We start from the raw sequence: 54802 nt of genomic DNA, 5'->3' as shown, positions 1-54802 counted from the left end.
TGCTGCCAGCCTCGACCTCTGGCGATCCCCTCACCCGCACGCCGGCCGACAACCAAACCGTCCGCAACGTCTTCATCATCGGCCCGGACAAGAAGATCAAGCTGGTGCTGGTCTATCCGATGACGACGGGCCGGAACTTCCAGGAGATCCTGCGCGTCATCGACTCGCTCCAGCTCACCGCCAAGCATCGCGTCGCCACCCCGGCCGACTGGTCGCAGGGCGACGACGTCATCATCGCGGGCTCGGTCTCCAACGACGAGGCCAAGACGATCTATCCGCAGGGCTGGAAGGAGCCGAAGCCCTACATCCGCATCGTCCCGCAGCCCAGATGACTTTTGGCGGTCGCGGATAGCGGCCCCAAAAAGTCATCCCGGGGCGATGCGTCAGCATCGAACCCGAGATCTCGAGATCCCGGGGCTGGTCCTTCGGACCATCCCGGGATGATGACCCAGAATCACGCCGCGTGCACGCGGTCGAGGAAGCTCTCGACCTCGGCCTTCAGATGCAGGCTCTCGCCCGACAGCGCCTGGGCGGAAGCAAACATGCGGCTCGACGTTTCGCCCGTCTCGCTGGCGCCCTTGGCGGCGTGACGGACATTGACCGCGACATCGGCCGTGCCTGACACCGCGGCGCGCACGCTGGCCACGATGTTGTGCGTCGCACTTTTCTGTTGCTCGACCGCCGCCGAGATCGAGCCTGCGATGCCGCTGATGCGCTCGATGGTCTGGCTGATCGCCTTGATGGCTGCGACCGATTCCTCGGTCGCAAGCTGCATGCTCTCGATCTGGTTCGAGATCTCGTCGGTCGCCTTCGCGGTCTGGCCGGCGAGCGTCTTGACCTCCTGAGCCACCACCGCGAAGCCGCGGCCGGCATCGCCCGCGCGTGCAGCCTCGATGGTCGCATTCAGCGCCAGCAGATTGGTCTGCTCGGCGATCGAGGTGATCAGCTTGACGACGTCGCCGATGCGCGAGCCGGCCTCCGAGAGCTGCGCGATGCGCTGGTCCGTCGCTTCGGCCTGCCGCACCGCCTCGGCGGAGATCTCGTTCGATTCCTGCACCCGGCGGGTGATCTCGGAGATGGATTGAGACAGCTCGTCGGAAGCGGACGCAGCCGAACGCACATGCTCGGAGGCGCTTTCGGATGCTCCCGCCGACTGCGCCGACAGATCTGCCGTGGAGCGCGCGGCGTCGGTGAGTTGTCGCGCGGCGCGCTCGAACTCGCCGGACGATGCCAGCACCTTGTCGAGAATGCCGCCGACGCTGCCGCGGAACCCCTCGACGAAGTTGCGCAGCTCGGCCTTGCGCTGCTCGGCTGCGGCAGCGGTTGCCGCTGCCTGCTCAGTGCGCAGGCGCGCCCGCTCCTGCGAGTTGCTCTTGAACACCGCGACCGTGCGGGCGATTTCGCCGATCTCGTCGGCACGGTCCTCGCATTCGATCGCGACGTCGCTCTGACCGTTGGCAAGCGCGGTGAGCGAATGCGTCACCGAGGTCAGCGGCCGGGTGATGCGCCGGACGACCAGCAGGGTCAGGACCAGCACCAGAAGCGCGGCAAGCCCGGCAGCGGCCGCCATGCTCTCCATCGCCTGGGACAGCATGCCCTCGAACTGCACCATGGGGATGCCGACATAGAGAATGCCGGCGACCTTGCCGGTGCCATCGGCGATCGGGAAATAGGCGGTCATGAACGTCTTGCCGAACAGCGTGGCCGGCCCCTTATAGGCCTCGCCACGGCGCAGCGGGGCCTGCCCCGGATGATCGGCGGCCAGCTGGGTCCCGACGGCGCGGTCGCCGTTTTCCTTTTTCACGTTGGTCGAGCGGCGGATGAACTGTCCGCTCGCCGCATCGAACACGAACAGGGTCGCGTTGCCGCCGACATAGGACACCGCCCGGTCGACGATGGCGTGATCCCTGAAGTCGGGCATTTTGGGGATCTCGGCGCGGACCACCGCGCCGTCTCGGATCGTGATCTTGGCTTCGGGAACGGTCTCCGCAAAGGCCAGCCCCAGCGTGCGCAGATTGACCTCGATGTCGCGCAGGGCGCGGTCATTGAAGGCGGATGTCAGTGACCAATAGCCGGCGCCGACCACGAGCGCCGTGTTCATTGCGATCAGCAGCACCGCGCACAGGACCGCTTTGGTGCCGAGCTTGAACCGCGGCAGGAACTTCGCCGTTAGAAGATTGGACATGGATGGAATGACCCCCGTAATTCCTGCATATTGGTGCAATTGACTTACAGCCGCATTAACGACGGGTTCCCACCGCCGCACGCCGTACGGTTTCCAATTGGTAAACGAGGCCTTCCCTGACCCCGCCCAGTCAGTCGTCCATCATCGTCTGGTTTCGCGACGATCTCCGCCTGTCCGACCACCCCGCCCTCCACGCCGCCGCCAAGTCCGGCACCCCGGTGCTTTGCCTCTACGTCCTGGACGAGGCGGCGGGGCGAGCGCCGGGCGGTGCGGCACGCTGGTGGCTGGCGCAGTCGCTGCGGGCGCTCGGCGACGAGATCGCCGCGCGCGGCGGCTCGCTCGTCCTGCGCAGAGGACCGGCGGCCAAGGTGATCCCTGAAGTGGTGCGACAGAGCGGTGCCCGCGCCGTCTACTGGAACGAGATCGCGCAGGCGCCTCATCAGGCGGTTGAACGGCAGCTCGAAGCGGCCCTGACAAAGCTGGGCTTGCACGCGCAAAGCTTTCCGGGCGACCTGCTGGTCACGCCCGCGGCGATCCGCACCAAGGACGGCCGGGGCCTGCGCGTGTTCACCCCGTTCTTGCGCCGCGTACTGGCACTCGGCGACCCGCCAAAGCCCCTGCCCGCGCCGAAGGAGCTTCGCGCTGCACCGAGCATCGCAAGCGATCGACTGGAGAGCTGGAAGCTCGAGCCGACCACGCCCGATTGGGCGGGTGGCCTGCGCGAGGCACGGACCCCCGGCGCCGCGTCCGCCCGGCTGCGCCTGCGCGACTTCCTCAAGCACAAAGTTCGCATGTATGCCGGCCACCGCGACCGTCCGGACCGAGAGGGCACCTCACTTCTGTCGCCGCATCTGCGCTTCGGCGAGCTCAGCCCGCGTCAGGTCTGGCACGCCGCCCGGTTTGCCGCGGCGGAAGATCCGGCACGGGGGCAAGGCGTCGAAAAATTCCTGAGCGAGCTCGGCTGGCGCGAATTCTGCCGCCACCTCCTTCACGATCACCCCAACCTTGCCGCCGAAAACCTGCAGACGAACTTCGATGCCTTCCCTTGGCAGCCCGACAAAGAAGCGCTCGCCGCCTGGCAGCGCGGGCGCACCGGATACCCCATCGTCGATGCCGGCCTGCGCGAGCTCTGGCACACCGGCGTGATGCACAACCGGGTGCGGATGGTGGTGGCCTCCTTCCTGGTCAAGCACCTCCTGATCGACTGGCGCGAGGGCGAGGCCTGGTTCTGGGACACGCTGGTCGACGCGGACGCCGGCAGCAATCCCGCCAACTGGCAATGGGTCGCCGGCTGCGGTGCCGACGCTGCGCCCTATTTCCGCATATTCAATCCGCAGCTCCAGGGCGAGAAGTTCGATCCTGATGGAGCCTATGTTCGATGCTGGGTTCCGGAGCTGAAGGCCCTGCCCGCCAAGCTGATCCACCGGCCCTGGCAGGCAACGCCGATCGAGCTTGCGAGCGCGGGCATCACGATCGGCAAGACCTATCCGCAACCGATCGTCGATCATGCCGGGGCACGCGAACGCGCGCTCGCCGCCTACGCAAAGATCCGCAAAGGTTGAGCGTCGCTTTGACACAATTTCGAAACCCGCTATCGTCATCGCTCCATACAAACCGTGGGGGACGATATGGACGACGAGAAGCCGATCACCGAACAGGCGATGGAGACGATCACCACTGCCGTGGAAACGACCAAGGACGCGGCAGTCACCGCAGTCAAGCAGGTGAAGAACGCCGCCAAGAAGGTCGCGAAGAAAGTAGCGCCGAAGAAGGCGGCCAAGAAGAAAGCCAAGAAGGCTGCGAAGAAGACGACGAAGAAGACCGCAAAGAAGTCGTCCAAGAAGGCCGCGAAAAAGGCTCCCAAAAAGGCGGCAAAGAAGGCCGGCAAGTCGAAGAAGAAGGCCAAGAAGGCCAAGCGCTGATCGCACCGGCGGACGTCTCCGGGTGCGGGCGCGCCCGGAGACAGCTCACACCTGCCCTCGCCGCTTGGCTGCGCCGGCCCGGTTGATGCCCGCCCACGGGTCTGGGCTGTGCACGCCGTCAGGACCGCCGATTGACGACGAAGACCGCCGCGGCGCAGAGCGCCATGCCAGCAATGGCAATCGCATCCAACTTTTCTCCGAACAGCAGATAGGCCATCAGGGCCGTGACGGCCGGAACCAAATAGAACAGGCTCGCGACCGAGGTCGCCGCGGCGTGGCGGATCAGCCAGTACAACAGCCCGATCGATCCGATCGAGAGCGCGACCGCGAGCCAGGCGAGCGCAAGCACAAACTCCCGCGTCCAGTGCACCACGCGATCCTCGAACAGGAAGGCGCCGACCGCGAAGAAGATGGTGACCGCCACGTACTGCACGAGATTGCCGGCGCGCCAGTCGATGTGATTGCAATAGCGGCGCTGATAGAGCGTGCCGAGCGTGATGCTGACCAGCGAGACCACCGAGGCGAGCCAGCCGAGCCCGGCTTCGCCGGTCATCGGGCGGTTGTGCAGGATCAGCACCACCCCACCGAGGCCGAGCACGAGCCCGGCCCATTGTAGCGGCGTCACCTTCTCACCGAGCCAACGGTTGGCGATGGTCGAGGTCAGGATCGGCTGCAGGCCCGGAATCAGCGCGGAAAGGCCGGCCGGAATCGAATGCGCGATCGCGATCGCGGTGCCGCCGAGATAGAAGCCGTGGACGAGGATGCCGGCGACCGCGCTGTGCGCGATGCCGGCGCTATCAGGCCATTTCGGCCGGGCGATTCCTGCGATGATTGCCATCAGCCCGACCACGATCGCCATGCGGATGGCGAGATAGGTCAAGGGATCGGCATTGTTGACGACGTATTTGGTCCCGATGAATCCGGTGCTCCAGAGCAGCACGAACAGGATCGGCGCGGCGCGGGCGGCCAGGGTTTCTTGATTATGGTTCATTGCCGCCCTCATTGCCCGACCCTCGGCCATGCGGCAATGCGAATTTCGTGGTGACGATATGCTGCGCTGCGACGGAGGATCGCGGTCCGTCTCAGCCGCTCACCATTCGTCCGGGCAGGGATTGACGATCTTCCAGAGCTCGACCCCGTTCTTGATCTTCTTCATGTCCGTGGTGAGCCCGCCATTGCGGCGAATCCAGTCCTTCACCGTGTCGGGGTAGTAGGACATGAGATCGGAGGTACCCTCAGCGCTGGTGACCTTGATGCCGAAGGTGAACGCCTTGTCGTAATAGGCCTGGTGGAAGCCGAGGCTCGCGCGCGGCGTCACGCAGATCTTGTTCATCGGCACGATGCCGAGCACGAGCGTGCAGGCCGAATTGCAGATGCCGTCGATGATGACCCGCTCGCCCTTTTCGCGCACCCGCTTGTACTTGGCCTTGTACTCCTCGACATAGCCGCCGTGGTCGCGCGTGATGTGCAGCTCGGCGCGCGCCGGCGTGGCGGCGGCGAGGCAGAGCAACAGCAGACTCGGAAGCGTGATGCGCATGGCGAGATGACGGCGAAGGCCTTCAGGAATGTACCGGACTCGAGGGGCCGGCAAATGCCCCCGGGCCGGCGGAAGAATTCTGAACCGAATAGTCTTTGGTCATACTTGTGTGGGGAATTCGTTAAGCATCCCGAAAAGGCCAAAAATGGGCAGCTTTGGCCGCATCTCCGGCAATTCTGTCACACCCACCCGGAAATCTGCGGGATTGGCATTGATTTCGGGCCTCCGGAGCGATGCTTGGCCGCTCGAAATTGCTATAACAGGCTGACCCGTTCGAGCAGGTTCCGGAGAATCGAGATGAGCAAGTTGACTCGTGTCGCCGCGGTTGCGGCCCTGACGGCTGCGGTCCTGGCTCCCGCCCTCGCGGAGGCGAACGGCCGCCACCGGTACCACCGCTCCTACGCGAACCCGCTGCCCTACCCGATCAGCTACCTGCACAATTACGGCCCGGGTATCACCCCCGGCACCTTCGCCTACTATGACGGCCCGGCGACCAACCACTGCTACCGCAGCGCGGCCGCTTATATTGGTCAGGACGGCCGGCGGCACCCCTGCTACTGAGGCGCCGCGGCCGCTGCGGCTCCTCTATTTGGCGGCGCCCAACCGTAGCAATTGCTTCTCGATCTCGTAGACCGGCAGCTTGACGAGGTCCTTGCCGACCTCCCCCTGAAGCGCCTTGCGCAGCCCGTCCGAATAGTCGGCGCGGATCATGCCGAGCGCACGTGGCGAGGCCACCATGGTCAGGGCCGTCGTCTCACCGGAGCTGACGGCGGCATCGAGCCGGCAGGCCAGGCTCCGCAAAAAGGCGCGCTCGGCCTCGTCGTGCCAATCGGTCTGCTCGACCGAGCTGCGTGCGCCGCCGACCGCGCCATGCAATCGGCCCGGCGCGTCGGCCCCCTGAGCGGCGGTCGCGGGATTGGGCTGCTCGTGCACCTCCCTGGTGTGGAGGTTCGGAAACATCTCGTCGCCGAGGTTTTCCAGAATGAGCGCCTTGCGCCCGTCGCACACGACCAGCCAGTCACCCTTGTCCATTCTCATCTTGTCCATCGCAACTTCTCCTTGACACTTGCAGACGCCGCATCCGGCATCAGAGCTGTTCTTCGAATTCCTCGGAGGACTTGCCGAATTGCGTCATCGCCTCCTCCAGATAGTCGGCGAGCATTGGCGTACCGATCAGGTATGAGGCGGTACGCTGGTTGTGCGCCTGGGCGGCCTGGGCGCGCAGTTGACGCCAATCGGAGAGATCACCGTCGCCGCGGCCAAGCCAGGTCAGCGCCACGAGATCGATCTGCTCGTCAACATTGAGAGCGCGGATGAAGCCCGCGAGCTCGGCACGGTCGGTTGTTTCGCCGCGCCCACCGCGGCCGTAGCTCATGTCGTCGTCGCCGAAGTCCAGGATGACGCCACCCCCGCCCGCTTCGCTGTCGGACCGGCGCGATTTCGAGATGACGAAGAACACCTTCTCCGGCGAGATCGACAGATCTGGAATGACTCGCATTCAGCTCACCTTGCCCGGCAGCAGGCACCACGCCGCTGCCATGACGGCGACAGTAAGAGCCAAGGCAAACTTGCGAATTGCGCAGGATCAAGCTCAAGTCACGACACGGCCTGCCCGGCCTACGGCCCGCTGCCGAGCCGTGACGTAAGGGTCAGCTCGCCTGTTCATCTGTATTACATTTCGGTTCGGCCACAATTTGATCAGAACAACCTCGATATCCTGCATCGCGTAAGCGAAGGAAGACATCATGAACCTCACGACTGGCCGATTGGCCGCGTTCCTGTTCGGCGCCCTCGTTGCATCGTCGACGGCATCCGCCATGCCCATCGCGCCTGCACCTGCGACACTGCAGGTCTCCGGCGTCGAGCAGGTCCGCATGGTCTGCGACGCCTGGGGACGGTGCTGGTGGCGGCCGAACTATTATGGCTACTACTACAGGCCGCGGCCATATTATTACGGCCCGCGGTACTATGGGCCGCCGCGCTATTACGGGCCGCGCCATTATGGGTACTACGGCTATCGCCGCTGGTGACGTTTGAAGGGGCCTTCGGGCCCCTTCGCTTTTGCGAGATCATGTCTTGCGCAGTGGATCACTGGCCCCAAGCCGTTCATGTTTGATCTAGATCAAAGATGAGATCAGCCGAAAAGGTCACTTATGACGATTTAACCGATCGTGTTTCGGTGCTGTCAACATGAAGGTGCAGAGCGTTGAGAAACGGCGATGATCCAACGTACCTCATGGCATGATGTCCGCAATACTACGGCCCTGAATTTCGGTTTACTGAAACTCGATGCTTCGCCATTGATGATGCAGCGATGTTCCTTTGATTGTCTCATTTCAGCGGCCGGCCAGAATCATGTTGTTCGACGACCTCGCTCCCTCCTCTGCGCTTCAACTGATCGGCTTCTCCGATGTCGATGCGTTTCGGCCGATTGAGACGATGGAGGATGCGAGGAGCATTCCGCTCGACATCCCGAACTTCGCGGCGGCCCGAGCCATCGTCTCCCTGCCGGCGTGCCGCATCATCGTGATGAGATCGTTCGCGCGGATCCTAGATACCGCTTATCGCATGCCGAGCGGGATGGTGATCCTGTCGATGAGCGACGATCTTCAGGTCAACTTCAAAGGTGTGGATCTCGACGCCCGCTTCTTCGCTGCCCTCCACGGCAACGATGAGTGCCATTTCGTCGAGCCCCGGACCAATCATCACGCCATGATCATCTTCTCCCCCGAGCTGAGAGACCGGGGCTGGTTCGACCGCGCCGACCATTTGCGCGCCCATGTCGCGAACCGGCCCGCCCTGCTCCACACCCGACAGCTCCTGCTCGATATCCTGCGCACCGCGTCAGTGCAGCCAGACCTGTTCGAGACGACCGAGGTTGCGGCCCATCTGCAGGAAGGCCTGCTGCTCGCGCTCGACGATTTGTTTCGAATCGATTCGACGTCGGATCGGAGCACCTCGGTCCACAGCGAGCGGGCGATCAAGCTCGTGCAGCGCATCGACGACTACGTCGCTACATATCCGACCGCACCGATCTATACAGCCGATCTCGCCCGCGAGTTCGACGTCTCGATCCGTACGCTCGGCGGCGCCGTCAGCAAGGTGCGGGGCATGAGCCTGCACCAGTACATTCGCCTGAAGAGGCTGTGGGCGACCCGCGCCCGCCTCCTCAAGGGCGGCGTCACCGTGGCCACCTGCGCGCGTGCCCAAGGCTTCCATCATCTCGGCGAATTTGCCGCAGCCTACCGCGCGATCTTCCACGAGGCGCCCTCCGACACTCTGGCACGCGGCCGGCAAAGCGGTGTCCCGGCAGGCTGATGGACGCCGCAGGCCCTCGCGGCGGTGACCCGGCATCCTCGCCGCTTTAGAACATATATGGAACAAAGAGGACTGGCGCGCTCGGAAGGATTCGAACCTCCGACCCTCGGAATCGAAATCCGATGCTCTATCCAGCTGAGCTACGAGCGCCCTGGCCCGAGTAGCGGGCCACCGAGATCCGCCGGCCGGCACTGGCGAGGAGCCAGTACACCCGACGGCGGTCGGATTGGTTCGAATTAGCAGAGAGGCCGGCCAATAAAAAGCCCTTCCCACCTCGATCGAGGCAGTCGAAGGCGCTGTTACCAGGTCGTGTTGAAGAGGCCGAAATGCGGCTGCTGAGCGACCAGCATCATGGGGCGGCCCGGCTGATGCGCCGGTTGCGTCCTGACGATCTTACGCTTGGGCTGAGCCTGGACAGGAGACGCTTGGGCCTGGAACGTCTGGGGCTGGCCCGCGTCGGACTTCCTGGCTGCGGCGGTCCCGGCCCTCGGCTCTGGCGTGAACTGGGCGAAGGTCTCGCGCACCCGCGTCTTGGCAGACATCTCGGCCAAAGCCGGCGACAGGCTCTCCTGTACCGGTGGCTGGGGAGCCGCAACTGCGGCAGTCTGAACCGCGGGTGCGACAATCGTCGGCTGGCTCGTGTCGAGGACGACGCGCTCAGGCAGATGGCGGTCGGACCGGATTCGGATCAGCGGCTGCTCGTTGCTTGCGGTCGCGACGGCCTGCGCTACGGGCGCCGCCGGGAGAACGAAATCCGCCGCGAACAGCAGTGTGAGCAAAGCTCCACCGACAAAGATGAAATACCTAAAGATGGGCATTGGCCGCGCTCCGCCCCCCGCATCCCCGCGTGGGCTCTGCTCGCCTCAACAGGCGATCTTCCAATTGGTTCCTGGCCCAGCCGTTCGGTTCAAATGGTGATGCATAGTTTTCGGCCAAGGACTGCAGAAGGTAACTTTTCAGCTACCGGGACAAGTCGCCTTCAAGCGCGGCGTGCTGCAACCGGGGAACATTTTGCCTGATCGGCATTCACGTTAACGAAGCCGATTGGGACACGCACAAAGGTCTTGCGGCTCTTCATGCTGACCGGATCCGCCAGCACGCGGCTGCGGTCGGTCAGATGACTTCCGTCGCGCCGCGTGAAGGCACAGACGATCTCGACATCTTTTACGGCATAGTCGTTGTCGTTTCGCAGCGTGAACGTCACCAGGGCTTTGGAGCCGAGGCCGCCGCGACGCCAGGTCTGTGATGAAATCCTGAGACGACCAAGTTCTGCTGTCGCCGGCACCTGAGCTTCGGACACAGGCGAGGCTACTTTGGACGCATCGCCGGAGGGAGGCGCTTCAACAGCCGCCAGCTCAGGCCTCACCGGCTCAGCACTGTTGCCCTTGGAGAGAGGTAGCAGCATCCAGATGCCGCAACCGACGATGATTGCCGCCAGCAGCCATAGAAGGCTTCGGCCAAATGAGACGCTCGCAATCGTCACCGCCCGCGCCAGTCGTTCGCCGGTGCCGGCCAAGCGCCCCAATCCGAGTCGGTCGAGCCTCGCATTCATGGTTGCACACCGATCGCGACCGCAGCACCAATCGAACATGGGTTTAGTGACAGCTTACCTTAATTCGGGCGACGAACTAAGGTTCCCCCAACGTCATGCGAGTCGGCAACGGCGGTGGTGGCCACCGGCGATACTGCTAGCATGCGCCGTAGCATCGAATAGACCCGTTGGGAGAGTATGAAATGCCGTTCGCCGTCGCTTGGGATCACGTCCATCTGCGCAGCCCCGATCCGGAGGCCACCGCGGCTTGGCTGCAGGACATCCTTGGTGGCGAGATCGTGCGCGCGCCGGGACGAATCGACGTGAACCTCGGCGGAGCCAGGATCTTCATCGCGCCGCTCGAGGGCGACAGCGCCGTCAGCCCGCCACCTCCGCACCCGCATCAGGGCCTCGACCATTTCGGCTTGACGGTGAAGGACATCGACGCGGTCGCCGCCGAAATCAAGGCCAAGGGTGTCACGTTCACGCGCGAGCCGACGACCATTCGTCCCGGCGTACGCATCTGCTTCATCCGCGGGCCCGAAGGCATCTCGATCGAGCTGCTCGAGCGCGACAAGAAATATACCTGACGCGACGGAGCGCCCCGCCGTCCAGGCATCCGAGCCGGCGACAACGTCACGCCAGAAGGCTAAGTCATGCTACCGGGCATAAAGCAGCGGATGGTAACACCCATGTAGCCGTAGATCGGCCAGACCATGGTGCGTCCCACCCGGTTCGGCTCCGAGATCACGGCCTCCGCGGGCACGTCGACCCAGACGAGCTCCTGCTGCTGGCCATCGAGCGCATAGCCATAGCGCGGGACGCGGACGCGATGATGCCCGTCCTTGCTGTCCAGTCGGAGTCCGAGAGCGCCGAACCGTCGGCATCGGAACAGCAAGGCCCCTTGCCGCTGCGCAGACTGTCGAACCAGGCCTTCAATTCGGGATTGGTGTTGGCGAACTGCCCGCGGTCGCGCGCGTGCCCGAGGGGGCTGCGAGCGCGATCAAAGCCAACGCGGGCGCCAGCCTCGTCAGGTTTGCCCGGCGTATCGCATCGCCAATCCGCCGTTGTTCGCTTTTGCAATTCGTGGGCCGCGCACTGTACAGTCGCGGCTCATTGCCGCCGGAATCGATCCAGTTGGTCACGTTCGTCTTGCTCCAGCACCCCGCGGCCAGTGCAACAATGGTTATGCATTTCGCGGGCCAACTCTGATTCGCAACGTCGGGCCTCGCCTCACCATCAGAGCGTCACGACGGTGTCAGGGACAAGCCGGAACAACTACGGCTCGCAGGCCGCCGCGACCGGCCCGGCAAACTGCCTCGTTGCGCGCAGGGATGGGCTTTGGCATAAAAGCGGGACCGGTTGCGCCATTGGGCGATGGCGGCCGGCCTACGGGACGTTATGAAAAACGGCCTCTATTCAATTCACGTCACCCTGCTCGATGGTCGAGTCGGCAAGGGCAGCGGCGTGATTCTCTTCCGCGACGGCAAGATTCTCGGCGGCGATGCCTACCTGTATTACACCGGCAGCTACACGGTGAAGGACAACAACAGCTTCAAGGGCGAGGTGCTGGTGCAACGGCACACCTCGCCTCGAGGCGATGACAATCCGCTGTTCGGCGGCCCTGCCCCTGTCGGCATCGGCGTCACCGGCACGTTCACGGACACGCGCGGACAGATGACCGGCACCGCGCTGGTCGGCAAGGCCAGCCAGATCTTCGGCGCGACGCTGCACAAGCTTGCAGACGTCGATTAGCTATTCCGCGGCCTGTTCGAGCGGCGCCACACGCGGCAGGATCATCTGGATGCGCGTACCGCCACCCGGTTCGGAATCGAGATCGAGCCGGCCACCGAGCCGGTTGGTGACGATGCTGTAGACGATGTGCAGCCCGAGGCCGGTGCCGCCTTGGTCGCGCCGCGTGGTGAAAAACGGATCGAAGGCGCGGCGACGGACGTCGAGCGACATGCCGCAGCCATTGTCGGAGAAGATGATCTCGACGTTGTCCTTGCCGGACTCGCGCACCTGGATCTCGATCGTCCCGGGCCGGCCGTCCGGGAAGGCGTGCGCCACCGAGTTCAGAAACAGATTGGTCAGCACCTGGCCGTACGGGCCGGGATAGCTGTTCATGGTCAGGTCCGGCTGACACTCGACGTTGAGCGTCAGATTGTGCTTACGCAGGCCCGGCCGCAGGCTCATCACCACCTGCTCGGTGAGGTCACCGAGATCGAAAGTACGCTGATCCGAATAATTGCGGTCGGCGGCGACCTGCTTGAACGACTGGATCAGCTCGGCGGCGCGGTTGAGATTGGAGACGAGCTGCGAGGACGCATCGCGGCTGGTGCTGAGGAAGTCGTTGAGCGTGGAGCGGCGCAGCTCGCCGCGCTCGACTTCGGCGGTGAACATGGCGGTCTTGCGCTCCAGCGCGGAGGCGACGGTGAGACTGATGCCGACGGGATTGTTGACCTCGTGGGCGACGCCGGCGACGAGGCGCCCGAGCGCGGCCAGCTTCTCGGCCTCGATCAGGGAGGCCTGGGTCTCGCGGAGATTGCGCAGCGCGGTTTCGGCGGCTTCCTTGGCCTTGCGCATCTCCTGCTCGCCGCGCTTGCGCTCGCCGATATCGAGCGCAACGGTCACGATCCGCTCGATCTCGCCCTCGGCGTCGAGCAGCGGCAACTTGTTGACCAGCCATTGCCGCATGTTGCCGGAGGCGTCCTGATACTCCTCCTCGTAGAAACCGAGACCTTTTCGAAGCTTGAGCACCCGCTTGTCGCTCTCGTCGGACTTGGATGCGCCGTAGCGCGACATCAGGTCGGCCGTGGTGCGGCCGAGCGCCTCGCCGGGCTCGATGCCGAAGATGCCGGCCATGTAGCGGTTCATCAGCACGTAGCGCAGATTGCGATCCTTGACGTTGATCACCGCCGGCACGGTGTCGATGACCTGCTGGAGCAGGCGCCGGCCTTCGGCGATGGCTTCCTCCGCCCGCTTCTGGTCGGTGATGTCGCGCAGCGTGCCCTCGTAGCGGATGATGTTGCCCGCTTCGTCTCGCACGCCCGTGGCGCTGTCGGAGAGCCAGAGGATGTCGCCGCTGCGCTGGCGCACCTGATACTCGAACTCGCGCACCATGCCGTCGCGCGCCATCAACCGCTGGTATTCGGCGCGCGCCTCGGGGTGGACGTAGATCGTGTGGGCGATATCGCTGATGCTGTCGATCAGCTGCTGCGGGCTGTCATAGCCCATCATGCGCGCCAGCGCGGGATTGGCGTTGAGGAGGTCACCGGCCGGCGTCGTCACGTAGATGCCGTCGATGGAGCCTTCGAACAGTTTTCGATAGCTCTCCTCGGCGAGCCGCTGCTCGGTGAGCGCGCGCACCGCCGCCTCGCGCGCGGTGTCGGCCTCCTCCAGCGCGCGGCGAAACACTTCGGCCGCCCGCGCAATGTCGCCGATCTCGTTGCCGAGGTCGGCGGACGGAATTGAGACATCTTTCCGGCCGGCGGCAAGCGCGCGAATGGATCGCGCGATCTGGGCGAGCGGACGCACCGTCCTGCGAACCACGAACCAGGCAGCGCCGATGCCGATCAGCACGCCGACCGTGCCGAGCACGATGCTCTGCCATCGCGCCTCGGTCAGTGTCCGGGCAAAATCGCGCGACAGCACGTGGCCGCGCCGGGAGCTGACCTCGCGCAGCAATTCGGTGACGCGGCCGATCAGTCGTCCTTCGGTTCCCAGCACCTCGCGATCGATGTCGGCGATCTGCCGCTCGCGGACGGCGACAGCCATGATCGCCTCGGCATAGTCGTTCACCGCCGACTTCAGCTTGGCATCGGCAATATCGAGCCCCCGCATTCCCTGTGCAGCCTGCTCGGCTGCGGACGGGTTGCGCGCGAGCAGCCCGATCGCGATCCGGCCCTGTGCCTCGGACAGGCGGGACGCCAGCTCGCGGTCCGCGGTGCCTTCGACCGCTGCGTCGAATTGTTCGCGCAGCGGCGGCAGTCCGGCGAGCAGCTGGGCGCGGCGGTCGATCAGGGTGGAGATCCGCTCCAGGCCCGTGCGATAAGTCGCGAGCCGCTCGCTGACCCCGTCGATCATGTCCTGCTGCTCGGGCGCGAGCTCGATGCGGGTCTTCTTCAGGATGTCGCTGAGCGTCGAGGCCGCCTCGCCGACCTGCTGGAACTGGATGCCGGCACCGGGATCTGTGACGAAGTCGCGCGCGGCAAGACGCAGTTCGTTCATGCGGCGATCGATGTCCTCGGCGAGGTCGCCGACGCTCTGCAGCCGCTGCAGCTCGGCGAATGTCGTATCGATGTGCCGGATCGCGATCACGCTCGCAGTCGAGGTGACGATGATCACCGCCAGCACCAACAGGAAGCTACCGAAGGTGAGCTGGCCGATGGAGAGCGAGAAAGTTCGCCTTTTCTCAGGGGACGGCTTCAATTCGGCGGACATTGGTGGTTTGAGGACCGGACTGCTGGAGGTCCAATATACGACGTAATGCTGCCCGGGGGGAACATGCCTCGGGACGCGGAATATCGTTAATATCGGGACCTGGCGCCCGCTTCAGCTTTACGACAGTTTGACGCTGGCTGCCCCGCGCGCCGGGATTCATCGATACTTCGCCGCCTGTCGAAGTGTGCTAGCCGACGGGGCCGACCTCGAACACCTCGCCGTCATAGCCGGCCTCGCGGGGGATGCGGAGCTGACGGCCGGTTTCGGTTTTGGTCATCACCGGCATCACCGTAACGATCGAGAGGCCGCGGGCGTGCTCCAGCGCCGCGCTCACGCTTCCCTGCTTGGCGAGCCGGATCAGATTGCGCGTGGTCGGGAACGGCAGCTTGAAGCGGCCGCTTTCGCCGCCCTCCACCGCCTCGCGCGCTGACAGCCAGATCGAATCGGTGGACTCCCGCCCGTCGTGTGCGCCGAGCTGGTCGGGCGGCGCGGCCGCGAGGAAGAACCAGGTATCGAAGCGCTTCGGCATGCCCTCCGGCGTGATCCAGTGTGCGTAAGGCACCAGCGTGTCGAGCGCGAGCTGGAGGCCATTGTCGTCGAGGATCTTCAGGAAGCTGATCTTGTGCTCGTTGAGGGCAACGCGGTGCGCGTCAGCGATCTCGCCGGCGCGGTTGGCATCGACCGCCAGGCCAGTCTGCCTCGATCGCGCCAGCAGGATGCCGCTCTCCTCGAAGGTCTCGCGGATCGCGGCGATCCGGAAGCCGCGGTCCGCTTCGCTGAGGCTTTCGCCGCCCGAATAGAGGTCGGCGCGGGCGACGATCTCGTTGTCGCCGGCATCGACGCTGCCACCGGGAAACACCAGCGCGCCCGAGTTGAACTCGATCTGATGATGGCGGACCATCATGAAGACTTCGATTTCCTTAGTGCCGTCGCGCAGCAGGAGGATCGTCGAGGCCGGGCGTGATGCTGATGTCTCGGCCATGCAACTAGCCTGCGGCGCTGGATTGCGGGCCGAGATTGGCGCGCTTGTCGAAACGGGCGACCCGCGACAAGAGATAGTCGACCTCGGCCTTCGCCGTCGCCGTCATCGTCGCACCGGGCTTGCGCTGCGCGCTGGAAGCGATGATACCACGCTTCTGCAGCACGTATTTGCGCACGGTGAGGCCGACGCCGGGCTGTTGCTCGTAGCGGATCAGCGGCAGATGCGCGTCGAAGATGTCATGTGCCGCGTCGCGCTTGCCGGCCTTGGAGAGGTTCACGACGTCGATCAGGAGCTCCGGGAAGGCATAGCCGGTCATGGCGCCGTCGGCGCCGCGCTCCATCTCGAAGTCCAGGAAGGTGCCGCCATTGCCGCAGAGGATCGAGAGCGGACGGAGCGAGCCGTCCTTCTGGAAGCCGCGTAGTGTCGAGATCTTCTCCAGGCCCGGCCAGTCCTCGTGCTTGAGCATCACGCAGTTCGGATTGTCCATGACGATCTTGCGGATCACGGCGGGGGTGAACACCACCTGCAAGGTCAGCGGATAGTCCTGCAGCACCCAGGGCACATCAGGGCCGATGGCTTCCGCCGCCTGCTTGAAATAGCCGATGATCTGGTCGTCGGTGCGAAGCGAGGGCGGCGGCGCTATCATGACGCCGGCCGCGCCCGCATCCATCGAAGCCTTGGCCAGCGAACGCATGGTGGCAAAGCCCGGCGCGGAGACGCCGACGATCACCTGCATCTTCTTGGCGCGCTTGACGTAGCGCACCGCGACCTGCTCGGCCTCGACGGCATCAAGCTTGGGGGCTTCACCAAGAATGCCCAGCACCGTGACGCCGTCGCAGCCGACCTCCTCGTAGAAATCGGTCAGGCGGTCGATCGAGCGCTCGTCGATCCGGCCGTCGTCGTGGAACGGCGTCGGCGCGATTGCGAAGGTGCCCTTGGCGTCGGCGGTGAGTTTCATCGGTCCTCGTCTTTCTCTAATCTGTCATTCCGGGGCGCGACGCAGTCGCGAGCCCGGAATCCATAACCACGATCCGGAGTATGGATCCCGGGCTCACGCTTCGCGTGCCCCGAGATGACGGCCTTCTAAAACCGCCGTGCCCCCATCTTGATCTGCTCCTCGGAGAAGAAGATCTCCTTGGCATGATCGACAATGTCCTGGGCGTTCCAGCCCGAGTGCGGCGGCTTCCAGCCTTCCATTTCCATCATCCGCATCTCGCGCACGCCGCGGGGCCCGGACACGCCCAGCACCTTGCCGGTCTGGTCGCCCGACAAATCGCTGACCATGTATAGCACGGCCGGCGCGATGCCGTCCGGCCCGAGCGCGGCGCCGGGGTTCTCCTTATAGCGGGGCAGGTCTGCGGTCATGCGGGTCAGGGCGCCCGGGGCCAGCGTCCAGATCCGGATGTTGTACTTGCGGCCCTCGATCGCGAGCACGTTGGACAGGCCCCAGATGCCGCCCTTGGCCGCGCCGTAATTGGTCTGGCCGAAATTGCCGATCAGCCCTGACGTCGAGGAGGTGTTGACGATGACGCCGCCGCCGTTTTCCCGCATCCAGCGAAACACCGGCATGGTGCAACAAAAGGTACCCTTCAGATGGACCTTGATGACCTTGTCCCAGTCGGCCTCGCTGGCCTTGTGAAAGGTCTGGTCGCGCAAAATGCCGGCATTGTTGACCAGGATGTCGGCCCGGCCGAAATGCTTGATGGCGTCGTCGAACACCGACTGGCCGCCTTCCATGGTGGAGATGTCGGCACCGTTCGCGACCGCCTTGCCGCCCTGGGCCCTGATCGCGTCCACGACCTGCTGCGCCATGGACTTGTCGGCGCCGGAGCCGTCGCGGGGACCGCCGAGATCGTTGACCACGACCGAGGCCCCTTCCCGCGCGAACAGCTTTGCGTAGGCCTCACCGAGCCCGCCGCCCGCGCCGGTGATCAGCGCGACCTTGCCGTCGAGTAGTCCCATGGTGGCGTCTCCCTGTTTGTTTTTCTTCCACCTCTCCCCGCTTGCGGGGAGAGGTCGATCGCGTAGCGATCGGGTGAGGGGGTACAGGTCTCAATACCGTCCCGACTCGTGGTGAGAGCCCCTCACCCCACCCTCTCCCCGCAAGCGGGGCGAGGGAGTGAAACGCCGGTGCCCACTAACCCAGCACCGTCTTGCCGTTCTTGATCACCGTCACCCCGCGCGACTTCACCTTGGCTTCGAACGAGATCACGTTGCCGTCCTTCCAGAGGTCCATGGTCACGGTCTCGCCGGGATAGACCGGCGAGGAGAACCGCGCGACGTGCTGACGGAAGGCGCTCGCATCGTAGTCGGCATAGGTCTGGAGCACGCCGCGGCAGGTGATGCCGTAGGTGCACATGCCGTGCAGGATCGGACGCGGGAAGCCGGCTTTCTTGGCGAACTCGGGATCGGAGTGCAGCGGGTTGCGGTCGCCGCAGAGGCGATAGACCAGCGCCTGGTCGGGGCGCGTGGTGATGTCGATGGTCTTGTCCGGCTCGCGCGATGGGATCTTGTGCGGATCGGGCTGGGTCAGGTTCGGCCCGCCGAAGCCGCCATCGCCGCGGGCAAAGCGCGAGGCGACCAGCGTTGCCAGCTTCTCGCCCTTCTCGTTCTTCAGCACGGTCTGGTGAACGATGACCACGCCCTTGTCCTTGCCCTTGTCGTAGACTTCGAGCACCGAGGAGTCGGCGGTGATGTTGGCGGCGACCGGCAGCGGCTGGTGGAAGGTGATGTCCCGTTCGCCGTCGACCACCATGACGCGGTTGAGATTCATCTCGCCCGGGCCCGAGCCCCAGGCCGCGACAGAGGCGAAGGTCGGCACCACCTTCAGCGGCCGCGGCGTGAACGTGCCCTCGTTGACGAAGGCGAGTTCGTTCTCGTCCATGGGATCGGCACCGAGGCCGATGCCGTAGGCGTAGAGCATGACTTCGCGATCGGTGTAGGCGTATTTCTGGCCGAGATTTTTCAGGCCTTTGAGCTCTTCGTATCTGGCGGACATTCTTCTGGTTTCTCCCGGGATTTCACCGGCGCTTACTGATGCGCCCTCTCCCCTTGCGGGAGAGGGCTCCGAGGTGCCGGCCACATACGCGTTTGGGTGAGGGGTTGCTTCCACGTTGAAGATTCTCTCCGTGGAGAGAACCCCTCATCCGGCGCTTCGCGCCACCTTCCCCCGCAAGGGGGGAAGGAAGAAAGCAATCAAGCCACCGTGAAGAATGGCAGCGGGGCGCCGTCGGTCGGCTTGAACACCACCTTCACCTTCTGACCGATCTTGAGCTTCTCCAGATCGCAGTCGACGAAATTGGTCTGCACCGATGGCCCCTCCTTCAGCGTGACGTAGCCGATGGCGTAAGGACCAGTCGGCGATTTCCGCATCAAGCTGTAGGTGTAGATCGTGCCCTCGCCCGAGGCCTGCTCCCACACCGTCTTGTCGGAGTAGCAGAACGGGCAGATCGAGCGCGGGAAGTAATGCGCTTCGCCGCAGGCGGTGCAGCGCTTGATCATGAACTTGCCCTCTTTCGCGGCGTCCCAGAACGCTGATGTCTCGGGATTCGTCACCGGGGCCGGATACTTTTTCACTTCGCTCATCACACGCGCTCCAGAATGGCGGTCGAGGCGGCGTGGCGGACGCCGAGGAGGCCGCCGGTGCCGTGGGCGATGGCGAGATCGCAATTCTTGACCTGCACCTTCGGATGCGCCTCGCCGCGCAGTTGCCTGACGGCCTCGAGGATCTTGGTCATGCCGCCGCGGTTGACGGGGTGGTTGCTGCAGAGGCCGCCACCATCGGTGTTGAACGGCAGCTTGCCGACGCCCGAGATCAGGTTGCCGTCGGCGACGAACTTGCCGCCCTCGCCCTTCTTGCAGAAACCGAGGTCTTCGAGCTGCATCAGCACGGTGATGGTGAAGCTGTCATAGATCGAGGCGTATTTGATGTCCTTCGGCGTGATGCCGGCTTCCTCGAACGCACGCGGACCGGACCAGACGCCGGCGGAGTAAGTGAGGTCGAGATCCTTGCCGCCGCGCGGGCCCTTCATCGCCTCGCCATGGCCGATCAGGCGCACCAGCGGCTTCTTCAGGCTCTTGGCAATCTCCGGCGTCGTCACGATCAGCGCGCCGCCGCCGTCGGAGACGACGCAGCAATCCATGCGATGCAGGGGATCGGAGATCATCGGCGAGTTCAGGACGTCCTCGACAGTGACGACGTCCTTGAGCATCGCATGCGGATTGTACTGCGCGTGATGCGAGGCCGCGACCTTGATCCAGGCGAGTTGCTCGGAGGTGGTGCCATAGTCGTGCATGTGGCGCATGGCACACATGCCATAGGCATTGTGCGTGGTCGCCCCGTAAGCGGTTTCGAAATCGACCTCGGCGCCGGAAGCGCGCGGCGGCATCGCGCCGGTGCGCGGCTTGCCGGCGAGCGTCACGAGCGCGATCGAGCATTTGCCCGCGGCGATCGCCTCGGCGGCATGGCCGAGATGGATGATGTAGGAGCAGCCACCGGTCTCGGTGGAATCAATGTGGCGAAGCTTCTTGGTGTTCAGGCCGAGATAATCGACCATCGGCCAGGCGCCTCCGGGCGCGTCACCCGCACAGAAATAGCCGTCGATATCGTCCTTGCTGATCCCGGCATCCTCGATCGCGCCCTTGGCGACCTCGGCATGGAGCTGGGCGGTGGATTTGTCCGGCGCATGCCGGGTCGGGTGTTCGTAGATCCCGGCAATGTAGGCCTTGCCCTTGATGGTCAAACTTCGATCTCCGCTCGCGTCTTGTCTTGGTGCTTTTTTCTGAACCGCACCGGGCTGATTGGCAAGCGCGGAAATATTCCGCCCCGCGAGAGGGTGACGGGTCGGCGCAAGTGGAGCACATCCGAAATCCGGGCCTCGGATAGCAAGCGAACCTGCCCGCCGCGTCGTCATTGCGAGGAGCCCTTGCGATGAAGCAATCCAGAGCCCCTCCATTGAGGAATTCTGGATTGCTTCGCTACGCTCGCAATGACGGAGTTTGTTGCCACTGATGGCGCTGCTTCAACTCAAGACTCGCTCGCAGACACACGCCCGCATCCTCGCGGCACATCTCGCCCGAGTTTTGCTCCCGTCTTGCTCCCTCCGAAGACAGAGGGCGCAGGGAAGACCGGGTGCCGGCTGGGCACCCACGGTCCGCTGTGCGCGAATTGCGCGAAAAACAGATGCACAGCGGCATACAGGTGAAGCCCAACATCCGGCCTTCCCTGCGCAGTGGCTTTACGGCTTATGTCGCGCTCTCCCCGGGGAGCGATGCACTATTGCCCCCGTCGCCTTGCGAGAGAGACCCGCAAGACTTGACGCACAGACCCCGGGCGTCAGGACCACACGATTTTGCCGTACGCGAGACCGCGCCCGTCGTGCGCGCGAAAGACTCGCGCGACGCAGCCCGCGTCCACCGCCGCTCACCCCGCGTTTCGTGACGATCGCGATACGCCCCTCTGAGAGGGATGAGGTGGCGGAGAGATACGACAATTCCGAATTTCGGTAAAGCGGAACTTTTTTTACGCGCCCGGCTTGACCCATGGCGCGGGTGTTTTGCCCGACGCGTAGTGCTAGGGGTGGTGTCGTAGGGTAGGTTAGCGGAAGGCGTAACCCACCGCTTCGCTCTCAGCGGCGGCAGAAGCGGTGGGTTACGCCCCGCGAACGCGCTTCGCGCATTCACAAGGCTAACCCACCCTACGGGACCGCCTACTCCGCCGCGATCTGCCGGGGCGCCGGCGGCGGGTTGGTCAAATCCGCGGCGAGCTGGGCGTAGCGGGCCTTGGCGTCGTGTACGGCTTTCTCCTTCACGGGGCCGTAGCCGCGAATGCGGTCGGGCAGCGAGAGCAATTCGACCGCGGTGTCGATCGTGAGCGGCGACAACAGGCCGAGCACGGTGGCGACGTCCTTCTCGTAGCCGGCGATCAGGTCGCGCTCGAGCTTGCGGTCGGCGCTGCGGCCGAAGATGTCGAACGGCGTGCCGCGCAGGAACTTGAACTTGGCCAGCACGCGGAAGACCTTCAGCATCCACGGGCCGAAGGCGCGCTTCTTGGGGCGCCCCAGCGCATCGACACCGCTGCTGAGGATCGGCGGCGCGAGATTGAAATTGAACTTGAAGTCGCCCTCGAACTGGTCGCGGAGCTGCTGCTCGAAGGCGCCGTCGGTGTAGAGGCGCGCGACTTCGTATTCGTCCTTGTAGGCCAGGAGCTTTGCATAGTTCACGGCGACCGCGCGCGGCAGTGCATCGCCATAACCGCCCTTCGCGGCGGCATCGCGGACCTGGTCGACCAGCTTGCGATAGCGCTTGGCGAGACGAGCGTTCTGATAGGCGGTCAGATGCTTGGCGCGGTGCTCGACGACCTCGTCCAGCGTCATGGCCTCCAGCGCCTTCGGCGCAACCACTTCGTCCCCGCCCTTCAGCATGTCGGCAAGGCGCTTGGGGTCGGCGACTGCGAGGCGGCCGAGGCTGAAGGCTTCCTTGTTCATCTTGATCGAGACGCCATTGACCTCGATCGCCTGCTCGATCGCTTCCGCGGAGAGCGGCAACAAACCCTTCTGATAGGCATAGCCCATCATCATCATGTTGGTGGCGATGGCATCGCCGAGCAGCTGCTCGGCAGGCTTGGTGAAGTCGAAGAACACCGAATCCTTGTGCAGCGCCGTTTCCAGGAGCCCGTTCAGCTTGCGGGTCTGGAAATTGAAATCGCGGTTGAGGATGAAATCGGCCGTGGGAATGACGTGGCTGTTGATGATGCCGTGGGTGCGGCTGGTGTCACAAAGGGTGATCGTGTCCTTGGCGACTGCGACGACTTCGTCGGCGGCGAGCACGAGATCGGCCGTGCCGGTGACGATGCGCGAGCAGGTCACCTCGGCCGGATGATCTGATAGCCGCACGTGGCTGAGCACCGCCCCGCCCTTTTGCGCGAGGCCCGACATATCTAGGATCATCGAGGCCTTGCCCTCGATGTGGGCGGCCATGCCGAGCAGCGCGCCGATGGTGAGCACGCCGGTGCCGCCGACGCCGCCGACGGCGATGTTATAGGGCTTGTCGAGCGTCGGACGCGAGGCCGGCTCGGGCAGCGCGCCGATCTCAGCGAGCTCGGCTGGCGCGCGGTGGCGCGGCGCGCCGCCGTCGATGGTGACGAAGGACGGACAGAATCCTTTCAGGCAGGAATAGTCCTTGTTGCAGGATGACTGGTTGATAGCGCGCTTGCGGCCGAACTCGGTCTCCAGCGGCTCGACCGAGATGCAGTTCGACTGCACCGAGCAATCGCCGCAGCCTTCGCAGACGGCCGGATTGATCATGACGCGGCGCGCCGGGTCCTCCATCAGGCCGCGCTTGCGGCGACGGCGCTTCTCGGCGGCGCAGGTCTGCACGAACACGATCGCCGAGGTGCCCTTGAACTCGCGGCACATCTTCATGACGTTGTCGAGCTCGTCGCGGTGATACTTCTTCACGCCGGGCGCGATGGTATCGGCCGGGTAAGCGTCTGGGTTTTCCGAGACCAGATAGAGTTCGCGGATGCCTTCGGCGTAAAGCTGCTGGGTGATCTGCTGCGGCGAGAGATCGCCGTCATGACGCTGGCCGCCGGTCATGGCTACCGCATCGTTGTAGAGGATCTTGTAGGTGATGTTGGCCTTGGAGGCGATCGCCTGGCGGATGGCGAGAATGCCGGAGTGGAAGTAGGTGCCGTCGCCGAGATTTGCGAAGATGTGGTTCTCGTTGGTGAAGGGCGCGATGCCGACCCAGGGCACGCCCTCGCCGCCCATATGCGTGAACGTCTCGGTCGAGCGGTCCATCCACAGCGCCATGAAGTGACAGCCGATGCCAGCCAGCGCGCGGCTGCCTTCGGGGACTTTCGTCGACGTGTTGTGGGGGCAGCCGGAGCAGAAATACGGGGTTCGGGAGACAGGCGCGACCGCCTGCATCTGGGTCGCCTGGCGGCCGTTGAACCAGTCGGCCTTGGCGCGGAGCATCTCCGCGATTTCAGGGTTGAGATCAAGTCGAAGCAGGCGCTCGGTGAGCGAGGTCGCGAGCGAGGCGACGCTGAGCTCGGCGGCGAAGGTCAGGAAGCGCTTGTCGTGCTCGTCCATCTTGCCGACGATGCGCGGGCGCACATCGTCGCGCCAGTTGAACAACACCTGCTTGACCTGGTTCTCGACGATCTCGCGCCGCTCCTCGACGATGAATATCTCCTCCAGGCCGACGGCGAATTCATGCACGCCTTCCGGCTCGAGCGGCCAGGGCATGCCGATCTTGTAGAGACGAAGGCCGATTTTGGCGGCGACCTCCTCGGTGATGCCGAGCTCGCGTAGCGCCTGACGAACGTCCTCGTAGCTCTTGCCAGAGGCCATGATGCCGAAACGGGCGTTCGGCGAATCCATGGTGACGCGGTTGACCTTGTTAGCGCGGGCAAAGGCGATGGCGGCAAAGCCCTTGTAGTCCTGCAGGCGCCGGTCCTGCTCGAAGCGGTCGTCGGGCCAGCGCAGGTTGAGGCCGCCGGGTGGCAGCTCGAAATCGGTGGGAATGATGAACGGCTTCATCTCGTCGGTGAGGTCGATCTCGGCGGTGGTCTCCACCGTCTCCGTGATCACCTTCATGCCGACCCAGCAGCCGGAATAGCGCGACATCGCGATGCCGAGCAGGCCCATCTCGATCATCTCGTGGATGCTCGACGGGTAGAGATACGGCATCAGTGCCGACATGAAAGCATGGTCGGACTGATGCGGGACGGTGGAGGATTTCGCGCCGTGGTCGTCGCCGGCAAGGCAGAGCACGCCGCCGTTCTTGGCCGAGCCCGCGGCATTGCCGTGACGGAACACGTCGCCGCAGCGGTCGACGCCCGGGCCCTTGCCGTACCAGATGCCGACCACGCCGTCGTATTTGGCGCCCGGCGAGAGGTTGAGCTGCTGCGAGCCCCACACCGCGGTCGCAGCGAGGTCCTCGTTCACGCCTGGCTGGAACTTGATATTGTACTGCTCGAGATGCTTGCGCGCGGCGAACAGCTGCTGGTCGTAGCCGCCAAGCGGCGAGCCGCGATAGCCGGAGATGAAGCCTGCGGTGTTGAGGCCGTTGGCGCGGTCGCGCCGGATCTGGGCCATCGGCAAGCGGACCAGGGCCTGGATGCCCGTGGTGAAGACGTGTCCGGTCTCTTGGGTGTACTTCTGATCGAGACTGATCGGACCCTGGTTGATGCCCATGCTGTCCTCGCTTCGCGCCCTGTTCAGGTCTTGCTGACTTAAGTCGTTGCCTGCCCGTTGTTTTTAGCTAGGGCGCACCGACCACCTCCGCCACTCTATGTCGGATATTTCATGATCCGCATCACAATTCTGGACCAAAGGAGGCCTCGGGTAAAAATCGCAATTTCGTGGCCTGAAACACGTTGGCGATTTTCAGTTTGTGTCACCATACCCCCATCATTACGAAATGAATCGACGCTTCCCTTCACGCAGGTAGGATCGATGGGTCGCAGGAGAGGCTGTCGATGCGGACGATTCTGACCGGCCTGGCGCTTGTGGGCCTGGCGTTGTGCAGTGCGGTTGCAAGTACGGTCACAAGCGCGGCAGGCGCCGCCGGACCATCGCCCGAGCTGATCGCCTATGGCAAGGCGCTGGCCGAGGCCGGCGACTGCGCGGGCTGCCACACCGCCGATTCGGCCAAACCGTTCGCGGGCGGCAAGCGCATCGACACGCCCTTTGGCGCGATCTATGCGCCGAACCTGACGCCGGACCGTGACACTGGCATCGGCGGCTGGACGGATGCCGATTTCACCCGCGCCTTGCGCACCGGCGTCGCGCCCGACGGCTCGAACTATTACCCGGCGTTCCCCTACCCCTACTTCACGAAGATGACGAAGGACGACACGCTGGCGATCCGCGCCTATCTCGCCACGCTGGCGCCCGTCACCAGCCGCAACAAGCCGCCGGAGCTGCGCTGGCCATTCGGCTATCGCGGCCTGATGCGGCTTTGGAACACGATGTATTTCAAGCCCGGCCTGTTCGAGCCGGACCAGACCAAGAGCGCAGCCTGGAACAGAGGCGGCTACCTGGTCACCGGGCTCGGCCATTGCGGCGCCTGCCACACGCCCAAGAATTATTTCGGCGCCGACCGGGATGCGCAGGCGCTGTCCGGCAACGCGGTCGGCGGCTGGTTCGCACCGCGGCTCGACGGCGCCGCCCGCACCGGGCTGAAATCCTGGAGCGAGGCTGATATCACGGAGTATCTGCAAAGCGGGCGCAATGCCAAAAGCCACGCCGGCGGGCCGATGGCGGAGGTCGTCGTCAACTCGACCTCGAAGATGAGCGATGCCGACGTGCGCGCGATCGCGACCTATCTGAAGAGCCTGCCGCCGGCCCGGCGCGAGACCATCGTGACGCCGCCGGACGCAGCCGAGATGAAGGCCGGCCAGGCGGTCTACGCAAAGCTCTGCATCGCCTGCCACGAGGCCGACGGCACAGGCAGCCCGCGCATCTACCCGCCGCTGCCGGGCAATGCGCTGCTGCAATCGATCAATCCGTCCTCGACCTTGCGCATCATCCTCGACGGTGCCCACACCGTGACGACGCCGCGCGCGCCGAACACCGGCGAGATGCCGGCTTACGCCAAGCAGCTGTCCGACGCCGAGATCGCCGCGGTGACGAACTACATCCGCAATTCCTGGGGCAATGCAGGCCCGCTGGTGACACCGGCACAGGTGGCAAAAGCAAGGAAGCGAGAGGCGAATGGGGAATAGCGAGCGGCGAATGGCCCAGAACCATTCGCTATTCGCCATTCGCGCGCGACAGCGCTCACCGCTCTTCATCCCCCGTGAACACGAATTTCGGCATCTCCCATTTGTAGCGCACCGCAAGCAGGCGGAAGCTGATGCCGAGGACAAATGTCAAAATGGTCCAGAGCTCCGCGTTGAGCTTGAGACCGAACGCGGTCGCATAGAACAACCCCGTCACCACCGAGACGCTGGCATAGAGCTCGGAGCGAAACAGCAGCGGCACGTCGTTGCAGAGCACGTCGCGCAGCACGCCGCCGGCGCAGCCCGTCACCATGCCCGAGACGATGACGATCGGCAGCGAGGCATCCATCTGCCAGGCAACGTCGCAGCCGGCCATGGTGAAGACGACGAGACCGATGGCATCGAGCACGATGAAGGCGACCTTCAGCCGGTGCACGAGGCGCGCAAACAGGATGGTGAGGAAGGCGGCGCCGCCGGCGAGCGCGAGATAGATCGGGTTCTGCACCCAGGCCAGCGGATAATGTCCGAGGAAGAGATCGCGCAACGTGCCGCCGCCGAGCGCGGTGATGCAGCCGAGGAAGCAGACGCCCAGCCAATCCATGCTGCGGCGTCCGGCAGCGAGCGCAGCCGTCATGCCCTGCGCGGCCACCGCGGCCAGGGACAGGAAATGCAGCACGCTATCGGTAGGCGGCAGGCTCCACATCGCGTGTTCCCTCTCCGTGGCCCTCGAACTCAGGCGCGGGTTCCCATGGAACAGGTTCCCGATTCCCCACACCGAGGCAACATGCGACGAAAGCATCAAGGCGGCGGAACAGAATCTCGCACCTGAGGGTTGTCCCGGGGTCATAACCGAGGAGACCAAATCGATGGCAGACGACCGTTTTCCCAACGATCCGTACCGCCCGAACCTCGCCGACGATGAGTACTCTCGCGCGGCGCGCCGGGATGCCGACCTGCAGGCCGATCCCGAGCTCGGGGAAGGCCCCGCCTCCAGCGGCAAGATCGCGCTGTTTGCGGTCGCTGTCGCCCTGGTGCTGGGCGCAGTGTTCTACGGCTTGAACAATTCCAGCACCACCAACGAGGCCAGCAACACACCGGCCTCGCAGACTGCGCAGACGCAGCCGACCAATCCGGCCGCACCTCCCGGCATGCGTGACGTGACGCCGCGCAGCAACACCGAGCCGGGCGTGACCACGGGTGCAGCGCCGAACAGGCCGTCCTCGAATACGCCAGCTCCGTCCGACGGCGCGAAGTAACATTTCGTAATGATGCGCGAGAGCGGCGGGATGCAACATCCCGCCGCTCTTCGTTTGGCTGAAGCGCGATGGGATTAGGATGAATCGTCATCGCGCTTTAGGTTATTGTTTGAGCATGATCTTCTCGGAAAACCGCCACGCACTTTTCCGGATCATGCTCTAGCCGAACATCTTGTTGAGCTCGCCGCCGGGATAGCCGCCGCCGAGCTCGTTGAAGGTCCCCTTCTCCGCCATCTCCTTGGCCGCGCGCATGAAGCCGCCCCAGGCGGCGCGGGCGAGCGAGCCGCCGACGCTGATGCGGCGCACGCCAAGATCCTGGGCTTCCTGCAGCGACAGGCCGGAGCCGCCGATCAGAAGATTGAACGGCTTCGGTGCGACCGCCTTGACCACCGCGGCGATGTCCTCGCGGCTCTTCAGACCCGGCGCATAGAGGCAGTCGGCGCCGGCATCGGCATAGGCGGTGAGCCGGTCGATAACGAGCTTGAGATCGGTCACGCCCCACAGATAGGCCTCGCAGCGGCCGACCAGCAGCGTGCCGCTGTCGCCGATCGCCTTGCGCGAGGCCTTGATGCGCTCGACGGCCAGCGCGCGATCGTAGAGCGGCTTGTCCTTGTCGCCGGTGGAATCCTCGATCGAGAGGCCCGCAACGCCGGTGCGTACACCGCGCTCGACATTGTCCGCGACCTTGTCAGGCTCGACCGCAAAGCCACCCTCGAAATCGGCGTTCACGGGGATGTCGACAGCCGAGCTCAATGCTGCCAGATGCTGACAGACGTCCTCGACGGTGACGTGATTGTCGGCCTTGCCAATGGTCCAGGCAAAGCCCGCGCTCGATGACGCGATCGCCTTGAAGCCGAGATGCTGCAAGGCTTTCGCGCTGCCGACATCGACCGGATTGGGCAGGATGAAGCAGCCGCTCTCGTGCATTTTCCTGAACGTCGCGCGCTTGTCAGCGGTCGTCACGTGCATGTTTCTCTCCCTTGTTAGCCGCGCAGAGATAAGGCTGCGTGCCCGGCCGCGCCAGTGTCTCCGCCCTCAAAGGCGAGCGGAGCAATCAAGACCACTGGAAGTAAATGCTGCCATCGGCTATCTGACGGCATGTTCCTATCGATTGCGACCACCCATCAACCGGCCACCGACCTCGGCTACCTGCTCAACAAGCATCCCGAGCGGATGCATGAGCTCGAGCTGACCTACGGCAAGGTCCTTGTATTCTATCCCGAAGCCCGCGAGTCGCGCTGCGAGGCGGCGCTGGTGCTCGACGTCGATCCAGTCGGCCTCGTCAGGGGCAAGGGACAGGGCGAAGGGTTGCTCGATCAATACGTCAACGACCGTCCGTACGCGGCCTCCTCGTTTCTCTCGGTAGCGCTGAACAAGACGTTCCGGACCGCCATGAATGGCGTGAGCAGCGCGCGGCAGGAGCTCGCCGACAGCGATCTTCCGCTGGAGGCCGTGGTCACCCCGCTGCCGATGCGCGGCGGCGAGCGCGTGGTGCGGCAGCTGTTCGAACCGCTCGGCTGGCTCGTCGACCTCGAGCCGGTCCCGAGCCCGAACGTCGACACGGCCGGCAAGGCCTATGCACGCCTGCGCCTGAGCGGGACGGCCCGGCTCAGCGCCCTCCTCAATCATCTCTACGTGCTCATCCCGGTCATGGACGACGCCAAGCATTATTGGGTGGGCGACGATGAGATCGACAAGCTGCTCAAGCGCGGCGAAGGCTGGCTTGAACAGCATCCAGCCAAGGAGCTGATCGTCCGTCGCTATCTCCGTCATCGCGGCACGCTGGCACGCGTTGCGCTGGAACGCCTTGCCCCCGAGACCAAGGACGATCCTACCGAGCCCGACGAGCGCAGCGGCGACGAGGACACGCTCGAGACGCCGATCCGGCTCAACGACCAGCGGATGGCCGCGGTCGTCGAGGCGCTGCGTGCGACCGGCGCCAAGACCGTGGCCGACCTCGGCTGCGGCGAAGGCAAGCTCTTGCAGCACCTCCTCCGCGAACGCTGGGCCGACCGGCTGATCGGCCTCGACCCTGCCGTGAACGAATTGCAGCGGGCCGTACGGCGCCTCAAGCTGAACCTGCCCGGCGGCCCGCCGGAAGGCCGCGTGTCGCTGCTGCACGGCTCCCTGACCTACTACGACAAGCGCTGGGCCGAGGCGGATGCCGCAGCGCTGGTCGAGGTCATCGAGCACCTCGATCCCGACCGCCTTCCGCTCGTCGAACGTGTCCTGTTCGGCGCGGCGCGGCCGCGCGCGGTCGTCGTCACCACGCCCAACGCCGAATACAACGTGCTGTTTCCGACGCTCGCGGCGGGCAGCTTCCGCCATCGCGACCATCGGTTCGAATGGACCCGCACCGAGTTTCGCGACTGGGCGGACAGGATCGGCACGGCGTACGGCTACCGCGCCGAATTCAGCGACATCGGCGCGAGCGACCCGGCGCTCGGATCACCCACCCAAATGGCCGTCTTCACGCGATAGCTTCAAACGATGAAACTCGAGATTCCCGACTTCTCGCTGGTCGTGCTGATCGGCTCGACCGGATCCGGCAAATCCACCTTCGCGGCAAAGCATTTTCTGCCGACCGAGGTGATCTCGTCGGATTATTGCCGCGGCCTGGTGGCGGACGACGAGACCAACCAGAGCATCAGTGCGGACGCCTTCGACCTCGTGCGCGAAATCGCCGGCAAGCGCCTGAAGCATCGCCGGCTTGCGGTCATCGACGCAACCAACGTCCGCCCTGCCGAGCGCAAGGGCTGGGTCGAGCTGGCGCGCAAATGGCACGCCCTACCGATCGCCATCGTGTTCGATCCAGGCATCGACGTCTGCATCGCGCGCAACAAGGAGCGTCCCGACCGCGCGTTCGGCGGACAGGTCGTGCAACGCATGGTCTCGGAGATCCGGCGCGGCTTCGGCGGCCTCCAGCGCGAAGGCTTTCGTCAGGTGTGGAAGCTCTCGGATGTCGAGGCCATCGACGCCGCCACCATCGCGCGCCAGCCGCTCTGGACCGATAAACGCGGAGATCACGGCCCGTTCGACATCATCGGCGACGTTCACGGCTGCGCAGACGAATTGCAGGCGCTGCTCGCGCTGCTCGGCTACGGCGTGCAATGGTCGGCTGACCGTAGCGTCACCGTGACGCCACCCGAGGGACGGAAGCTAGTCTTCGTCGGCGATCTCGTCGATCGCGGCCCCAACACGCCGGATGTGCTGCGCATCGCAATGAGCATGACGGCGGCCGGCACCGCGTATGTCGTCCAGGGCAATCACGACCGCAAGCTCCAGCGCTGGCTTGCCGGCCGCAAGGTCACGGTTGCGCATGGCTTGCAACAATCGATCGATCAACTCGCCCATGAGGACCGCGGCTTCCGCGACGGCGTCGCCACCTTCCTCGACGGGCTCCGCAGCCATGTCTGGCTCGACGGCGGACGGCTTGCAGTTGCGCATGCCGGGCTGAAAGAAGACATGATCGGCCGCGGCTCGGGCGCGGTCCGGGAATTTGCGCTGTTCGGCGAGACCACTGGCGAGATCGACTCCTACGGCCTGCCGGTCCGCGCCGACTGGGCGGCCAAGTACCGGGGATCGACGACCGTCGTCTACGGTCACACGCCGGTGGTCCGGGCCGACTGGGTCAACAATACGCTCTGCATCGACACAGCCTGCGTCTTCGGCGGCAAGCTGACGGCCTTGCGCTGGCCCGAGAAGGAGATCGTCGAGGTTGTGGCGGAACGCGTTTGGTCCGAACCGGTGCGGCCGCTGGCAAGCCCTGCCGACCCAGCTTCGGCCCAAGCCGACGCCGATCAGGTGCTTGACATCGAAGACGTCGTCGGACGGCGCTGGATCGAGACCGAGCTGCGCGGCCGAATCGTGGTCGCGGAGGAGAATGCGACTGCGGCACTGGAGGTGATGAGCCGGTTCGCGCTCGCACCGCAATGGCTCGCTTATTTGCCACCGACGATGTCGCCTTCGGAAACCAGCGCGCGCGAGGGTTGGCTGGAGCGGCCCGAAGAGGCTTTTGCGCATTTTCGCGAACGCGGCGTCAGCGAGGTGGTGTGCGAGGAGAAGCACATGGGCTCCCGCGCGATCATCGCGCTGTGCCGGACGGCGAGCGCGGCCGCTGCCCGGTTCGGCGTGCCCATCGGCGAGACTGGCGCGATCTGGACCCGGACCGGGCGCGGCTTCTTCAATGACGCCGCGACGACCGAGGCGCTTTTGGCACAATTACGGCACGCGGTGGACGGCGCGCGCCTGTGGGAGGAGCTTGGCAGTAACTGGCTGCTGCTCGACGCCGAGATCATGCCCTGGTCGGCCAAGGCCGGTAGCCTGATCGAAAGCCAGTACGCACCGGTTGCCGCCTCGTCCGCGGCGGGACTGTCCGCGGCGGCGGACGCACTGACGCGTGCCACCAAGCGCGGTCTCGACATCGCCGGCCTTCGCGATCGCTTCGCCGACCGCCTTCTGCGCGCGGAGCGCTATGGCAAGGTTTGGGCGCCCTATATCTGGCCGGTGAGCGGCGTTGCCGATCTCAGGGTTGCGCCGTTCCATCTGCTCGCAAGCGAGGGACGCGTCTGGTTCGACCATGATCACGTCTGGCACATGAAGCTCGCCGACCGGCTGGCCGCCGCCTCCGACGCGGTCATCAGGAAAACGCAGTGGCGCACGGTTGCTCTCGACGACGAGCCCGCCATCGGCGATACCATTGCCTGGTGGGAAGCCATGACGAACCAGGGCGGTGAAGGGATGGTGGTCAAGCCACGCGACTTCATTGCTCGCGGCAAGAAGGGCCTCATTCAGCCCGCGCTGAAGGTGCGCGGGCGCGAGTATCTTCGCCTGATCTACGGTCCCGAATACGATGCGCCCGAACACATTATCCGGCTGCGCCAGCGCAATCTCGGCGGCAAGCGCAACCTCGCCCTGCGCGAATTCGCTCTCGGCCATGAGGCGTTGAAGCGCTTTGTCGCCCGCGAGCCGCTCCGGCGGATTCACGAGTGCGTATTCGCCGTGCTGGCACTTGAGAGCGAGCCGGTCGATCCGCGGCTCTGAGGCTTTCGTGGCCGCTACCGCGCGGCCTGGTCATGCACGGCGCGGCTGTCCTTCGGCGCCTCGTCGCGATCGTTCATGCCGTAGTCGCGGATGACGCTGGCGATGCGCAAGTGATAGTCGGCGAAGATCTGCGCCCTGCCCCTGGCCTGGGTGCGGCGGTGCTCCATCGTGTTGCGCCAGGCCTGGACGGCCGCTTCATCCCGCCAGAACGACACCGACAGGATCTTGCCCTTCTCAGTCAGGCTCTCGAATCGCTCGACCGAGATGAAGCCGTCGATGGTCTGCAGCAGCGGCTTCAGATCGGCTGCAAGGTCGAAATAGGTCTGGCGGTGTTCCGGCTTGGGCCAGACCTCGAAGATCACGGCGATCATGGGCATCTCCTGCTGTTGGTGGGCCTACAATACCACCTTGCGCAGGAAGGTGCGTTCTTCGGCGAGGATGAATTTCTCCGCCTCGGCAAAGTTGAAGTTTGCCATACCGTCGAGATCGGCGCGCAGCCGTTTGCGATAGGCTTCATAGGCGGCCAGGCTCTCGAACGAGATCAGGGCGGACGCAATGTTGTTGGTACCCTCATGCGGCATGAAGTAGCCAATCAACTCGCCGCCACATCTCGGGATGATGGTGAGCCAGCGCTTCGAATATTCCTCGAACTGCGCGCGCTTGAAGGGATCGAGCTGGTAGCGGATGAAGACGGTGACGGACATGATGGGCTCCTTTGTTTTCGCCGTCATTGCGAGCGTAGCGAAGCAATCCAGGAGTCCCTCCGCGGACGCAGTCTGGATTGCTTCGCTTCGCTCGCAATGACGTGTTCGTGACAACACGCTACGCCCTTGCCCGACACCAACGCTTCGGTTACCATCGAAGCATGAAATCAGGACCCGACATCGCCATGGTCGCCTCGCTGGTCGGTGATCCCGCCCGCGCCAACATGCTCACTGCGCTGATGAACGGCCGTGCGCTCACGGCGAGCGAGCTGGCTCAGGAGGCCGGCATCACGCCGCAGACCGCAAGCTCGCATCTGTCGAAGCTCGAGGCCGGCGGCCTGATCGAGCCGGAGAAACAGGGCCGCCACCGCTATTACCGCCTCACCGACGACGACGTCGCCGGCGTGCTCGAGGGGCTCGCCGGCCTTGCCGCGCGGACCGGCCATATGCGCGTGCGCACCGGGCCGAAGGACCCTGCGCTGCGGCGCGCGCGGATTTGCTACGACCATCTCGCCGGCGATCTCGGCGTGCAGATGCTGGACTCCTTGCGCGAGCGACATCTGGTCAGGCAGAAGAAGCAGGAGATCGAGCTGACCGCCGAGGGCGAGCGCTTTCTTGTGAAGCACCTGCAGATCTCGCCCGACATGCTCAGCCATCCGCGCCGCCCGGTCTGCAAGGCCTGCCTCGACTGGAGCGAGCGGCGGCACCATCTCGCCGGCACGTTGGGCGCGGCCATGATGCAACGGTTCGCCGAGTTGAAATGGGCCGCGCGCGATCCCACGCCCGGCAGCCGTATCGTGAATTTCACCCGTACCGGCGAGAAGCAGTTCGCTGCGCTGTTCGCGAATGGGAAGGACTGATCACACAAGCTCTGTGAGATCGCACGTTTGCGTGTGAATGTGCACTCTCGTCATGGCCGGGCTTGACCCGGCCATCCACGTCTTTATTGCGGCTGGCACGTGGATGCCCGGGCCTTCGCCTCGCCGAAGCGGCTTCGGCCGCGCAGGCGGGACAAGCCCGGGGCATGACGGAGACCGTGATGAACCGCATCTTCCTGGCCGCGCTTGCCGCCGCCCTTCTCGTTTCCCAACTGACATCGACCCGCGCCGCCGACACTGCGCCCCGCGAGCCCTATGGCATCGCGCTCGAAGGCTTTGCCTATCCTTACCCCGTGCACTTGCTCCCCGTCGTCAACGACGGCGAGCAGCTCAGCATGGCCTATATGGATGTCGCCGCGGCACGGCCGAACGGCCGCACCGTCGTGCTGCTGCACGGGCGCAATTTTCCGTCGAGCTATTGGGCGCCCGTGATCAAGATGCTGAGCGAGGCCGGCTTTCGTGTCGTGGTGCCGGACCAGGTCGGTTTCGGCAAGTCTTCCAAGCCGGCGGGCGAGCTGCATTTCGACAATCTGGCGCGCAACACCATTGCGCTGCTCGATCACCTCAAAATCGACAAGGCCGAGATCGTCGCGCATTCGCTCGGCGGCATGCTCGGCGTGCGCATCGCCCGGGCCTATCCCGACCGCCTCGCCCATCTGGTGCTGACCGCGCCGATCGGGCTCGAGGACTACCGCCTCTACGTGCCGCCGACGCCGACCGAGAAGATGATCGAGACCGAGGACAAGCTCACCGCCGACGGCTATCGCAAGCAGCTCCAGACCAATTACGCAATCAAGCTGCCGGCCGAGGCGATCACGCCGTTCATCGAGGCCCGCTTCAATATCAAGGGCAGCCCGGACTATCCGCGCTGGCTGCGCGCCTTCGTCTCTTCCGGCCAGATGATCTATCGTGAACCGGTGGCGCACGAGATCCCGCTGATCGCGACACCGACTCTGTTCATCATGGGCGCGGACGACCACAACGCGCCGGGCCGGCCGCTCGCGCCGGAGGCGCTGCGGGCCAAGATGGGGCAGAACGCAGAGCTTGCGAAGCAGCTCGCCGCGAAGATGCCGAACGCGCGGGCCGAGGTGATCCCCGACACCGGCCATCTCGTGTTCCTGGAGGCGCCGGAGACGTACAAGGAACTGGTGCTCGGCTTTCTCGGCCGCTAGCGACACCAGCGTGTCGTCCGGGACCAGATGCGGGGAACGTTCATGCCGCATTCAGGTCATGATTGGCAGGTTTGGATCGCGACGTGCCGGCACGTTTCTCCAATTTTAACGTGTCGAATCGTGTCTGTTGATTCATTGTGCGCCACAAGCGCCATCCCCCTAAGCCTGCCCCCAGGACGAGAAGGAAGATCAAAAATGAAATACCTGTTAGCCGCCGTCATGCTCGCCAGCGCGGCCGTCGTCGGTTTCAGCGAGGCGGCCAGCGCCGCCGAGGGCTGCGGCCGAGGGTTTTATCGCGGCCCCTATGGTCAGTGCCGCCCGATGCGTGGCGCAGTCGTCGTGCGCCCCGCCCCCGTGGTGGTCGCCCCGCCGGTCGTCGTGGTGCCCCGCGCGCGCGTCTGCCCCTACGGCTTCCGCTGGTACGCCGGCCGCTGCCGTCCTTACTGATCTTCTTCGCACTCCAGAATGGCCGCGCGGCATCCGCTGCGGCCATTTTCTTTTGGGGCTCTGACTTTCGCCCACGGAGCCGGGCGTCTCCAGAAAAGAAACGGGGACCGCCAGCGGCGATCCCCGTTGAGTCCGCGAATGGTCGCGAGCTTACCAATAATGGCGGCGGCGCCAGCGCCGACGGTGCCGGCGCCAATGACGGCGGTGCCAGCCCCAGTGGCGGCCACGCCCACGCCAGTGAACCTGCTCAGGAGCGAGTTGCGCAGCTTCCTCACTGGTCGTGACAGCGGGATGAGCGTCGGGATTGCCTTGCGGCGCGTGAGTGGGATCAGCGAGCGGCTGCGGTGACAGCGGCGCGGCCTGTGCCGCGGTCGCGGCGAAGGCAGCGGCGCCCGCCGTCAATCCCAAGGCAAGTTTCAAAAAGTTCCGGCGCTCCATCGTTTCTTCCTTCTTGGATCATCGTGCACGTGATGCAGAAGGAATGTCGCCGCAACGCCATGAACCGAAGCTGAAGCCGGCGTTCAGATTCATGCGAGCCGAGATGAAGAATTCGTAACTCCGTCCGGGTTACAGAACCTCGCTACGTCGCGAACTCCTGCGCCAGCACCAGCGTCTCGCGCGAGCGCTTCACGTCGGGCCAGTCGCGGTTGAAGTCGGTGACGAGCTTTTTCAGCGCGTCACCTTTCAGCATCGCGTTCAGCTTGGCCTCGTCATCGAACTGATACATCGCCTGGTGCAGCGAGGGATCGTCGAGGCTCCAGAACCGCCACGCCTTGCTCACGCCGAAGGCCTTCACTGCGTCGGGCAAGTGTTCCGTCTCGTACCACCGGTCGAACGCAGCGCGCTTTTCGGCGTCGGAGACGACGGCGCGAACGACGAAGAAGGCTGCTGGCATCGGATTTCCTCCTGTTGTTTGGGGCGAGCCTAGCCGGTTAAGCCGCCGGCGACAAAAAGAGTTGGCCTGGATGTCGGAACGGGCGCCCTTCGTTCGTCCTTTGCGTTGAACCGGCACACGGAGACAGCAAATGGCCGAGCTCACCCTGACCACCTTCGATTGGGTTCCCGCAGCGCCGCGAGGCTTCGTGCGCGACTTCCGCGTGCGCTGGGCCCTCGAAGAAGCCGCCTTGCCCTATCGCGTCGCCAGCGTGCCATTCGACGACCGCGGGCCCGCGCACTTCGCCCACCAGCCGTTCGGCCAGGTTCCGTGGCTGACCGACGGCGACCTCTCGATCTTCGAGACCGGCGCGATCCTGCTGCATCTCGGCGGCCTCAGCGAGAGGCTGATGCCAAAGGACCCGCGCGGCCGCACTGAAGCGGCGGAGTGGGTGTTCGCGGCGCTCAATTCGGTGGAGATGGCCAGCCTGCCCTGGGGCATGTCCAAATTCATGGGACATCCGACCGACACGGCAGCATGGAAATTCGTGGACGACTTCCTCAAGCTTCGGCTCAAGCATCTCGAGGCGGTGCTGGCCAGCCGCGAATGGCTGGCGGGCTCCTTCTCCGTCGCCGACATCCTGATGGCGGACGTGCTGCGCGTCGTCGATGGTTTCAACGGGCTGACGGATAGTCCTGCCTGCCGCGCTTACGTCGCGCGCGCCACCGGACGTCCGGCGTTCGCCAAGGCCCACGCCGACCAGCTGGCGCATTTCGCCGCGGCGGATAAGGCGCGCGGGGCGTGATGCACCTCACATAATCGATGCTGTGCTTGGCATAGAGTCGCCGGCATCGGAACGATTCAATTCGACAGGTGACCCATGGTCCGCATCGAATATCTCAAGCGACAGATCGCCCGCGCCGAGCGGTTGGCCAAGGCCATCCTCGACCGGCAGACCGCCGACCGGCTCCAGGCCTACGCCGCCGAATGCCGCGCCGAATTGTCGGAGCTGACAGTCAAGCAGGCCGCGTGAGGCTTGCTGGCGCTGGAGGCGTCTGATGCGTAGGGCGGATTAGCGACAGCGTAATCCGCCACTTCTCCATCCAGTGACGCGAACCTTGGTGGATTACGCTGTCGCTAATCCACCCTACGCATCACACCAGCTTTAGCGGCGCATCGGCGACCAGGCGCAGGTCAATGCTACCGATCAAGGCCGCCCGCCGCGCCTCCGCAGCACTGATGGCCTCCTCCGTCTGCCGCAACGTCGAGACGTTCGAGCCGAGCGAGACGATCCCGCCCAGCACCAGCGCGATCGATCCGAGCGCGGCAGTCTGACCGAAGCCGAACAGCCCGAGGATCGTCACGAGCAGCAGCGCCGCCCCGCCGCCGATCGCGATCTTGGACGCCAGGATGTACTTCCGGCAGCGCTCGGCGATCTCGGCGAGCCGCTCGATGCGATCTTCGATGTCGGAGATTTCGTCGGTCGGATCGTCTTCGGTCATCGTTGGGCAAGCTCGAGCGCAAGTTCTAGTCTACGACGATTCGGCTTCGTAATGCCCCTGCGGGTCTCCAAGTACTCCTTGACGCCGCTTTTCTCGAAGACAATCTCTGTGCTGCTCGCATCGCGCGGAAGCTCGATGTGAATGACAGTCGCACCATCAATGAGGATGTCGTACAAGTCCTCGGTCTGCTCTTGAATATGGCGCAGGACGTAGACGTTCCGAGTGATGGATTGCAGACGTCGCCGAAGCAGTGATAGCAACCTCCGTGAGGCCGGCGCCGAGAGTAGGTGCTCGCGGCCTGCTTCCAACTCTTCGAGAATTTGCTTTTCCGACCGACGGCGCGGCGTCACTGCACTCCCCTGCTTCCGAACAGTAGCCCGCATGAGCGAAGCGACATGCGGGACCTGAATAAGAACCCGGATGTCGCTTTCGCTCATCCGGGTTACGCCGTCTCACAACGGCAAATTGTCGTGCTTCTTCGCGGGCATTTCCGTCTTCTTGTCCTTCAGCATCGCCAGCGCCCGGGCGATGCGCTTTCTTGTCGAATGCGGCATGATGACGTCGTCGATGTAGCCGCGCTCGGCGGCGATAAAGGGGGACAGGAAGCGATCCTCGTATTCCTTGGTGCGGGCGGCGATCTTGTCGGGGTCGCCGATGTCACTGCGGAAGATGATCTCGACCGCGCCCTTGGCGCCCATCACCGCGATCTGGGCGGTCGGCCAGGCGTAATTCATGTCGGCGCCGATCTCCTTGGAGGCCATGACGTCGAAGGCGCCGCCATAGGCCTTGCGGGTGATGATGGTGACGAGCGGCACGGTGCATTGCGAGTAGGCGAACAGGAGCTTGGCGCCGTGCTTGATCAGGCCGCCATATTCCTGCGCGGTGCCGGGCAGGAAGCCGGGGACGTCGACGAAGGTGACGATCGGAATGTTGAAGGCATCACAAAAACGAACAAAGCGTGCCGCCTTGCGCGATGCGTCGCTGTCGAGCACGCCGGCCAGCACCATCGGCTGGTTGGCGACGAAGCCGACGGTGCGCCCGGCGATGCGTCCAAAGCCGGTGACGATGTTCTTGGCGAAGGCTTCCGCGATCTCGAAGAAGTCGCCCTCGTCCACGACCTTCAGGATCAGCTCCTTCATGTCGTAGGGCTTGTTCGGATTGTCGGGGATCAGCGTGTCGAGCGACATGTCGACCCGCTCGATGTCATCGAAGCTCGGCCATTCCGGCACGCCGTCGGTGTTGTTGGAGGGCAGGAAGTCGATCAGGCGGCGCATCTGCAACAGCGTCTCGACGTCATTCTCGAAAGCGCCGTCGGCGATCGAGGAGCGCGTCGCGTGCACCGAGGCGCCGCCGAGCTCCTCGGCCGTCACGACCTCGTTGGTCACGGTCTTCACCACGTCCGGGCCGGTGACGAACATGTAGCTGGTGTTCTTCACCATGAAGATGAAGTCGGTCATCGCAGGCGAATAGACGTCGCCGCCGGCGCAGGGGCCCATGATGACGGAGATCTGCGGGATCACGCCCGAGGCAAGCACGTTGCGGCGGAAGACGTAGGAATAGCCGGCGAGCGCGGCGACGCCTTCCTGGATGCGGGCGCCGCCGGCGTCATAGAGGCCGATGATGGGCGCCCTCGCCTTCATCGCCATGTCCTGGAGCTTCGTGATCTTCAGCGCATGCGTTTCCGAGAGTGAGCCGCCGAACACCGTGAAGTCTTTGGCAAACACAAAAGTCTTGCGGCCGTTGACGGTGCCCCAGCCGGTGACGACGCCGTCGCCCGGCACCTTGCTCTTCTCCATGCCGAACTCGGTGGAGCGGTGCTCGACGAACATGTCGAACTCCTCGAACGATCCCTTGTCGAGCAGAAGCTCGATGCGCTCGCGGGCCGTCAGCTTGCCGCGGGCGTGCTGCGCCTCGATGCGCTTCTCCCCGCCGCCGAGCTTTGCGCCGGCACGACGATCTTCAAGGGCGTCCAGGATGTGTTTCATTTGCTCCCGCCAGTTCTTAAGTGATGGGCGGGTTCTAACACGGCATTTTGCGGCCCGGAAAGCCGCTTTCGCGGTCGCAGGGCTGCCCTGCCGCAGCGGGAAAGCGCAAGGAATTACAAAGTTTTGCCCAGGAGGCGAGCGTGAGCGAAGGAACGGCCGAGACGGGCGCTGCAACAGGCGGCGTCAACATCCTGCTGCGGCTGGAGGGCCTCACCCTGTTTGCAGGGATGGTGACGCTCTATACGGCCTGGGACGGGTCGTGGCTGGTGTTTGCGCTGCTGTTCTTCGTACCCGATCTGAGCTTCCTGGCCTACCTGTCCGACGCCAGGTTCGGCGCGATGGTCTACAACGCCGCCCACAGCTACTTGGTGCCGGTGGCGCTGCTGACGCTGGGCTTCGCCCTCGCCTCGCCCCTCACCCTCTCCATCGCCTTGATCTGGCTTGCCCATATCGGCATCGACCGGGCGCTCGGCTACGGCCTGAAATATTCCGCCGGGTTCGGCTTCACCCACCTGGGGCGGATTGGGCGGCAGAGGGACTCCTGATCTCCCTTCCGGCTGAGTGCGTAGCCCGGATGGAGCGGAGCGTAATCCGGGACGGTGCAGCGCGGGCGCGATTCCCCCGGATTTCGCTGCGCTCCATCCGGGCTACAGGACCGCATTTGTCGCACCAGCGGGTTGACCGGGCCGACCGATTCAGGCTTGCTCCGAGTCAGATCAGGCGCCGAATGTTGCGTGAGCCCAATCGGTACGGCGGTGATCATCATGCCCTAGCTCCAGCGTCTACCTACTGGCATCACCGAGATGTCCGCGACGGTCGTCCCCTTGCCGCCGAACCCAGCGTCCGAAACGATCGACTTCCTGCGCCGCATGGCCGGCATGGTGTCGGGGCGGAACGGCGAGATGCTGCTGCGCGCAGCCAGCATGATCGAGACGCTGAGCCAGCGGGCGATGTCGGCCGAGCGGCTCTATCATCAGGCGCAGGAAGAGAGCACGCGCAGCGCCGTGCTGCGCGAGTCCGCCGAACTCGCCTCCGACGCCATGGTCGGCCAGATCGCGGCGCTGCGGGCACAGCTCGCCGAGCTCACCGCCGCGACCGCAGCCGAGCGCGCCGCCTTCGATGCCGAGCGCGGCAAGCTGCTCGAGCTGATGCAGCATGCCGAGAGACATATCGGCAAGCTCACGACGGAGCTCGACAGCTTGCGCGCCTCCGTCGACAGCCTCAACGAGACCGCGGTCTCGGTGCCGATCGAAGTGCTGCGGCTGGCGCGGACGCAGTTCGATTATCTCTCCAGCGGCTTTACCCGGCGCGGTGATCCGATCTCGCAGGCCATGAGCGAGATCGGCGGCTTTGCGACTGACCGGGCGCTCACGGCAAAACCCGACAACGCCTGAACTCCGTCCCCGAAATCGTCGACTTTCAGCTCGAGCTGGACCGCCGGGTTGGCGCTCAGAATAGCCGAGGAGTTGCCGATGGCTGCGTGGTGTTGCCATGACGTCATCATAGCGGTGACACCGAATCCACTACAAGGCCGGGCGTTCGAAAGCGATATCAGCGCAGCAATACCCCGCGACCGGAGAGAACAATGTTCGTCGATATCGATAATGCATCACTCGCGATGGCAGGCTCGAGCCTGCCCGGAGATCAACCTATCTTCATGATCAATCTTCTCCGTTATCGGAATGAGGCCTTGTACCGGGACAAGTCCGAGCTTCCGGCCTGTAGCGGCCGCGAAGCCTATTTTACGCGCTATGTCCCCGCATTTCGCAAGATCGCGACTCCGCAAGGGGTCAGGCCAACTTGGCTTGGATCTGTGGGAGCTCTGCTGGTGGCCGCGCAAGGCGAAGCCTGGCACGACGCCGCAATCGTCCGTTACCCTGACTTCGCGACCTTTCGAGCGATCGTCTTGAGCTCCGATTACCGGCGTGAGGCCGAGCCCCACCGTTTGGCCGCGCTCGCCGATTGGCGCCTGATTGCGACGACCGAGGTTCAGGTGCCGGCTGATCTGCAACCGCGCGCTTAAGCTGACCGTGTGGGATCGGGTTGCTTCTCCATCAACCACACGGTCGCGCTAGATCGCGCCGATCTCGGCAAGGCAGGCTTGCGTCAGCGTCATGCGAGCCTCGATGTGCCGTGGCTCTTTGCAATCCATGTTGAGCGCGAACACGGTATGTGCCTCGCCCTTCTCGGCCCAGCCGACCATCCAGCCGAGCGACGGCTCGCCGCGCTCGGCGCCCAGGAGACCAGATTTGGCGCGGATGACGGCGTTGCCGACCTTGGTCGCCGGCAGGATGTCGGCGACGAGATCCTGGCTGCGCTTCGAGATCGGCAGCGCGCGGCGGCGCAGCCGGTCGACGAAATCGACTTGCTCGACCGGATCGATGCGCAAGGCCCCGGTGAGCCAGAACTGGTCGATGCCGCCGCCGATGTCGCGATTGCCATAGTCGAACGCGTCGACATATTGCTGCATACGCACCTCGCCGATGCGGCGCGCGATCTCCTGATAGACCGGCACCGCGCTCACCGCGATCGCGCTGCGCAGCGTGTGATCCTTGTTCCAGGTCTCGATCGGCCGCTTGACGCCGTCCCAGGCAAACACGTCCTTGTCGGGGTCAGTGACGACACCGGCCTCGAGCGCAATCAGCGAGTTGGGAATCTTGAAGGTCGAGGCCGGCAACTTGCCCTCGCCCGAGCGCTCCTTGTCGCTGGCGACGATCAGATAGTCCTCGACCTTGTAGCCGACGAAGGTGCCCGACGTGCCGAGATCGGTGAAGCGCTTTGCAAGAGCGTCGCGGATTTCATTGCGCGGCGGCGCGACATGGGCGCGCGCGCGTCCAGGCAGGATCGCGGTTGCGGCGAGGAGGCCGAGGGTGGAACGGCGGGTCAGCAAAAGCGATATCCGTGAGCAGCGAAAACCAGCGCGACCATGCAGCCGCTAAGTGTTGAAACGATGACAGGTTGTTCTTACCGCCCCCGGCCCGACAGCCGCAGCACGAACACCAGCACCTCGGCGACGGCCTTGTAGAGATCCGGCGGGATCTCGTCGCCGAGCTCGACCTTCGACAGCGCGCCGGCCAGGACCTCGTTCTCCTCGATCGGAATGTCGTGGGCCTTGGCCATCTCGACGATCTTTTCGCCGATCGTGCCCTTGCCCTTGGCGACGACGACGGGCGCGCCGGATCCCTTCTCGTAATGCAGCGCGATCGCGAGCTTCGACGGATCGCTCATGTGGCGCGATCCAGGAAGTGGCCGGCGCGGGCCGGCGCCGGTGGCGGCGGCGTGCCGTCGCGGACCACGATATCACCGGGCTTGAGCTCGGCCTTGGTCAAGGCCTGGCTGAGCTCACCGATGCCGGCGCGGAGCTGCTGCGCCGTGGCCGGCCGCTCCGCCCACATCCGTACGAAGGTCTTGTCGCCGTTCAGCGTGATCAGCGCATGCACGGGTCCGACCGGCTCGACATTGAGCGAGAAGCGTGCGCGCCAGGTGCGCTTGGCGGCATCGTCCGACTCATTGCCGCCATCGCGCGAGATCTCGAACTGCGCCATCGCGGTACCTTGCGGGGTCGCGAACGGAATCTCGAAATTCCACTGCGGCACGGCCGGATCGATGCGGTGGCCGCTGGCGTCGGTGCGATCGGGAAGCGATGCGATTTGCAGCAGCGTCTGCCGCGCGATCGCGGCATCGGTGTCGTCGAGCAGGCGATGCACGGTCGCAGCCAGCGGCGTATCCGGTGCGAGCGATGGCGCGGCGATGGACTGAGGTGCCGGCAGCGCACCGCGGACTGGCGGAGGTGCCGTATGTGCGGCCGCCTCGAAGATATGGGCGTCCGGCACGGACTTGTTGGAGCCCGGCACGTTGCCGGTCAGGCGCGGCAGGTTTTCCGTGACCTCCTGCAGCAGGCTCGCGGCAAGGCCCCCGGACATGGTGCGCGACACCAAGGCTTGCGGATTGTTCCCCGCCGCATGGGCCAGCACGGCGACAGCGAGCGCACCGCGCGACGCTTGCGCCGGTTGGGCGAGTTCCGGCAACGCCGCTTGGGCCGTTTCGCCCGCCAGCGCGGAGGCTGCGGTCTGCGTCGTTGCCGCAGCACTCGCCGGCAGCGCCACACCTGGCGCAGTTGCTTGCGGCGCGCCGGAGGTCGATGCCAAGGTCTGGCGCAACACCAGCAGAGCGGCCTTCAAGTCCGGGATCGTGCCGGAGGACGGCGTTGTGCCTGCGGCCAATGACGCCTCGAGAAACAGCCCTGACTTCTGGAACGCGGATTCGATATCGCCGCCGTCGAGGGCGGTGTTGAGCGGCGTCTGCTGCGCCAGCACATCGAGCACCGCCTGCTTCAGCCCTGCAGGCAGTTTGCTGTTCGTCACGACGGAGGCCAGGTTGGCGAACAGCGCTGCCTGGCTGCCCTGTTTGGTCGCGGCGTCGGCAGAGGCCGTCTGAACGGCGACCTGCTCGGACGGAGTGAGGGTGTTCCGTGCCGTGGCCCCCGACGGCGCCAGCGGCGGGCTCTCCACCAGCGAGGCCGCGCGCGGCGTCAGCGTGACCTGATCTCCCGCCGCCTCGCCTGCCCCACCCATGACCGCGAGGCGAATGGTGCCGTTGCTCTGCGAGACCGCGAGCTGGAGATTCTGCCCCGGCGTCAACGCCACCTCCGACATCACGTCCATCGCCAGGTTGGCGATCGCGATCCGCACCAGATTGTCGGCGAGCACGCTGACCACCCTGGCATCGACGACACTGCCGGCTTGCAGCACGAGATCCGGCGTCGCCGCATCAGCCGGGCGGCTGGCAGCGTTGACGGGAGCGATGGGGGTGACCGGCGTCGGCATCTCGGCAGCCCTAGGGGAATGCTGGCTACCGTAACCGCTGCCTCGTAAACCTCTCGTTAACCTGGCACGGCCGGCGGCTTCACCGCCGCCAGAACCGTCGCAGCGGCCTGGAAATCCTTCAGGCGGGCGGCGCGGCGGGCGGCCGCCTCCTCGTCCAAGCCCCATTGCTCGACGTTCCAGTCCTCGTCGACATGGGCGGCGGCCCAGACCTGGTCGGCATCGCGCACGTCCTGGTCCAGCGCCAGCGCGAGCAGCGCCGATCCGGTCAGGGTGGTCACCATGTGGAGCGCGGCGACCGACCAGGGGTCGCCGGGCAGCGCGGCCCGTGCGGCCTTCACCGCCTCGTCCGGCTGCTTCACGTGCATGACGCCTTCGGACAGGATGAAATGCGCACCCAGCGTCTGCGCCGCCCAGGACAGCACAGGATCCCAATGCGCGGCCTCCCGGGCGACCAGTCCCTCAGGATGGCCGGCACGATAGAACAGCAGGTCAGACTCGAAATATTTGGCGAGGTCGTCGCTGACGAGCTCGACGCGATCGACAACGCCCTCGACCACGCTGTTGGCGATGCGCGTCAACGGCATGGTCACGGGATCGATCGCCTCGCCTTGGGCGGACCATTCCGCGGCGACACTATCTGCGAGCGCGCGCGTCGGGATCACCAATTGGCGGCCGGAGGGCGTACGGATCGGCTTGCCGTCGAGAGTGATGGCGAAGCCGCCCTCGGCATCGACGACGCCGGCCTCCTTGTAGAAGCGATTGCGCAGCAGCGTGCGCGCGGACGCGCGCGCCGATTCCCGGGGATCAGGCGGGGGCTGCCCCGCAGCTTCTTCGAACAATTCGCGCATGTCGTTTTTTTGTTCCTGTCGTCAGTCGAATTACCAGTGTCGTCACGGCCTCGCCAGTAGGACCAGGAGTGCTGCTAGTTCGCACACATGCGCGCGTACGTGCCGCGATCGGCCGGCCCCAGTCCTGCGGCTGCGCCGTCGTGAAGATATTTCGTGACGCGATCGCTGAACGAATTGCGCGGGAGCGGCTGGTAGTTGTAGCGCGGCGGCGCGTCAAACTGCGGAACCTTGGGCACCTCGATCTTCGGCGGCGGTGGCGGCGCAGGCAGCGGTGGAGCGAGCCGCGATGCGTCCGGCGAGACATATTGCGCGCAGGCGGCCGGCTCTACCAACAGAGTAGCCAAGAGCGCAAAGCAGATCGACAATCGTCTCATGGGGGAACATGTCGTGCGCCAGCCGCCCCTATTCAACCTCACTATTCTTCAGGCGCGTTCTCGATCGGATCAAATCTGGTTGCGTCCAGACCCAGCAGGTTCCACGACTGCTGCATGTGCGGCGGCAACGGCGCGGTGGCGTCGATCACGCCGCCGCGCGGATGCGGGATGACGATCCGGCGTGCGAGCAGATGCAGCCGGTTCTGCAAGCCGCCCGGCAGCTGCCAGTTCTCGATGTTGAAATATTTGGGATCGCCGACGATGGGATGGCCGATATGGGCCATGTGGGCGCGCAGCTGGTGGGTGCGGCCCGTCACCGGCTTCAGCGACACCCAGGTCAGCTTGTTGCCGGCGGTCTCGACCACGGCGTAGTACGTCACCGCGTGGCTGGCGCCCTCATCGCCATGCTGGGCGATGCGCATGATGGTGTCGTCCTCGCCCTCCTCCTTCGCAAGGAAGGTCGAGATGCGCCCCTGCTTCGGCTTCGGCAGGCCCGGCACCAAGGCCCAATAGACCTTTCGCGCCGAGCGCGAGCGGAACGCGCCGGTCAGGTGTGAGGCAGCGAAGCGCGTCTTGGCGATCAGGAGACAGCCCGAGGTCTCGCGATCGATACGGTGGACGAGACGCGGCTTCTGGCCTTTGGCATCGCGCATCACCTCAAGCATCTGGTCGATGTGCCGCGTCATGCCCGAGCCACCCTGCACGGCAAGGCCGGCCGGCTTGTTCAGGACGAGGACGTCGTCGTCCTCCCAGATCGTCATCTCCTTCAGCGCCTTCAGCGTCTTCTGCGCGGCCTCCGAGAGCTCGCCGACGACCTTCGGCGCATCGAGCTTGAGCGGCGGGATACGGACGCTCTGTCCCTCCTCCAGCCGGTCTTTGCTGTCGACGCGCTTGCCGTCGACGCGCAGCTCGCCTTTGCGTACGACGCGCTGGATGTGGGAGAACGACAGGCCGGGAAAGCGCGCCTCGAGGAATCGATCCACGCGCATGTTGTTCTCGTCGGCCGTGACCGTGACGGTCTGCACCTTGGTCGGTAGCAGCGCCTCGACGGACTTTTCAGGCGCAGGCCTCTCCTGGACCGCTTTGGGCGGACGCCGCTCGGCGCGCTCGCCAACAAAGCGCGGCGGCTTACCGCCGGGCTTGCCACCCGGACGCGGTCCGGCCTTCTTCGCGCTACGCGCCTGATGCGGCCGCGAGTCGTCGCGCTCGTCACGCGAGCGCGGCTTTGGGTTCATTCTCTTGATGCGGCGGCTCATGGTTGCCTGCGTACCCTAAAAGCGGCCTTCCGTCACGACGAAATGGCCGCTTCTAGGGCGAGCCGCCCCGCTCCTTGCGCAGCTTGGCCCAGTAATCCAGCCGCTTCCTGATCTCGCGTTCAAAACCGCGCTCGGGCGGGTCGTAGAAGGTCTGACGTCCCAGGGCCTCCGGGAAGTAGTCCTGGCCGGAGAAGGCGTCCGGCGCGTCGTGGTCGTATGCGTAGCCGGAGCCGTAGCCTTCCGACTTCATCAGCTTGGTCGGGGAATTGAGGATGTGCTTTGGCGGTAGCAGCGAGCCGGCCTGCTTGGCGACCTGCATCGCGCTGCCAAAGGCGGTGTAGACCGCGTTCGATTTCGGCGCGGTGGCGAGATAGACCACGGCCTGGGCGATGGCGAGCTCGCCCTCGGGATGGCCGAGGAAGTCGAAGGCGTCCTTGGCGGCATTGGCGATGACGAGCGCCTGCGGATCGGCCAGCCCGATGTCCTCGACCGCCATGCGCACGACGCGGCGGGCCAGGAACAGCGGGTCCTCGCCAGCGTCCAGCATGCGCGCGAGGTAATACAGCGCGGCATCGGGATCGGAGCCGCGCACCGATTTATGCAGCGCCGAGATGAGATTGTAGTGGCCGTCGGCCGATTTGTCGTAGATCGGCGCGCGGCGCTGCAGAATCTCCTGCAGCTGCGCGGCATTGAAAATCTCGTCCGCCCGCGCCGAACGCCAGACTTCTTCGGCGAGCGTCAACGACGCACGGCCATCGCCGTCGGCCATGCGCACCAGCACCGCGCGCGCCTCCGCATCGAGTGGCAGCTTCCTGCCCTCGACGGCTTCGGCATGCACGAACAGCTTTTCGATCGCGGCGGCATCGAGCGAGCGAAACACCAGCACGCGCGCACGCGAGAGCAACGCCGCATTGAGCTCAAAGGACGGGTTCTCGGTGGTGGCGCCGACCATGACGACAGTGCCGTCTTCCATCACCGGCAGAAAGGAGTCCTGCTGGGCGCGGTTGAATCTGTGCACCTCATCGACGAAGAGCAGCGTGCCCTTGCCCATCTCGCGACGGGCGCGCGCGGCATCGAACGCTTTCTTGAGGTCGGCGACGCCAGAGAACACCGCAGAGATCTGCTCGAAATGCAGATCCGTCGCGTCAGCCAGGAGCCGCGCCACCGTGGTCTTGCCGGTGCCGGGCGGGCCCCAGAACACCAGCGAGCCGAGCGTGCGCGTTTCCAGCATGCGCGTCAGCGCACCATCGGGGCCGAGGATGTGATCCTGGCCGACGACCTCCGACAGCGCACGCGGGCGCAGCCGGTCCGGCAGCGGATGCGGAGCATCGTGATCGAGCCCCGCCGCAGCAAAGAGAGTCGGTGTCTCCGTTGGTCGCTTCGGACTCATCCGCCCAGCGTGACGTTGATCTGCTGGCCACCACGCACCAGCGTGATGCGCCAGATCCGTGCCCGTTCACCTGCAGCCTTCTCGAGGTCGCCGGTCTTGCTGATCTTCTGATTGTTGACGGCCAGGATGATGTCGCCCTTCTGGAAGCCGACACTCGCAGCCGCGGTATCGCCGCCGATATCGGTGATCACGACGCCTTCAGTGTCGGCATCCAGACGCAGCTCATCGGCGACGGCCGGCGTGATGGTCGAAACCTTCGCGCCCTGGAACGGCGACCGCGCGGTGACGACGAGCTCGTTGCGCCCGGTGTCGGGCGCGGTCTCCAGCGCCACCGTCAGCTTCACCGACTTGCCGCCGCGCTGCACGTCGAGCTGCGCGGTGCCGCCGAGCGGACGGGTTGCGAAGCGATAGTCGAAGGCGTTGGGATCATCCACGATCTGGCCGTCGATCCCGGTGATGAGGTCGGAGGATTTCAGGCCGGCTTTCGCCGCCGGACCGTTCGACACCACGCTCGCGACCAGCGCACCGGTCGGCGAGCGCAAGCCGAGGCTCTCGGCGATGTCGGGCGTCACCGCCTGCAATTTCGCACCGAGCCAGGGCCGCTTCACCGCCTTGCCGCCGCTCTTGGCGGAGGCGACGACGACGCGCACCATGTTGGCGGGAATCGCAAAGCCGATGCCTTGCGAGCCGCCGGAGCGCGAATAGATCGCGGTATTGATGCCGGCGAGCTTGCCACCCATGTCGACCAGCGCGCCGCCGGAATTGCCCGGGTTGATCGCCGCATCGGTCTGAATGAAGAACTGATAGTCGGTGATGCCCACTTGCGTGCGCGCCAGCGCCGAAATGATACCCTGGGTCACGGTCTGGCCGACGCCGAACGGATTGCCGATCGCGAGCACGACGTCGCCGACCAAGAGCTCATCGGAATTGGTGAAGTCCAGCGTCGGGAACTTCTCCTTGCTGTCCTTCAGGCGCAGCACGGCGAGATCGGTCCGGGAATCCTTGAGCAGGATCTCGGCCTCGAACTCGCGCTTGTCCGACAGCGACACCTTCACCTGGTCGGCGCCCTCGATGACGTGGACGTTGGTGACGACGAGGCCGGAGGTATCGACGATGACGCCGGAGCCGAGCGAGCGCTGCATCTGCTCGGGCTGCTGGCCCGGGACGCCGAAGAAGCGGCGGAAGATCGGATCGTCCAGTAGCGGATTGCGGTTCTGCACCACCTTTGCGGCATAGACGTTGACGACCGCCGGCTGCACCCGCTGCACGATCGGCGCATAGGACATCCGCAGCTCGGCCGGCGACGACGGGACCCGACGGTCCTGCGCAGCAGTCGGATTGAAGGTGGCCGAGAAGGCTACGCACAGCGCCGTAAGGGCGGCAGTCCAGGTCGCTCGAAACATTCCTACCTCTTGGAAAAGACGCCGGAATATAGGCGCGTTCGCCTCCCAATAGAAGGCCGCCGGCGGGCAATATTCGGTCCCTTCGCAGCCGTGTCCGGCATGCAAGGGTGCCGTGCGAATCGGCCATTTGCCCGGCGGCGGATTGGCATGATGTGCGTCATCTTGCATGGTGGTGTGAAGCGGATTCGGTTGCGGCGAATTTGCATCAGTGGGAACCGACGCAACCGCTCGCAGCGTCGCGGGGCAGTCATCGATCACACCTAGGCTCTCCGTTCGCGACTTGGGGAAAACAGTCAGATGATGGAGCGTAACGTGAGCAGAACAAGAATTGCGGCCACCGCGATTGGTCTCGCCGGCGCGCTGGCGGCCTCGCAGGCCCAGGCCCAGTCGGCAAGCAGCAGCGAGCAGGAGATCGCGCTGTTGAAGCAGCAGTTGAAGATGCTCGAGCAGAAGCTCGACAAGCTGCAGAGCCAGACCGCGGCGAACACGGCGGCCACAGCAAAGGCGAAAGTCGAGGCCAAGGCAGAGGCAAAGGCCGAGGCGCGCGCGGAGGCAAAGGCCGCGGTGGCCAATGCCAACGCGGCAATCCCCGTCAAGGGGCCGGCGCCGGCGTCCGGCGTCGTCGTGACGATGCCGAACAACCGGCCGACGATCTGCACCGCCGACCAGGCCAACTGCGTCGCCATCACCAGCCGCCTGCATTGGGACGTCGGCGGCTATGACTATCGTCCCAACACCGCGGCCACCGTGCCGCAAAAGCTCGATAGCGGCCAGAACGTCCGCCGCGCGCGCATCGGTGTCACCGGCAAGTTCTTCCACGATTGGAATTTCGCACTGGTCTACGATTTCGGCGGCTCGTCCGACGGATTTGGCGGCGCCGCGCCGGGATCGCTGCCCGGCGGCGGCGTCTCCGGCGTCGAGAACGCCTATATCAGTTATACCGGCCTGAAGCCGTTCGGCGGCAAGATGGCGATCGAGGCCGGCATCATGGACCTGCCCTACACCATGGATGAAGCCACGAGCTCCAACGACATCATGTTCATGGAGCGCGCCTCGCCCGGCGTGATCGCGACCAACATCGCCGCCGGTGACTTCCGTTCCGCAGCCGGTGCGCGCTGGTTCAACGACCAGCTCTGGATCGGCGGCTATGTCACGGGACCGACGACTGGTGCGATCCATTCCGCCTCGAGCGCGGCGCCGCCCGGCACCAGCGAGCAATATGGTGCCGTGGCGCGCGTCGCCGGCAATCCGATCAGCACTAAGGACTACTCGGTGCATATCGGCGCCAATGCGCAATGGCTGATCCAGCCGCCGCGCAATCTCATCGCCAACACCCAGACGGTCACGCTCAGCGATCGTCCGGAATTGCGTCTCGACCCGACCACGCTGATCTCGACCGGCGCTATCGCCAATGCCTCGGGCGCGCAGGTCTACAGCGTCGAGGCGGCGGCGACCTACGGTCCGTTCATCGTCCAGGGCGAGTATTTCTGGTACAATGTCGATCGTACCGCCAACACGGCCGTGCCGCTGACGGGTGCACCGAGCCTGAAATTCCAGGGCGGCTATGCGCAGGCCGGCTATGTGCTGACCGGCGAAGGCCGCTCCTACAATGCGGCGAACGCGGCCTATAGCGGCGTCAAGCCGGCGCATCCGTTCTCGCTCGACGGCGGCGGCTGGGGCGCGTGGGAGATCGCAGGACGGTTCTCGACGATCGACCTCAACGATCAGCTCGCGACCGCGAGCGGCGTCGCAGGCGGCCGGCAGACCGTCTATACGCTCGCGCTCAACTGGTACGTCAACGGCAACGTGCGCTTTATGCTCGACTATCTGCACGGCACGGTGTCGCGACAGGCCTCGCCGATCTCGACCGCCGACGTCGGCTCGAAGTTCGACGCGGTCGCGATGCGCACGCAGTTCGCGTTCTGAGACTCTACACATCTCCCATTGGGAGAGGTCGCGCCGAAGGCGCGGGTGAGGGGTTACGTTCCATCGAGGATGACGGCGCCCCCTCACCCGAATTGCTTCGCAATTCGACCTCTCCCCGTCGGGGAGAGGTAACGAACCGCACCGCCTGCTTTCTCCAAATCACGCCGCGCGCTTCTTCTTCACGACCACGGGCGGCGGCGCGCAGGACAACCGCTCCTGGTGGCTCTCGCCCCAGGCCTTCAGGATGTCGATCACGGGCCTCAGGCTCTCGCCCAGCTCGGACAGGCAATACTCCACGCGCGGCGGCACCTCGGCATAGACCTTGCGGATGACGAGCTTGTCTTCCTCCAGCGCGCGCAGCTGCTTCGTCAGCATGCGCTGGGTGATGCCAGGCATCCGGCGGCGCAATTCGCCGAAGCGCTGGGTGCCGCTCTGCAGGTGGTAGAGGATCACGCCCTTCCACTTGCCGTCGATCAGGTCCAGCGTCGCCTCGACCGAGCAGCCTGGACGGCGGGCGAAGTTACGGCGTTTCATGCGGCTTTTTCCCAATAGTATCCAAACAGGGACTGTATCCCCAAATTTACAGTACTTGCCAAATAGGAGCCAGAGCGACAGTTAGGGCAGCGGGCGAACAAAGCCATCTGATGGAGACACGCCATGAAAGCCGTCGGCTACAAGAAATCGCTTCCGATCGAGGACGCGGAATCACTGTTCGATTTCGAGACCGCTAAACCCGACCCCAAAGGGCGCGACATCCGCGTCGCGGTGAAAGCGATCTCGGCCAATCCGGTCGACTACAAAGTGCGCAAGCGCGCCGCCCCGCCCGAGGGCGAGACCAAGATCCTCGGCTATGACGCGGCCGGCGTGGTCGATGCGGTCGGGTCTGAGGTCACGCTGTTCAAGCCAGGGGACGAGGTGTTCTACGCGGGCTCGATCCTGCGTCAGGGCACCAACGCCGAATTCCATCTGGTCGACGAGCGCATCGTCGGCGCCAAACCGAAGAGCCTGTCGTTCGCCCAAGCCGCCGCTCTTCCCCTCACCTCGATCACCGCCTGGGAGCTGCTGTTCGACCGGCTCGGTGCGGTGCCGGGCAAGAGCGTCGATCCGCGTACCCTCTTGATCACGGGCGGCGCCGGCGGCGTCGGCTCGATCCTGATCCAGCTCGCCCGCCGCCTCACCGGGCTGACGGTGCTCGCCACCGCGACACGGCCGGAGTCGCAGAAATGGTGCCTCGATCTCGGCGCGCATGCGGTGATCGACCATGGCAAGCCGATGAAGGAGCAGATCGAGAAACTGAACCTGCCGCCGGTCGCACTCGTGGCCAGCCTCACCTTTACCGACCAGCACTACAAGGCGATTGCGGAATTCATGGCACCGCAGGGCAAGTTCGGCCTGATCGATGATCCTCCGGAGTTCACGATTGCCGCATTCAAGGGCAAGGCAATCTCGGTGCACTGGGAATCGATGTTCACGCGCTCCTCGTTCCAGACCCCTGACATGATCGCGCAGCATCATCTGCTCAATGATGTCGCTGACCTCATCGACAAGGGCGTGTTGCGCACCACGCTCGACCGGACCTTCGGCACAATCAACGCAGCCAACCTGAAGCGCGCGCACGCGCTGCTGGAGAGCGGCAAGTCGCGCGGCAAGATCGTGCTGGAGGGATGGTAGGCTTGGCACGATTGATGCATCATGCGTCTGCGGTCCCGGACAAGAGGGCCGACCCCCCGCCCGCCGGGACCAGCAACAAGCAGATTGATGATGACCGAACCATGCGACCTGTCAGCGGTCGCTGCACGCACGCTGATCGGCCAACGCAAGCTTTCCCCCGTCGAGCTGACGGATAGCTGCATCCGCCGCATCGAAGCGGTCGATCCGGCGGTCAATGCCGTCGTTGCGCGCTCGTTCGAAACCGTGCGCAAGACGGCGCGCGAGCGCGAGGCCGCCGTGATGCGCGGTGAGACCCTCGGCGCCGTGCATGGGCTGCCGCTCGGTGTCAAAGACCTGATCGATGCGGAGGGGTTGCCGACCAGCTTCGGCAGCGTGCTGTTCGCGGACAATGTCGCCAGGCAGGACGAGGCCATCGTCGCGATGCTCAAGCGCGAGGGAGCGATCGTCATCGGCAAGACGAATGTGCCGGAATGGGGCGCCGGCGGCAATACGCGCAACGCGGTATATGGCGCGACCGGCAATCCCTTCGATCCCAATCGATCCGCCGCCGGTTCGTCGGGGGGATCGGCCGTCGCGCTCGCCACTGGCATGGTGCCGCTC

The 54802-nt window shown here is 65.0% G+C and carries 56 protein-coding genes, 1 tRNA gene and 1 pseudogene (2 of these 58 running past the window's edge); 23 read left to right on the top strand and 35 right to left on the bottom strand.

Annotated features, from left to right (window positions below; genetic code table 11):
• Positions 1–332, top strand: partial view of a peroxiredoxin gene (locus I6F31_RS15225; protein ID WP_036011192.1) — the 3' portion only. 328 nt of this gene lie to the left of the window's left edge; 332 of the gene's 660 nt are visible here — the last part of the coding sequence; the start codon falls outside the window, past its left edge; it ends in the stop codon at positions 330–332.
• A 122-nt stretch (positions 333–454) separates the two neighbouring features.
• On the opposite strand, the gene I6F31_RS15220 is transcribed toward I6F31_RS15225, so the two are convergent.
• Positions 455–2185, bottom strand: coding sequence for a Cache 3/Cache 2 fusion domain-containing protein (locus tag I6F31_RS15220; protein ID WP_057029674.1), 1731 nt, complete (start codon positions 2183–2185; stop codon positions 455–457).
• A 170-nt stretch (positions 2186–2355) separates the two neighbouring features.
• Here I6F31_RS15220 and I6F31_RS15215 point away from each other — a divergent pair, with 170 nt between their 5' ends.
• Both I6F31_RS15215 and I6F31_RS15210 read left to right on the top strand, forming a co-directional pair.
• Positions 2356–3747 carry a deoxyribodipyrimidine photo-lyase gene (locus I6F31_RS15215; RefSeq protein WP_249788173.1) on the top strand — a complete coding sequence of 464 codons (1392 nt, stop codon included), beginning with the start codon at positions 2356–2358 and terminating at the stop codon, positions 3745–3747.
• A 66-nt stretch (positions 3748–3813) separates the two neighbouring features.
• Positions 3814–4107 (top strand): histone, encoded by a 294-nt coding sequence (locus tag I6F31_RS15210; protein ID WP_225185644.1) that lies wholly within the window; start codon positions 3814–3816, stop codon positions 4105–4107.
• A gap of 118 nt (positions 4108–4225) precedes the next feature.
• On the opposite strand, the gene I6F31_RS15205 is transcribed toward I6F31_RS15210, so the two are convergent.
• Both I6F31_RS15205 and I6F31_RS15200 read right to left on the bottom strand, forming a co-directional pair.
• Entirely contained in the window at positions 4226–5098 is an 873-nt protein-coding gene (locus I6F31_RS15205) for a DMT family transporter (protein WP_225113202.1), read from the bottom strand.
• A 99-nt stretch (positions 5099–5197) separates the two neighbouring features.
• Entirely contained in the window at positions 5198–5644 is a 447-nt protein-coding gene (locus I6F31_RS15200; RefSeq protein WP_036011182.1) for a hypothetical protein, read from the bottom strand.
• A 297-nt stretch (positions 5645–5941) separates the two neighbouring features.
• Here I6F31_RS15200 and I6F31_RS15195 point away from each other — a divergent pair, with 297 nt between their 5' ends.
• Positions 5942–6205: a hypothetical protein gene (locus tag I6F31_RS15195; RefSeq protein WP_036041425.1), complete on the top strand. Its 264-nt coding sequence runs from the start codon at positions 5942–5944 to the stop codon at positions 6203–6205.
• A gap of 24 nt (positions 6206–6229) precedes the next feature.
• Here I6F31_RS15195 and I6F31_RS15190 read toward each other — a convergent pair whose 3' ends face one another.
• Both I6F31_RS15190 and I6F31_RS15185 read right to left on the bottom strand, forming a co-directional pair.
• Positions 6230–6691: a host attachment protein gene (locus tag I6F31_RS15190; protein ID WP_225185643.1), complete on the bottom strand. Its 462-nt coding sequence runs from the start codon at positions 6689–6691 to the stop codon at positions 6230–6232.
• A 40-nt stretch (positions 6692–6731) separates the two neighbouring features.
• Positions 6732–7142 carry a DUF3775 domain-containing protein gene (locus tag I6F31_RS15185; protein ID WP_225173938.1) on the bottom strand — a complete coding sequence of 137 codons (411 nt, stop codon included), beginning with the start codon at positions 7140–7142 and terminating at the stop codon, positions 6732–6734.
• A gap of 247 nt (positions 7143–7389) precedes the next feature.
• Here I6F31_RS15185 and I6F31_RS15180 point away from each other — a divergent pair, with 247 nt between their 5' ends.
• On the top strand, positions 7390–7674 hold the full coding sequence (locus I6F31_RS15180) for a hypothetical protein (protein ID WP_057029667.1): 285 nt from the start codon (positions 7390–7392) through the stop codon (positions 7672–7674).
• 325 nt (positions 7675–7999) lie between these two features.
• Positions 8000–8962: an AraC family transcriptional regulator gene (locus tag I6F31_RS15175; RefSeq protein WP_036011167.1), complete on the top strand. Its 963-nt coding sequence runs from the start codon at positions 8000–8002 to the stop codon at positions 8960–8962.
• 73 nt (positions 8963–9035) lie between these two features.
• On the opposite strand, the gene I6F31_RS15170 is transcribed toward I6F31_RS15175, so the two are convergent.
• The 3 genes from I6F31_RS15170 to I6F31_RS15160 all read right to left on the bottom strand — a co-directional run bounded on the left by I6F31_RS15170 (position 9036) and on the right by I6F31_RS15160 (position 10514).
• Positions 9036–9112, bottom strand: a tRNA-Arg gene (locus I6F31_RS15170).
• Between the two features lie 149 nt (positions 9113–9261).
• Positions 9262–9780 (bottom strand): hypothetical protein, encoded by a 519-nt coding sequence (locus I6F31_RS15165; protein ID WP_225185642.1) that lies wholly within the window; start codon positions 9778–9780, stop codon positions 9262–9264.
• Positions 9781–9941: 161 nt separating this feature from the next.
• Positions 9942–10514, bottom strand: a complete 573-nt coding sequence (locus tag I6F31_RS15160) for a hypothetical protein (protein ID WP_225185641.1) — start codon at positions 10512–10514, stop codon at positions 9942–9944.
• Positions 10515–10696: 182 nt separating this feature from the next.
• Here I6F31_RS15160 and I6F31_RS15155 point away from each other — a divergent pair, with 182 nt between their 5' ends.
• Positions 10697–11083, top strand: a complete 387-nt coding sequence (locus tag I6F31_RS15155; protein WP_036011159.1) for a VOC family protein — start codon at positions 10697–10699, stop codon at positions 11081–11083.
• 59 nt (positions 11084–11142) lie between these two features.
• On the opposite strand, the pseudogene I6F31_RS15150 reads toward I6F31_RS15155, so the two are convergent.
• Positions 11143–11638, bottom strand: a pseudogene (locus tag I6F31_RS15150) (hypothetical protein).
• 256 nt (positions 11639–11894) lie between these two features.
• Here I6F31_RS15150 and I6F31_RS15145 point away from each other — a divergent pair.
• Positions 11895–12248: a GrlR family regulatory protein gene (locus I6F31_RS15145; protein WP_036011154.1), complete on the top strand. Its 354-nt coding sequence runs from the start codon at positions 11895–11897 to the stop codon at positions 12246–12248.
• On the opposite strand, the gene I6F31_RS15140 is transcribed toward I6F31_RS15145, so the two are convergent.
• From I6F31_RS15140 to I6F31_RS15105, 8 genes are all read right to left on the bottom strand, one after another.
• Positions 12249–14936: a PAS domain S-box protein gene (locus I6F31_RS15140; RefSeq protein ID WP_225185640.1), complete on the bottom strand. Its 2688-nt coding sequence runs from the start codon at positions 14934–14936 to the stop codon at positions 12249–12251.
• Between the two features lie 187 nt (positions 14937–15123).
• The gene (locus tag I6F31_RS15135) at positions 15124–15918 is read right to left on the bottom strand and encodes an NUDIX hydrolase (RefSeq protein WP_225132578.1); all 795 of its coding nucleotides are present in this window, start codon (positions 15916–15918) and stop codon (positions 15124–15126) included.
• Positions 15919–15922: 4 nt separating this feature from the next.
• A complete protein-coding gene (locus tag I6F31_RS15130) occupies positions 15923–16876 on the bottom strand; it encodes a dihydrodipicolinate synthase family protein (protein WP_036027535.1) in 954 nt (317 codons plus the stop codon).
• Between the two features lie 125 nt (positions 16877–17001).
• Complete coding sequence (locus tag I6F31_RS15125) at positions 17002–17880, bottom strand: SDR family oxidoreductase (RefSeq protein WP_057029663.1); 879 nt, start codon at positions 17878–17880, stop codon at positions 17002–17004.
• Positions 17881–18055: 175 nt separating this feature from the next.
• A complete protein-coding gene (locus I6F31_RS15120) occupies positions 18056–18916 on the bottom strand; it encodes a MaoC family dehydratase (RefSeq protein ID WP_036011141.1) in 861 nt (286 codons plus the stop codon).
• 197 nt (positions 18917–19113) lie between these two features.
• On the bottom strand, positions 19114–19503 hold the full coding sequence (locus I6F31_RS15115) for an OB-fold domain-containing protein (RefSeq protein ID WP_036011139.1): 390 nt from the start codon (positions 19501–19503) through the stop codon (positions 19114–19116).
• Positions 19503–20660 (bottom strand): thiolase domain-containing protein, encoded by a 1158-nt coding sequence (locus I6F31_RS15110; RefSeq protein WP_036011137.1) that lies wholly within the window; start codon positions 20658–20660, stop codon positions 19503–19505. Before I6F31_RS15110 ends, I6F31_RS15115 begins: the two co-directional genes overlap by 1 nt.
• A 966-nt stretch (positions 20661–21626) precedes the next feature.
• Positions 21627–25118 carry an indolepyruvate ferredoxin oxidoreductase family protein gene (locus I6F31_RS15105; protein WP_225185639.1) on the bottom strand — a complete coding sequence of 1164 codons (3492 nt, stop codon included), beginning with the start codon at positions 25116–25118 and terminating at the stop codon, positions 21627–21629.
• Positions 25119–25402: 284 nt separating this feature from the next.
• On the opposite strand from I6F31_RS15105, the gene I6F31_RS15100 reads away from it, so the two are divergent.
• On the top strand, positions 25403–26650 hold the full coding sequence (locus I6F31_RS15100) for a c-type cytochrome (protein WP_225185638.1): 1248 nt from the start codon (positions 25403–25405) through the stop codon (positions 26648–26650).
• A 55-nt stretch (positions 26651–26705) separates the two neighbouring features.
• Here the strand turns inward: I6F31_RS15100 and I6F31_RS15095 are convergent, their stop codons facing one another.
• Positions 26706–27350: a trimeric intracellular cation channel family protein gene (locus I6F31_RS15095; RefSeq protein WP_036011112.1), complete on the bottom strand. Its 645-nt coding sequence runs from the start codon at positions 27348–27350 to the stop codon at positions 26706–26708.
• Positions 27351–27513: 163 nt separating this feature from the next.
• Between I6F31_RS15095 and I6F31_RS15090 the strand changes: the two genes are divergently transcribed.
• Positions 27514–27903: a hypothetical protein gene (locus I6F31_RS15090; RefSeq protein ID WP_225185637.1), complete on the top strand. Its 390-nt coding sequence runs from the start codon at positions 27514–27516 to the stop codon at positions 27901–27903.
• Between the two features lie 159 nt (positions 27904–28062).
• On the opposite strand, the gene I6F31_RS15085 is transcribed toward I6F31_RS15090, so the two are convergent.
• The gene (locus tag I6F31_RS15085; protein WP_036011106.1) at positions 28063–28872 is read right to left on the bottom strand and encodes an isocitrate lyase/phosphoenolpyruvate mutase family protein; all 810 of its coding nucleotides are present in this window, start codon (positions 28870–28872) and stop codon (positions 28063–28065) included.
• A 129-nt stretch (positions 28873–29001) separates the two neighbouring features.
• On the opposite strand from I6F31_RS15085, the gene I6F31_RS15080 reads away from it, so the two are divergent.
• A complete protein-coding gene (locus I6F31_RS15080) occupies positions 29002–30384 on the top strand; it encodes a 3' terminal RNA ribose 2'-O-methyltransferase Hen1 (protein WP_225113210.1) in 1383 nt (460 codons plus the stop codon).
• Positions 30385–30393: 9 nt separating this feature from the next.
• Positions 30394–32946: a polynucleotide kinase-phosphatase gene (locus I6F31_RS15075; protein WP_225185636.1), complete on the top strand. Its 2553-nt coding sequence runs from the start codon at positions 30394–30396 to the stop codon at positions 32944–32946.
• Between the two features lie 14 nt (positions 32947–32960).
• Here the strand turns inward: I6F31_RS15075 and I6F31_RS15070 are convergent, their stop codons facing one another.
• Together I6F31_RS15070 and I6F31_RS15065 are read right to left on the bottom strand one after the other, a co-directional pair.
• On the bottom strand, positions 32961–33317 hold the full coding sequence (locus I6F31_RS15070) for an antibiotic biosynthesis monooxygenase (protein WP_225185635.1): 357 nt from the start codon (positions 33315–33317) through the stop codon (positions 32961–32963).
• 24 nt (positions 33318–33341) lie between these two features.
• The gene (locus I6F31_RS15065) at positions 33342–33650 is read right to left on the bottom strand and encodes an NIPSNAP family protein (protein ID WP_036011128.1); all 309 of its coding nucleotides are present in this window, start codon (positions 33648–33650) and stop codon (positions 33342–33344) included.
• 161 nt (positions 33651–33811) lie between these two features.
• On the opposite strand from I6F31_RS15065, the gene I6F31_RS15060 reads away from it, so the two are divergent.
• The 3 genes from I6F31_RS15060 (at position 33812) to I6F31_RS15050 (ending at position 36147) form a co-directional block, all read left to right on the top strand.
• Positions 33812–34510: a winged helix-turn-helix domain-containing protein gene (locus I6F31_RS15060; RefSeq protein WP_192893176.1), complete on the top strand. Its 699-nt coding sequence runs from the start codon at positions 33812–33814 to the stop codon at positions 34508–34510.
• Positions 34511–34689: 179 nt separating this feature from the next.
• On the top strand, positions 34690–35700 hold the full coding sequence (locus tag I6F31_RS15055) for an alpha/beta hydrolase (protein ID WP_225185634.1): 1011 nt from the start codon (positions 34690–34692) through the stop codon (positions 35698–35700).
• Positions 35701–35895: 195 nt separating this feature from the next.
• Entirely contained in the window at positions 35896–36147 is a 252-nt protein-coding gene (locus I6F31_RS15050; protein ID WP_036011098.1) for a hypothetical protein, read from the top strand.
• 150 nt (positions 36148–36297) lie between these two features.
• Here the strand turns inward: I6F31_RS15050 and I6F31_RS15045 are convergent, their stop codons facing one another.
• Both I6F31_RS15045 and I6F31_RS15040 read right to left on the bottom strand, forming a co-directional pair.
• The gene (locus tag I6F31_RS15045; RefSeq protein ID WP_074448158.1) at positions 36298–36585 is read right to left on the bottom strand and encodes a twin-arginine translocation signal domain-containing protein; all 288 of its coding nucleotides are present in this window, start codon (positions 36583–36585) and stop codon (positions 36298–36300) included.
• A 142-nt stretch (positions 36586–36727) separates the two neighbouring features.
• Positions 36728–37042 carry a hypothetical protein gene (locus tag I6F31_RS15040; RefSeq protein ID WP_225185633.1) on the bottom strand — a complete coding sequence of 105 codons (315 nt, stop codon included), beginning with the start codon at positions 37040–37042 and terminating at the stop codon, positions 36728–36730.
• Between the two features lie 130 nt (positions 37043–37172).
• Between I6F31_RS15040 and I6F31_RS15035 the strand changes: the two genes are divergently transcribed.
• A complete protein-coding gene (locus tag I6F31_RS15035; RefSeq protein ID WP_225185632.1) occupies positions 37173–37826 on the top strand; it encodes a glutathione S-transferase family protein in 654 nt (217 codons plus the stop codon).
• Between the two features lie 75 nt (positions 37827–37901).
• A complete protein-coding gene (locus I6F31_RS15030; RefSeq protein WP_193374987.1) occupies positions 37902–38054 on the top strand; it encodes a hypothetical protein in 153 nt (50 codons plus the stop codon).
• 121 nt (positions 38055–38175) lie between these two features.
• Here the strand turns inward: I6F31_RS15030 and I6F31_RS15025 are convergent, their stop codons facing one another.
• From I6F31_RS15025 to I6F31_RS15015, 3 genes are read right to left on the bottom strand one after another with little or no spacing between them, the layout of a single operon-like run.
• On the bottom strand, positions 38176–38523 hold the full coding sequence (locus I6F31_RS15025; protein WP_225185631.1) for a hypothetical protein: 348 nt from the start codon (positions 38521–38523) through the stop codon (positions 38176–38178).
• Positions 38520–38960 carry a hypothetical protein gene (locus I6F31_RS15020; protein WP_225185630.1) on the bottom strand — a complete coding sequence of 147 codons (441 nt, stop codon included), beginning with the start codon at positions 38958–38960 and terminating at the stop codon, positions 38520–38522. Before I6F31_RS15020 ends, I6F31_RS15025 begins: the two co-directional genes overlap by 4 nt.
• 15 nt (positions 38961–38975) lie before the next feature.
• Positions 38976–40508 (bottom strand): acyl-CoA carboxylase subunit beta, encoded by a 1533-nt coding sequence (locus I6F31_RS15015; protein ID WP_128264731.1) that lies wholly within the window; start codon positions 40506–40508, stop codon positions 38976–38978.
• A gap of 140 nt (positions 40509–40648) precedes the next feature.
• On the opposite strand from I6F31_RS15015, the gene I6F31_RS15010 reads away from it, so the two are divergent.
• From I6F31_RS15010 to I6F31_RS15000, 3 genes are all read left to right on the top strand, one after another.
• Positions 40649–41053, top strand: a complete 405-nt coding sequence (locus tag I6F31_RS15010; protein ID WP_225185629.1) for a DUF4260 domain-containing protein — start codon at positions 40649–40651, stop codon at positions 41051–41053.
• Positions 41054–41311: 258 nt separating this feature from the next.
• Positions 41312–41902, top strand: coding sequence for a hypothetical protein (locus tag I6F31_RS15005; protein ID WP_225185628.1), 591 nt, complete (start codon positions 41312–41314; stop codon positions 41900–41902).
• Positions 41903–42093: 191 nt separating this feature from the next.
• Entirely contained in the window at positions 42094–42531 is a 438-nt protein-coding gene (locus I6F31_RS15000; RefSeq protein WP_057029649.1) for a hypothetical protein, read from the top strand.
• A gap of 48 nt (positions 42532–42579) precedes the next feature.
• Here I6F31_RS15000 and blaOXA read toward each other — a convergent pair whose 3' ends face one another.
• The 8 genes from blaOXA to I6F31_RS14960 form a co-directional block, all read right to left on the bottom strand.
• A complete protein-coding gene (gene blaOXA / locus I6F31_RS14995; protein ID WP_225185627.1) occupies positions 42580–43398 on the bottom strand; it encodes a class D beta-lactamase in 819 nt (272 codons plus the stop codon).
• A 74-nt stretch (positions 43399–43472) separates the two neighbouring features.
• A complete protein-coding gene (locus I6F31_RS14990; RefSeq protein WP_225185626.1) occupies positions 43473–43736 on the bottom strand; it encodes an EscU/YscU/HrcU family type III secretion system export apparatus switch protein in 264 nt (87 codons plus the stop codon).
• On the bottom strand, positions 43733–45334 hold the full coding sequence (locus I6F31_RS14985) for a flagellar hook-length control protein FliK (RefSeq protein WP_225185625.1): 1602 nt from the start codon (positions 45332–45334) through the stop codon (positions 43733–43735). Before I6F31_RS14985 ends, I6F31_RS14990 begins: the two co-directional genes overlap by 4 nt.
• Positions 45335–45390: 56 nt before the next feature.
• The gene (locus I6F31_RS14980; RefSeq protein WP_225185624.1) at positions 45391–46182 is read right to left on the bottom strand and encodes an ATP12 family protein; all 792 of its coding nucleotides are present in this window, start codon (positions 46180–46182) and stop codon (positions 45391–45393) included.
• Positions 46183–46256: 74 nt separating this feature from the next.
• Positions 46257–46556 (bottom strand): hypothetical protein, encoded by a 300-nt coding sequence (locus tag I6F31_RS14975; RefSeq protein ID WP_225185623.1) that lies wholly within the window; start codon positions 46554–46556, stop codon positions 46257–46259.
• 41 nt (positions 46557–46597) lie between these two features.
• The gene (locus I6F31_RS14970; RefSeq protein WP_036041468.1) at positions 46598–47812 is read right to left on the bottom strand and encodes an RluA family pseudouridine synthase; all 1215 of its coding nucleotides are present in this window, start codon (positions 47810–47812) and stop codon (positions 46598–46600) included.
• A gap of 52 nt (positions 47813–47864) precedes the next feature.
• The gene (locus tag I6F31_RS14965; RefSeq protein WP_225113222.1) at positions 47865–49202 is read right to left on the bottom strand and encodes a replication-associated recombination protein A; all 1338 of its coding nucleotides are present in this window, start codon (positions 49200–49202) and stop codon (positions 47865–47867) included.
• The gene (locus I6F31_RS14960; RefSeq protein WP_225185622.1) at positions 49199–50605 is read right to left on the bottom strand and encodes a DegQ family serine endoprotease; all 1407 of its coding nucleotides are present in this window, start codon (positions 50603–50605) and stop codon (positions 49199–49201) included. Before I6F31_RS14960 ends, I6F31_RS14965 begins: the two co-directional genes overlap by 4 nt.
• 312 nt (positions 50606–50917) lie before the next feature.
• Here I6F31_RS14960 and I6F31_RS14955 point away from each other — a divergent pair, with 312 nt between their 5' ends.
• On the top strand, positions 50918–52531 hold the full coding sequence (locus I6F31_RS14955; protein ID WP_225185621.1) for an OprO/OprP family phosphate-selective porin: 1614 nt from the start codon (positions 50918–50920) through the stop codon (positions 52529–52531).
• A gap of 159 nt (positions 52532–52690) precedes the next feature.
• Here I6F31_RS14955 and I6F31_RS14950 read toward each other — a convergent pair whose 3' ends face one another.
• Positions 52691–53065 carry a helix-turn-helix domain-containing protein gene (locus I6F31_RS14950; RefSeq protein ID WP_057029641.1) on the bottom strand — a complete coding sequence of 125 codons (375 nt, stop codon included), beginning with the start codon at positions 53063–53065 and terminating at the stop codon, positions 52691–52693.
• Between the two features lie 123 nt (positions 53066–53188).
• On the opposite strand from I6F31_RS14950, the gene I6F31_RS14945 reads away from it, so the two are divergent.
• Both I6F31_RS14945 and I6F31_RS14940 read left to right on the top strand, forming a co-directional pair.
• Entirely contained in the window at positions 53189–54202 is a 1014-nt protein-coding gene (locus I6F31_RS14945; protein WP_225185620.1) for a zinc-binding alcohol dehydrogenase family protein, read from the top strand.
• A gap of 90 nt (positions 54203–54292) precedes the next feature.
• Positions 54293–54802 carry the beginning of an amidase family protein gene (locus I6F31_RS14940; RefSeq protein WP_225185650.1) on the top strand. 984 nt of this gene lie beyond the right edge of the window, so only the first 510 of its 1494 coding nucleotides appear in the window; the start codon lies at positions 54293–54295; its stop codon lies off the right edge, out of view.

Origin of the sequence: Bradyrhizobium sp. NBAIM01 (genome assembly GCF_020194115.1) — a bacterium.
GTDB classification, from domain to species: Bacteria; Pseudomonadota; Alphaproteobacteria; order Rhizobiales; family Xanthobacteraceae; genus Bradyrhizobium; species Bradyrhizobium yuanmingense.
Note: the sequence above shows the minus strand (reverse complement) of the source record. Positions and strands in the feature narration are given on the sequence as shown.

Coding starts and splice junctions, on each gene's coding strand:
- I6F31_RS15220 (WP_057029674.1), bottom strand. CDS start 2,185: ATGTCCAATCTTCTAACGGCGAAGTTCCTGCCGCGGTTCAAGCTCGGC.
- I6F31_RS15210 (WP_225185644.1), top strand. CDS start 3,814: ATGGACGACGAGAAGCCGATCACCGAACAGGCGATGGAGACGATCACC.
- I6F31_RS15205 (WP_225113202.1), bottom strand. CDS start 5,098: ATGAACCATAATCAAGAAACCCTGGCCGCCCGCGCCGCGCCGATCCTG.
- I6F31_RS15200 (WP_036011182.1), bottom strand. CDS start 5,644: ATGCGCATCACGCTTCCGAGTCTGCTGTTGCTCTGCCTCGCCGCCGCC.
- I6F31_RS15195 (WP_036041425.1), top strand. CDS start 5,942: ATGAGCAAGTTGACTCGTGTCGCCGCGGTTGCGGCCCTGACGGCTGCG.
- I6F31_RS15190 (WP_225185643.1), bottom strand. CDS start 6,691: ATGGACAAGATGAGAATGGACAAGGGTGACTGGCTGGTCGTGTGCGAC.
- I6F31_RS15185 (WP_225173938.1), bottom strand. CDS start 7,142: ATGCGAGTCATTCCAGATCTGTCGATCTCGCCGGAGAAGGTGTTCTTC.
- I6F31_RS15180 (WP_057029667.1), top strand. CDS start 7,390: ATGAACCTCACGACTGGCCGATTGGCCGCGTTCCTGTTCGGCGCCCTC.
- I6F31_RS15175 (WP_036011167.1), top strand. CDS start 8,000: ATGTTGTTCGACGACCTCGCTCCCTCCTCTGCGCTTCAACTGATCGGC.
- I6F31_RS15165 (WP_225185642.1), bottom strand. CDS start 9,780: ATGCCCATCTTTAGGTATTTCATCTTTGTCGGTGGAGCTTTGCTCACA.
- I6F31_RS15160 (WP_225185641.1), bottom strand. CDS start 10,514: ATGAATGCGAGGCTCGACCGACTCGGATTGGGGCGCTTGGCCGGCACC.
- I6F31_RS15155 (WP_036011159.1), top strand. CDS start 10,697: ATGCCGTTCGCCGTCGCTTGGGATCACGTCCATCTGCGCAGCCCCGAT.
- I6F31_RS15145 (WP_036011154.1), top strand. CDS start 11,895: ATGAAAAACGGCCTCTATTCAATTCACGTCACCCTGCTCGATGGTCGA.
- I6F31_RS15140 (WP_225185640.1), bottom strand. CDS start 14,936: ATGTCCGCCGAATTGAAGCCGTCCCCTGAGAAAAGGCGAACTTTCTCG.
- I6F31_RS15135 (WP_225132578.1), bottom strand. CDS start 15,918: ATGGCCGAGACATCAGCATCACGCCCGGCCTCGACGATCCTCCTGCTG.
- I6F31_RS15130 (WP_036027535.1), bottom strand. CDS start 16,876: ATGAAACTCACCGCCGACGCCAAGGGCACCTTCGCAATCGCGCCGACG.
- I6F31_RS15125 (WP_057029663.1), bottom strand. CDS start 17,880: ATGGGACTACTCGACGGCAAGGTCGCGCTGATCACCGGCGCGGGCGGC.
- I6F31_RS15120 (WP_036011141.1), bottom strand. CDS start 18,916: ATGTCCGCCAGATACGAAGAGCTCAAAGGCCTGAAAAATCTCGGCCAG.
- I6F31_RS15115 (WP_036011139.1), bottom strand. CDS start 19,503: ATGAGCGAAGTGAAAAAGTATCCGGCCCCGGTGACGAATCCCGAGACA.
- I6F31_RS15105 (WP_225185639.1), bottom strand. CDS start 25,118: ATGGGCATCAACCAGGGTCCGATCAGTCTCGATCAGAAGTACACCCAA.
- I6F31_RS15100 (WP_225185638.1), top strand. CDS start 25,403: ATGCGGACGATTCTGACCGGCCTGGCGCTTGTGGGCCTGGCGTTGTGC.
- I6F31_RS15095 (WP_036011112.1), bottom strand. CDS start 27,350: ATGTGGAGCCTGCCGCCTACCGATAGCGTGCTGCATTTCCTGTCCCTG.
- I6F31_RS15090 (WP_225185637.1), top strand. CDS start 27,514: ATGGCAGACGACCGTTTTCCCAACGATCCGTACCGCCCGAACCTCGCC.
- I6F31_RS15085 (WP_036011106.1), bottom strand. CDS start 28,872: ATGCACGTGACGACCGCTGACAAGCGCGCGACGTTCAGGAAAATGCAC.
- I6F31_RS15080 (WP_225113210.1), top strand. CDS start 29,002: ATGTTCCTATCGATTGCGACCACCCATCAACCGGCCACCGACCTCGGC.
- I6F31_RS15075 (WP_225185636.1), top strand. CDS start 30,394: ATGAAACTCGAGATTCCCGACTTCTCGCTGGTCGTGCTGATCGGCTCG.
- I6F31_RS15070 (WP_225185635.1), bottom strand. CDS start 33,317: ATGATCGCCGTGATCTTCGAGGTCTGGCCCAAGCCGGAACACCGCCAG.
- I6F31_RS15065 (WP_036011128.1), bottom strand. CDS start 33,650: ATGTCCGTCACCGTCTTCATCCGCTACCAGCTCGATCCCTTCAAGCGC.
- I6F31_RS15060 (WP_192893176.1), top strand. CDS start 33,812: ATGAAATCAGGACCCGACATCGCCATGGTCGCCTCGCTGGTCGGTGAT.
- I6F31_RS15055 (WP_225185634.1), top strand. CDS start 34,690: ATGAACCGCATCTTCCTGGCCGCGCTTGCCGCCGCCCTTCTCGTTTCC.
- I6F31_RS15050 (WP_036011098.1), top strand. CDS start 35,896: ATGAAATACCTGTTAGCCGCCGTCATGCTCGCCAGCGCGGCCGTCGTC.
- I6F31_RS15045 (WP_074448158.1), bottom strand. CDS start 36,585: ATGGAGCGCCGGAACTTTTTGAAACTTGCCTTGGGATTGACGGCGGGC.
- I6F31_RS15040 (WP_225185633.1), bottom strand. CDS start 37,042: ATGCCAGCAGCCTTCTTCGTCGTTCGCGCCGTCGTCTCCGACGCCGAA.
- I6F31_RS15035 (WP_225185632.1), top strand. CDS start 37,173: ATGGCCGAGCTCACCCTGACCACCTTCGATTGGGTTCCCGCAGCGCCG.
- I6F31_RS15030 (WP_193374987.1), top strand. CDS start 37,902: ATGGTCCGCATCGAATATCTCAAGCGACAGATCGCCCGCGCCGAGCGG.
- I6F31_RS15025 (WP_225185631.1), bottom strand. CDS start 38,523: ATGACCGAAGACGATCCGACCGACGAAATCTCCGACATCGAAGATCGC.
- I6F31_RS15020 (WP_225185630.1), bottom strand. CDS start 38,960: ATGAGCGAAAGCGACATCCGGGTTCTTATTCAGGTCCCGCATGTCGCT.
- I6F31_RS15015 (WP_128264731.1), bottom strand. CDS start 40,508: ATGAAACACATCCTGGACGCCCTTGAAGATCGTCGTGCCGGCGCAAAG.
- I6F31_RS15005 (WP_225185628.1), top strand. CDS start 41,312: ATGTCCGCGACGGTCGTCCCCTTGCCGCCGAACCCAGCGTCCGAAACG.
- I6F31_RS15000 (WP_057029649.1), top strand. CDS start 42,094: ATGTTCGTCGATATCGATAATGCATCACTCGCGATGGCAGGCTCGAGC.
- I6F31_RS14990 (WP_225185626.1), bottom strand. CDS start 43,736: ATGAGCGATCCGTCGAAGCTCGCGATCGCGCTGCATTACGAGAAGGGA.
- I6F31_RS14985 (WP_225185625.1), bottom strand. CDS start 45,334: ATGCCGACGCCGGTCACCCCCATCGCTCCCGTCAACGCTGCCAGCCGC.
- I6F31_RS14980 (WP_225185624.1), bottom strand. CDS start 46,182: ATGCGCGAATTGTTCGAAGAAGCTGCGGGGCAGCCCCCGCCTGATCCC.
- I6F31_RS14975 (WP_225185623.1), bottom strand. CDS start 46,556: ATGAGACGATTGTCGATCTGCTTTGCGCTCTTGGCTACTCTGTTGGTA.
- I6F31_RS14970 (WP_036041468.1), bottom strand. CDS start 47,812: ATGAGCCGCCGCATCAAGAGAATGAACCCAAAGCCGCGCTCGCGTGAC.
- I6F31_RS14965 (WP_225113222.1), bottom strand. CDS start 49,202: ATGAGTCCGAAGCGACCAACGGAGACACCGACTCTCTTTGCTGCGGCG.
- I6F31_RS14960 (WP_225185622.1), bottom strand. CDS start 50,605: ATGTTTCGAGCGACCTGGACTGCCGCCCTTACGGCGCTGTGCGTAGCC.
- I6F31_RS14950 (WP_057029641.1), bottom strand. CDS start 53,065: ATGAAACGCCGTAACTTCGCCCGCCGTCCAGGCTGCTCGGTCGAGGCG.
- I6F31_RS14945 (WP_225185620.1), top strand. CDS start 53,189: ATGAAAGCCGTCGGCTACAAGAAATCGCTTCCGATCGAGGACGCGGAA.